Source organism: Nocardia stercoris (assembly GCF_003696265.1).
GTDB lineage: Bacteria > Actinomycetota > Actinomycetes > Mycobacteriales > Mycobacteriaceae > Nocardia > Nocardia stercoris.
In genome coordinates this window covers 341,325-395,275 of sequence record NZ_RFFH01000005.1, presented here as the reverse complement: position 1 = coordinate 395,275, position 53,951 = coordinate 341,325, and the positions used below count along the sequence as shown (strand labels likewise).

Below are 53,951 nucleotides of genomic sequence, written 5' to 3'. Positions count from 1 at the left end.
AGTTCGTTTCTCGTGCACCGGCTCACCGGCCGATATGTACTCGACCACCAGTCGGCCAGCCAGTGCGTGCCGATGTACGACCTGCGCAGGCGGGAGTGGGCGATGGATCGGTCCGAGGCCGTCGCCCCCGGGCTGATCCTGCCGGAGTTGTGCTGGCCCACCGAGATCGTCGGGCAGGTGACGCCGGCCGCGGCCGCGGTCACCGGTCTCCCCGCAGGGCTGCCGGTCACCACCGGAACCATCGACGCCTGGGCCGAGGCCGCCAGCGTCGGCGTGCGGGCGCCCGGCGACGCCATGATCATGTACGGCACCACCATGTTCCTGGTGCAGGTGCTGACCGATCCGCACCCACATCCCGGGCTGTGGAGCACCTGCGGAACCTGGCCCGGCACATACACTCTCGCGGCGGGGATGGCGACCTCCGGAGCCGTCACCGACTGGCTGCGGCGGCTCGTCGGCGGCGAGTTCGCCGATCTGATCCGGGCTGCCGACGAAGTGCCCGCCGGCAGCCGCGGGCTGATCCTGGTGCCGTACTTCGCTGGTGAGCGCACGCCGCTGTTCGATCCCGACGCTCGTGGTCTCGTCGCCGGCCTCACGCTCGGCCACGGTCGCGCCGAGCTGTATCGGGCGGCGCTGGAGGGCATCGGCTACGGGGTGCGCCACAATCTCGAGGCCATGGCGGCGGCGGGTGGGCACGCTCGCCGCCTCGTCGCCGTCGGTGGCGGCACCAAGGGGGGCCTGTGGACCCGGATCGTCTCCGACATCATCGGCCTGCCCCAGCAACTTCCGGCCGAGACCGTCGGCGCATGCCTCGGCGATGCCCTGCTGGCCGCCGAGGCGACGGGACTGGACACCTCGCGGTGGAATCCGGTGGTGGCGACCGTCGAGCCGGACCCCGCCCGCACAGCCCGATACGACGGCTACTACGCCCACTACCGCCGACTCTACGAATCCACCAGGGACACAACACATTTCCTCGCCGCAGAGCATCGATCGGCTGCGGCGCCCGGCTACGGTCCCGAATCGCCGAGCGGAGGCGGCAGCGGGCATCGGGTGCCGGGTCACTGATGGTGCAGTAATTTCCGGACCGTGGCGTATCGGTCGCGGATATCCCGGCCGGTGCCACCGGCCGGAGCCGGGACTTCGACCATGGCCGGTGTAGCCCATACCGGAGGTTCGTCCGTACCCGCCAGCGTCCAGGCGGCCTGCCGGGCCGCGCCGAGGGCGACGTACTCCTGTGGTTGCGGCACCGCGACAGTGAGATCGAAGATCTGGGCGGCGATTTCGGCGACGAGGCGGCTCGCGGCGGCTCCGCCGATGAGCAGGACACGGCTCGGCTCGACGCCGGTCGCCCGCAGCCGGTCGAGGGAGTCGGCGAGATTGCACAACATCCCTTCGATCGCAGCCCGTGCCACGTGCCGCGGCAGAATGTTGTCCATGGTCAGGCCGTGCAGGGTTCCGGTCGCCGCCGGCAGATTCGGGGTGCGCTCGCCGGTGAGGTACGGCAGCAGGGTCAGCCCCGCTGATCCAGGAATCGATTGCCGGGCAAGCTGTTCCAGAGCGGTCACCTCGACGCCGAGGCCCGCGGCGGTGCCGGCGAGTATGCGGGCGGCATTGAGCGTGCACACCAGCGGCAGGAAGGCGCCGGTGGCATCGGCGAATCCGTTGATCGCACCGGTCGGGTCCGCACTGGGACGCCGACTGCGGGTGTAGACGGTGCCGCTGGTGCCCAGCGACACCACGACATCACCATCGCAGAGACCCAATCCCAGTGCAGCGGCGGGATTGTCGCCGGTGCCGGCCGCCACCAGCACCCCCTCGGGAGTATGACCGGCCGCCTCGGCCGGACCCAGCACCCGCGGCAGCCTCGGCTGTCGGCCGCGGAATGCCAGCGCGACAAGGTCTTCGCGATACCGCCCGTCCGCCGGCGACCAGTAGCCGGTACTCGATGCGTCACCGCGGTCGGTCGTGGGCTCGATATCCGCGGTGCCGCCGCGCAGCTGCCAGCTCAGGTAGTCGTGCGGCAGCACCACGCGCGCCACCCGATCGGCATTGCGAGGTTCATGATCGGCCAGCCAGCGCAGTTTGGCCACGGGATGCGCAGCCAGCGGTACGCTGCCGACCGCATCCGCCCAGGCCTGCGCTCCGCCGAACTCGGACACCAGATCGGCGGCCGCCGACGCCGACCGAGTGTCGTTCCACAACAAGGCATCCCGCACCGGCCGACCGGCCGCATCCAGGGCCACCATTCCCTGCTGCTGGCTCGCCACCGCGATCGCCGCCACCCCGTCCAGCATGCCGTCGCAGGCCGCGGCCAGTGCCTCCGACCATGCCCCGGGCGGCACCTCGGTGCCGTCGGGGTGCGGCATTTTCCGGTGCCGCAGTATCTCGCCGGTGTCACTCGCGCAGACCACGACCTTGCACGACTGTGTCGAGCTGTCGACGCCGGCCACCAGCATCAGGGCCGCCTCGGCGCCGTCGGGCGGATCTGGATCTTGCGGCCGATACCGGAGCGGAAAGTTCGCAGCGCCTCGTCGAATTCGGCGAGCGGGAAGTCGTGCGTGATCATCGTTTCGGCGTCGATCACTCCTGCTCCGAGCAGATCGACCGCGCGGCCGAAGCTGTGGACCACCGCCATGGACCCGACGATCGTCAGCTCGTCGTTGTAGATCCGGAACGGCGTGATCGAGGCCCGCGCCGCGGCGGGAGCGACGCCGAACTGCTGGAATGTACCGCCGCGGCGGACTCGGGCCAGCCCGTCCTCGATGGCGTCGATCACGCCCGTGCAGTCGATGACGATCTCCCAGCCTTCGGGCCGGTCGAGCTGGTCGGCGTCCACCGCCGCCGCATCGGCGCCCAGCGTGCGGGCCATCGCCAGCCGTGCCTCGTTGACGTCGACCACCGAAACCGATCCCGCCCCGGCCGCGATAGCCAGCTGGAGCATGAGTAGTCCCATCGTGCCGGCACCGTAGATCAGATAGTGCGAACCCAGCTGCCGCGGCAGTACATCGAAGCCGTGCACCGCACACGACAACGGCTCCACCAGCGCGCCATGTGTGGCCGGGACATGACCGGGCAGCCGATAGCAGTTGGCGGCCGGAGCTGCCACGTATTCGGCCATCGCACCGTCGACGGTGTCGCCGATCGCGCCCCAGTTCTCGCACAGGTTGCCGCGGCCGATCGCGCAGAAGTGACACCGCGCGCAGAACAACGACGGATCGACGGCGATCATGTCCCCGATCCGCACTCCGGCGGCCTGTCCGCCGACCGCCACGACCTCACCGGCGAACTCATGGCCGGGCACAATCGGATAGGCCGTCGGCGGGAACTCTCCGGCGACGATGTGGATATCGGTTCCGCAGATGCCGACCGCGCCGACCCGGATCACCGCCTCCTCGGCGCCGGGCGTGGGATCGGGAACCGTTTCCACCGAGAATTGTCCGGGTTTGTCGATCACCAGGGCGCGCATATTTCCACCTTGCACCCGACGTGCTCGCCGTCGGCGGATTTCAGCCAGAAGTTGCCGAACGGCATCGACAGAAGGTGATGGCGGACGCGGTGTCCTTGGTCGGTAGCCGGCTGGACGTGGCAGTGGGATCTGGATTCAAGGTTGAGCACGGGCCACACGGCTGCGGTGCCAGCGGTCGATGGCATCCGCCACGAGCTGCGGGTTGTCGGCCATCGGAAAGTGCAGCCCCCAGGGCACGGTGACCTGGTCAGGCCTGGGAATAGACGACGCCAACGCCGAACGAGTCGGCCCGGGCCCGGTGGACCCCTACGACCCCGAAGTCGATCCGGGCGCTCGGGTGCGCGGCGGTGATCCGGTCGCGGACCTCCCGGGGGAACCGGTTGCCGTAGAGGTCGGCGGCCTCGAGGTCGGGGAGCGTGTCGAAGTCGGGCGGCAGGTCTTCGAGGCCGTTGAACCGCAGGTCGACGGTCCGCAGCCGGCGGAACGTCCCGATCCCGGCGAAGTACTCGGGCTTGATCCGGCGGCGCTTGCCGTCCCGGCGCCACCTGTCGATCCGGAGTTCCTCCAGACCGGTCAGCTCCATGGCGCACAACTCCCGGAGGAAGACGTGCCCGGGCTCCGGGCCGCGGCTGCTCTGCCCGCCGAAGCCGAGGACCCGCAGCGCGGGCAGGCGGCCGAGGTCCGGCAGCGGGTCGCGCAGCAGACCGAGGCTGCCGCTGAGGTCGAGGCCCACCAGCCGGGTCAAGTTGAGCAAGCTGTCCGGGACGGTGTCGAAGTTGTTGCCGCTCAGATCGAGCCGGCGCAGGTTGGGGAAGGTGGTGACCACCTCGGGGAAGGTCAGCAGGTACCGGGCGGGACTGCCGGACATCGACACCTCCTCGACGCCGGTCAGGCCGCGCGCGGAGTCGGGGAACACGACGTTGGTGCCGTCGGCGACCAGCTTCCGCAGCCCGACCAGGCCGCCGAAGGTGTCCGGCAGCAGGAATCGCGTCGACTCGGGCGGCATCTGTCCCACCTCGTACTCCGCGCCGGTCTGGACGGACAGATCGGAGATGTCGAGTTCCTCCAGCGCGGACAGCCGCCCGACGGCGGCGGGCAGGGTGAACTCGACCTCGTTCTCGTCCAGGGACGAGTTGCCGGCGACCCGCAGTACCCGCAGCCCGGCCAGGTCGCCGATCGATCCGGGCAGGGCGGTCAACCCGCAGGCGCGCACCGACAGGTGCTCCAGTGCGGTGAGCGTCCCGATCTCCTCGGGCAGCTCGCGGATCGGATTGCGATCCAGGATCAGGGTGCGCAGCCACGGCATCCGAAGCACCTCGGCGGGGAACGCCTTCAGCTTGCGCCCGGTCAGGTCGAGATGGTCGGTCCGGTCGGCCAGGGCCCGGGACACCTGGTCGTCCAGCGTCGCGGCCGCCGACTCGCGCGCCGATCGGGCCCCGGGCCGCAGGACGGGCAGCCCGGCACGCAGCCGGTTCAGGAACGCGTCGATGTCCAGGCGACCCTCGTCGTCGACGACCTCGGCCACGAACGCCTCGCCGAGGCCGTTCCCGGCGACGAAGTCGGCGTCCCGGTCGCAAACGCCGAGGTTGTCCACCCAGCGCGCGCCCGGGGCCGACAGTGCCATGTAGTGGTCGAAGTGGATCACCCAGGGGGTGTCGATCACCCCGGCCGCCAGGGTGCCGTGGTTGTAATAGCCGTACACCATGTGGGTGAAGGTGCCGTCGTGGATGCGGATCTCGGCGTCGCCAGCTTCCAGCGTCGCGGCCCGGGTGTGGCCGCCGACGTAGAGCCCGGGCCGGTCCTCGTAGAGCGCGATCGGGCCGTCGACCGTCAGGTCACCGGTCACCACGATCAACTCGACATCGCTGTCGCCGTCGCTGTAGGCGTCGGCGTCCACACCGCGCAGCTCGGCGACGGCGGACAGGAAATCCCCGTCGAGGGTGAGGTCGCCCTCGAAGAACAGCACCGTGGGATCGTCGGGCTCGTCTCCCGCTCCCTCGAACTCGGCGGACAGCACGCCGCCCATGCGGGCGTCCACGTCGGCGTAGGACAAGAGGTCGGGCATGGAAAAGGTCGACATTCGGGACAGCTTAGGTACGGGCACCGACAGTCTGTGCGGACCTCGATTCCGCCCCGGTTCCGCCCTCAGTGCCGCCGCATCCGCACCCCGGCGTAAGACCATCGCCGCCGGCGCCAAGTCGTCCGAGCGCAGCCGGCGCGACCTCCCGCCGCCCGCGGATGTCCGGGAAGCATTGTGGCCGTTCGAGACTCATGGTCGGAGGACCGCTAGACGAACTCGGTCGCTACTGGTGGACGGATACAACCTGCCATTGACAGATACGGCCTGTAGTCACAGCCGTACCGCCGCGCCCGGCAACGGGTTCCACCCGACAGGAGACAGTTCGGGTGCGAGCCGCCGTTCCGCACGCCGGCTGGTATCTCGGATTGCGAAGTTCCCGGAAATCGGTGCTCTGCCGGATCTCACGTTCGGGTACTGCCGCGCGTCTACAGGTCGAGAACGTCAGAAAAGGGGATGCGCAGATGAGCACTCGGCACACCGTGATCGACACCGCCCAGCTCGGCCCGGTCACGATCGTCGCGACCGGCCCGGCGGTCACTGGCCTGTACTTCCGCCACCACATCCGCCGCCCTGCTGCCGAAACCCTCGGCCCGGAAGTGTCGTTCGTCGACGACCCGGTCCTGGGCGAAGCCGTGGGCCAGCTCCTGGAATACTTTCTCGGCCGACGCCGGACCTTCGAGCTGCCGTTGCACGCGGCCGGTGACGATTTCCAGCAGCGGGTATGGCGCGAGGTCACCGCCATCGAGTACGGCACGACCACCACCTACGGGCAGATCGCGGAGAACCTCGGCGACCGCCGCCTGGCCTATCGCGTCGGGCAGGCCGTCGGAGCGAACCCGCTGTGTGTCTTCGTCCCCTGTCATCGGGTGATCGGCGCGGACGGTTCGCTGACCGGGTACGCCGGAGGACTCGAGCGCAAGCGGGCCCTGCTCGAGCTCGAGGAGCCAGCGGTCGTCAGCGCGGGCAGGCTGTTCTGACTGTGGCGTACCCTGGCACGTCTGCACCGAATGCTGGAAACCCGTGCGGCACAGGCGGATCTGATCGACGTCGCCTACACCGTCACCGACACCCCCGTCGGGCCACTACTGCTCGCCGCCACTGGCAAGGGCCCGATCCGCGTCGCCTACGCCCGCGAGGACCACGACCGTGTTCTCGACACCCTCGTCCACAAGATCGGCCCCCGGATCCTGCGCGCGCCGGCCCAGCTGGCCGAGGTCCGCCGCGAGCTCGACGAGTACTTCGCCTACCGCCGCACGGCGTTCGACGTCCCGCTGGACCTGTCGCTCTCGCACGGGTTCCGGCAGCTGGTGCAGCAGCACCTGCCCGAGATCGGATACGGCCAGACCCGCAGCTACGCCCCGGTCGCGGCTGGACCGGCCCGGTATCGATCACACCGGTGGTGAGTTCCTGCTCGTCGAGCAACGCCCGCGTGCCCAGTCCCGGGGCAACGCCACCGTCATCCCCCAAGGGCACGGGCTGGTGTTCACCACCCGCGACCGGCCGGTGAAGTCCGCGCGGGGCTGGTCGGCGGCCCCGGTCCGCCACGGCGGGTCCACGGTCCGATCCGGACACCGCCGCACCCTGGCCCTGGTGTTCCACGACGCCGCATGACCGCCCCGGCCCGCACCTACCTTCTGCTCGACGCGGCCGGGCGGCCCTACCGCTCCGACACCGCCGGGGCGTGGGGCGGATACCGGCGCGGCCGGATCTACGGCCGCCTCGACTGCCCGTCGGCGTTGCGGGCCGTCGCCGCCGGCGGCTACGTGAAGTACCGGGTGTTCTTCGCCGACGAAGCCACGGCGATCGCCGCCGGATACCGGCCGTGCGCGGTGTGCTGCCCCGACCGCTACCGAACCTGGAAGACGACACGATGACCACTCCCCTGCTCTCGATCCGGCCCGTCACCGGCGACGAGGTGTCCGCCACTGCCGTCGAAATCGACTCTCTCGCAATACTTGCCCGCGAACGGGGCGCGCACACCCTCGCCCTGGGATCCGGGCGCACCCCTGGCGCTCTGGCCGCGACGGCCGCGCTCACCGAACGGTGGGAGAACGCCGGCGGCCGGGTCGCCGTGCACGTCACCTGGCCCGAGACGGCCGCGTCCTGGCTGCGGCAGGCCCGCCGCCTCGCCGCCGCGCCCGCGGACCTATGGGTAGTGACCGGTCCGACGCTGGGTTGGGCACAGATGACCCGGCGGCTGCTGTGGTCCACGGCCTGGACCGCCGCCGACACCCTCACGTTCGCCGCCCTCGACGACCCCGCCACCCTCGCCCTCGTCGGAACCGCCTACCTCGACGGCCTTACCGGCGTCGACCACAGCGGCGCTGCGTGGACCGTCACCGGCGGCGCCCGCCGGATGCTGCCCCCGAGTCCGCGGTGAGTACCTTGCTCGATCCGGCCGGCTGTGGCCGGGAGGTCGCCGACGGTGCGGTGCTGGTACCGGGCTGGCTGTCCACCTTCGCAGCGCGGAATCCACACGACATCCAGACGATAACCTCAGGGTCGACACTCTTCGGCAGCCCCTCGTACGCGAGTTCGCTTGCGGGCGCCCGGATGTCGGCCGGATCGGGACCGACCTCGACCAGAACTCGTGCGCCGCACCAGTGCGCGAGTTCGGCCAGATAGGCCTGCGCCGGACCACCTTGTGGTCCGAACCGTATCGGTGGGGATAGATTTGCCCACATGGCGCACGAACAGGTGAGTTCCGAACCGGACCTGGGTGCCGCGGTCACGGAGGCGCAGCGCCTGCTCGACCACGGCGATACCGCAGGTGCGCAGACGCCCCTCGCGCGGAGGTGGTCGGTCCCCGCAGGTGAACTCGAGCTGCGAGACAGGCTCGGCAAGCTCGTCGCGGGCCTGTCCCAGGCGCGGAGGGGTGGTCGCGCTGCGGCGGAGGATCCGCTCATGTGCGGCGCTGAGTTGGTCGGCCGGCGGCCCCCGCACGGTCTCGGCATCGGTTGGTTGCGGTCGTGGTCGCACACCGTGCAGGCTTCGGATACTGCCGGGCCTGCCCCTGTGGCCGACCTGCCCGTCCCGAGATCGAGGCTGCTGTGACGGATCTCGTGCGGACGGTCCCGATGTTCCCGCTCGGCGCGACGGTGCTGCCGGGGTCGGAGTTGCCGCTCAACGTGTTCGAGCCCCGCTATCAGGCGTTGGTGAACGACGTGCTCGCTGCACCGGATGGACCGGACTTCGGGGTCGTGCTCATCACGCGCGGCCACGAGGTCGGTGGTGGTGACGAGCGCAGCGACGTCGGTGTGTTGGTGCGTATCCGCAACCACCGCCAGATGTCCGGCGGGAGGTTCGCTCTCGACTGTGTTGCGGGACAACGCATCAAGGTGGTGTGCTGGCTGCCCGACGACCCGTATCCGCGGGCCGAGATCGCGGTCTGGCCGGACGAAGAGAACGGCTCGGAGTGGGTTGCGCTGCAGCAGGTCGACGCCGCTGTGATCCGGTTGCGCGAGACGCTGACGCGGCTGGCCCAGCGCCGCGAGCGTGGCGTGCCGCGGATCCCGACGACGGCGGATCTCTCGGGCTCGCCCGGGGAGCGGCTCTACTCGCTCGCCGCCCGGTGTCCGTTGGGGGATTCGGACCGGCAGACGGTGCTGGCGGCGCCGGGTGTCGCCGACCGTGCGCGGGTGCTGGCGGAGGCCCTCACGGGGGCGACCGAGATCGTCGAGTTCGAGCTCTTACAGTCCTGAGGAGCAGATCTTCCAGGACTCTGATGTGGTGGCCTGAATCCGCAGTCGATACTCGGACCACAGATAGACCTCGGGGACTTCCTCGGTAACGTTCCGAGCAATTTGTCGGCTCCGGCAGGATGGCTCGGGAGCGTGGAAGGCGGCGGGTCCGAGGTGGCCGGCGATCTGGCGGAGGACCGAGCACAGGGGCTGATTGTGGCCGAGGACATGATCGTGACTGGGACACTGGTGATCCCCGCGTCCGAGTTGCGCGAGCGGTTCTCACGCTCGTCCGGTCCGGGAGGGCAGAACGTCAACACTACGGACAGCCGAGTCGAGCTGTCGTTCGACCTCGCCAACTCGCCTTCCGTGCCGGAGTGGCTGCGCACCCGGATGCTCGACCGCCTGGCCACCCGGCTGGTCGACGGGGTCCTCACGATCGCAGCATCCGAGCAACGCGCCCAGCTGCAGAACCGCGCGGCCGCTCGCGAACGTCTGGCCTCGGTGTTACGTGATGCTGCCGCCGCGCCACCACCGGTTCGCCGCGCCACCAAGCCCTCGCGCGGAGCCAAGGAACGTCGTATCGCCGCGAAGAAGCGTCGTGGCGTCACTAAGCGCAACCGCCGCGCCGCCACCGACGACTAGCGGTGCAGAAGTCATGCGGTGGAACCTGGCACCGACCTGGCGAAGACCACCGGGCGCAGACTGAATTTGCTCGCCAACGAGATCTCCAGGTCCGCACTGTCTTCCGATGTGGCCGACTCACCGTGCCTGACCTTGCTCGCCGCGCCCAGCAGGCCGGTCGACACTCCGAACAACGCCGGCGGCAGTGCGGCGGTCCAGGTCAGATTGTTGATGAGCATCGATGGCACGTTCACACCACTCGGCGCGACAATCCGGAAGAAGACCGACGACAACCACCGCGCGACGTAGCCGACCACACCGCTGACAACGATCTACGTCGCCAACAACATGTGCCGCCGCTGGCGACGCTCGATCCCAGCCCGTGACGGGACCCCACGACTCGGTCCACCGCGCGTGAGAGCCCGGTTATCGGTGGATGCAGGTTGCAGCGTACCCGGCCGGCGTTCGGTAGCCCCACCGCGGAATGTCTTCGGCGATGGTTGCATTCGTCCTCCCAGCCGCTGTGACGTCTCGTTTGGTGAGATCGATCCGAACTCGATCGTCGGGAGGTCAGTGCAATTCGGTGCGTTCGCTGGAGACAGTCAGTGCGTGGCCGGGCGTTTCGCAGTGAATTGTGGTGGTGCTCATCGTGCAGAAGGCATCGTTGATGGCCAAGGTTCGCCCGTAGGGGAGGACCACCGGTTTAATTCGGTTGTTCTCGTCACGGTAAGTCATACTGTCGATCTGGCTGATCGTGGTGCAGTCGATACCGGAACCGTCCGCGCCGATATGCGCCTCGCGATGGTCGTCGGGACAGTGTGGAATGGGACCCGAGTTCGGCGGGCCGAGTTTACCGTCGCACGTCACCATGAGTTGGCTACGGTATGTCTGCACCGTGCACTTGAGTTCCTTCGACGGAGACATGAACTGGTAGCGCGGGTAGCCACCGCCGGGAATGCGGTAGTCATCCGAGGTTTGTATCGTCGAATCGAGTTGGGGAACGGCTGTTGTCCCGGTGGGTGCGAGTATTGCCGTGGTCGGAGCTGGGCCTGTGGGGCTTGGTGTCGATGTGGTGGTGGCCGCCGTTGAGCAGGCAGTCAGCGCCATCATGGCGAGCAGTGTGGCGGCTGCGACGCCCGGGGGATTCCCAGCCATGATCTCCCTCACGTTATGGATGCACGAGGAATATACCGCTACTGTAATACGTTGTGTCCCAATAGTATTCGCCCTTCCAGTCGCTGATCACGACCCGAGCGTGGGTCAGCGACCAGAAGCTGTTGATGTTGAGGCATTCGTCGCGCAGGCGGCCGTTATGGGCCACAACGGCTCCTCACAGTCCCCGGACTGAAATCATGGGGTCAGGTCACGCCCACAATCCTGGGCATCCGGACTCTCACAAACCCCGGACCCAACCATCGGGGTCACGTCAGATATGGCCCGTTGGGCGAATCAGCGCTGATCCAGTGAGGGCAGCACTGTCTCACTGAGAATCAGTAGCACCGCAGCGGCGACCGGGATCGCGAGCAGGGCACCAGCGAACCCGAGTAACGCGCCTCCCAGCAGAACTGCCACTACCGTCACGATCGCCGGCACGCGGACCGTTCTGCCGATGATTCTGGGCACCAGCACATAGTCCTCGAACAACCGCAGAACGATGAAGAAGACGACGGTAGCCACTGTCACGGGCAGAGATACGGTGAGCGCGACCAGCGCCACGACCACCCCGGCGATCGTGGAACCCACTGCGGGGATCAGGTCGAGGACGGCGACCAGGACGGACAGCAGCAGCGGGTCGGGCACGTCGAAGATCAGCAGCCAGATGAAGGTCAGCACCGCGGTGATCACCGAGATGACCAGGTTCCCGAGGATGTAGCCACCGACCTTCGCGAAGATCTGGTCGCCGATCAGGATCGCTCGTGGTCGGCGCGAGTGCGGAAACAGCCGGTAGATCGAGGCACGGACCTGTGCGAAATTGGCCATGAAGTAGCCGGTCAGCACCGCGACGATCACTGTACCGCTGACGATGCTGAACACCAGGCGCCCTGCGCCGAGGACACCACCGGCCAGCTTCGCGGGATCGGAACCCACCGCCTGCTGGACCCGGTCCCGGAGATGGAAACGCGTGTCGAGTGTCTCGGCCAGCGGATATCGGTGCGCGAGATGATCGACGTAGTCCGGAGCGTTATGGACCAGCGCGCTGCCTTGACCGGCCAGCGGGGGTATCGCTGCGGCGAGGAACCCAGCCAGCAAGCCGAACGCGACCAGGAATACCACGGTCACCGCCGCCCATCGCGGAAACCGCGGGCGAACCAGCCATGACACCACGGGTTCCAGTCCGATGGCCAGGAACAATGCCGTGGCGATCAAGAGCAGCACTTGACTGGCGGCGATCAGCGCCTGGATCGCGCCGTAGGTCACCGCGACGCCGGCAGCGCCCGTCATGCCGATGAAGAACGGCGATCGGGGATCGAATCGTCGCCCGGGCGTACCCAGTGGGTGCTGCGTTGTGCTGGCCCGCGCCGCTTCTGCTTCCGCGGCGATGATCGGTCCGCCTTCGTGGCCGGTATGGGGTTGCGCGACCAGATCGCTGTGACCGTGCTCCGGCGCCTCGGTGGCACCGCGCTGTTCGGTGCGGTCTCGGTCGCTGGAGAGTTCGGATTCCGTCCTGCCCGGCGATTCCTCGGGAGTGATCGAACGCTGCACACCCCCGGGATGATCGGATTCTGATGTGTAAGTCGGCGTGCATACCGGCTCCGGGGTGAGCGGTCCTGACTCCGGACCGGGTGTGGCCTCGTCATCGACATCCATGCACGGCGACTACCCGCCTACGTCACCGCGTACCGGCAGCCCTGCCGAAGGCTCACACGAAGAGCCGCGGGCAGCGATCGGTCACCACCCAGCAGCCTGCCGTTCTCCCTGCACCATGCCGACCTCGAAAGGATGTGAATTGCCCGAGCTGCTCGTGTCCCCCGCCGCGGCTGGCATGCGTCTCGGGCGTGACCACGAACTCGAACGTGGTTGTGACCACGTCGGTGCTCGTGTACCTGAGACCCTGACAGAGGAGGAATTATCGGGTCGATGTCAGGGGTTGTGCGGCGTCTGTTCGGGGTCGGTTCTCTGTTGCGTCTCATCCGACTTCGAGTCCGGATCGACCTTATCCGCGCGCTTCCACTCCTTGTCCAGCTCGGTTCGCGAATCTGCCGCCTCGTCGCGATGTGCGTGTGCTTGCTGAGCAAGTTGCTCGGCCTGCGCCGCCTTGGCCTCGCTTTCAGCCTTTGCCATCCGGCTTCGGGCAGCGGCCTCCTCCGCCTGGGCCTCCCGCTGAGCGACTTCGGATTCTTGTTCTGCCGCGCGGTCACGGATGCTGCGAGCTTCGACCCGGCGGTGTTCACGCCGTGCGCGAAGCGACAACCAGGCCGCAAGCAAAACGATCACAATCGCCAGGACGACGATCACGATCACAATGGTGGTGCTCATCTTCTGGCTCCTCACACCCTCCCCGGCTACCCTGACGATGCGCGACTACCCCTGAACTGGGAAAATAAGCGGTCGGACGTTCAGGTCGCACGGCGATATTCACGAGTTCGAGCTGGCCGCCGCCATGATGCTGCGACCTACCGGGGTGCACCTGCCGGTGCCGACCGTGCTGCGGTGGGCGCGGCTGCTCGACAACTGGCTCTCGTCGACGAACTCGGTGGCGCCGTCGGAGTTTCGGCGACCGCCGAACCGGACCTGCTCGCCGGATTGGCCCCGCTGGCGGAGTCGGGTTCGCCGTGGCGGCGACGCCGCTACGGCGGCCGCTCAACAACGCGAACACCGGCGGTCGGGCCGCGGATCCGAGTCCAGCCGGTCGGCACCCGCGCGATGACCGTGACGTAGCTCCTCTGTCACGGTGACGAAGCTGCGGTGGCTCCGCGGGACCTGCTTCTGAGCCGGGGTGCCGGGACTCCGCGGCCCGGTCGGGATGCCGGTGTCGGCGTGTCGATTCCACATCGTGTTTCGCCGCCCGAGCTGCCCAGGTCTGGGAAGGCGGCCGGATCGTTCGTCTCGAACTGCCGATTATCGTTCGGCCCGTGAAATTCAGGACCCTCGCGGTAGCGTTCGCCGCGTCTGTTGTGGCGCTGGTCGCCGCGCCGCCGCTCACAGCCTCGGCCGACGGTGTGGCCACCTACTCGGTCTGGCAGTGGAACATCTCGGGCAACGAGATGAACAAGAACTCGACCACGAACGGCATGACTGCCGCCGCGGCGGATTCGATTGTCGGCACCCACTCCGACTTCGCGGCGTTCAACGAGATGTGCCATGCCCAGTTCGACGACATCATCGCCCGACTGCGGACGGCGGGATGGCCTCAGGACCCCGCCAACTTCGCTCGCTGGGCTCCGGCTATCTCCGGCGGTACGAGTACGTGCAATGGTGGCGAGTTCGGAAACGCGATCTTCAGCAAGCAACCGCTGGGGGCCGCTGATCGGATCACGTTGCCCGACGACGGCACTTCCGAGCATCGCAATATGCTCTGCGATCAGCTGTTGAGCGCGCCGCACATGCGGTTCTGCACCGCCCACCTCTCATACCTGGACAACGCGCCGGCGCCGGGAAGCACGGAAACACCCAGGACTCTCCAACTGGCCGCGACTCTCACTCAGATGGAGAAATACCACGCGAACGGCGACACCGTGATCATCGCCGGTGACTTCAACGCTCGACCGGACTGGGGGCGGATGAAGCCCTACTACTCGAGTGCGGTCAACACCCCAACAACCATGACAACACCGGGCATTACCACGAGCTCGACGACAACGGTGGGATCTGCCACGGTTACGGTACGACCACCGACTACGGATCCACCGAGTCGAACCCGTGCGGTGCGCCGCCGAAGATCGACTTCGCCTTCGTGCGCGAGGATCGCATCGCACCGGGAACCACCTACTCGGCAACGGTCATCGGTCCAGGCCCCTGCAGCGGCGGAGCAGCGGTGAATTGCGGCGCACGTCTGCCACAAGGATCATTGCCGACCTGCGGAACCGGGTACTGCTCCGATCACTCGATCCTCACCGGACGGGTGACCGTCCTCCAATAACCGTGTAGCCCTCCGGCACGGCACCGTGCCGGAGGGCTACGCCTGGAGTCCCGGACGATTCGCCGCACTACGGCCGCAGTCTCTTCGTCAGGCTGCCCCTGTGGCGGAGCCGCCCGCGCATTGCTGGAAGAGCATTGCGCGGGCGGCATCCGCGTCGCCGGCCCGGTGTCGGACGGTGGCGCTCAGCCGGCCGGCTGGGCTTTCGCGGGCATCATCGCCGAGGCCACCACCATGACCGATGCCATGATCGCCACGACCACGAATACCCAGTGGACTGCCGAGGCCAGCGCAGCGGGGGCCGGACGGGCGCTGTGCCCGGTGTGGGCATTCACGATCGCGCCGAAGACCGCCACCCCCACCGCGCTACCGATGTTGCGGGCGAACATGGTCGTGGACGTCACCACTCCGCGCTCGGACCATTCGGCACTGGTCTGGGCCGCGATCAGCGTAGGTGTGGCGATCATGCCCATGCCCAGGCCGACGGCGAAACAACTCGCCGCGAGCTGCGGCAGCGTCGATGTGCTGTCCACCGGGATCAAGGACGCCGCGCCGAGCGCGGCCAGCGAGCTGCCGATGATCGCCGTCGCGCGGAAACCTATGCGCAGGTAGATCTTTCCGGCCTGGGACGCCGCCAACGGCCAGCCGAGTGTCAACGTCGACGCGGTGAAGCCGGCGACGAGTGCGCCTTTGCCGAGTACTCCCTGGGCGAAGGTCGCGACATAGGTCGTGAGCCCGACCAGCACCGCACCGACCAGGAGCGACACCAGGCTGGCGGCGACGATGACGCGGCGGGTGAAGATCCACGGCGGCAGAACCGGATGCGCGGCCCGCTGCTCATATCTGCCGAAGGCGACCAGCACGATCGCCCCGGCCGCGACGAGGGCGATGCCGGTCGGTGAGTTCCATGCCCAGGCTTGCCCGCCCTCGAGCAGGGCCAGGATCAGCGCACCGGCACCGATGGTGAGCAGACCGGTGCCCGGGTAGTCGATGTGTTGCGTCCGGCGGGGCGCGCTTTCGGTGAACTGCCGCAGGATCGTCCAAGCAGCGACTGCGGCCAGCGGCAGGTTGATCAGGAATATCCACCGCCAGCTGACGTACTGGGAGAACACCCCACCCAGCAACGGGCCCAGTACCGAGGCGAGCGCCCACACGCCAGCGAGGTAGCCCTGTACTCGGGCACGCTCGCGCAGCGTGTAGATGTCACCGGCGATCGTCATGGACATCGGGCCGACCGCCCCGGCGCCGATCCCCTGGATCGCCCGGAACACAATGAGTTCCGGCATATCGGTCGCGATCCCGCACAGCAGTGATCCGAGCGCGAAGATCGCGATGCCGAACATCATGATCGGCTTACGGCCCAGCGTATCGGCCAGACTCCCGTAGATCGGCACGGTGACCGCCTGCGCGAGCAGATAGATGCTGAACAGCCAAGGGAATTGGGCGAATCCCCCCAAATCTCGGGTGATGGTGAGGACCGCCGTGGCGATGATGGTCGAATCCAAGGCCACCAGGGAGTTCGCCAGCATGATGGCGGCCAGGATCGGCCCGCGCTCCGAACGCAGTCCGACTGCGTCCTTCAGTTCTGTTGCCATGCGCAGCAACTCCTTTCGTCAGTTCCTCGCCTCGGCGGCTCGACCGCGCTGCAGGCTCGGCGACATGGTCGATGAATACCGGTCGAGCTGCCGGACTGCAGGAGTGTCCGCAAGCCGACAGCCGGCCCGTGAGCCCCGGTGCGCCGAGGTCAACTCGCACGGTCGAGAGCGCCACGCAGGAATCCGATCGTGCGCTGCCACGCGATGCCGGCTTGGGCCTTGTCGTAGTTGCCCGAACGGTTTTCCTCGTTGGCGAAGGCGTGGCCGGCCGGGTAGAAGTACAGCTCGATCGTCGTACCGGCGTGCGCGCGGACACGGGCAGCCAATCGCCGGGCGTGCTCGGGCGGTACTGCCGTGTCGTATGCGCCGAAGTGCCCCATGACCGCTGCTCGCAGACCGGAGAAGTCGGCATCACCGGCGTCGGCGCCGTAGTACGGGACAGCTGCGGTGATCTTGTCACCGACCGCGGCGGCCAAGGCGACCACGAATCCCCCGCCCATGCAGAAGCCGACCGCGCCGAGGGCATCGCCGGTCACGGCGTCATGGGCGAGCAGATAATCGACAGCGCTGGAAAGCTGCGCGACACCGCGTTCGACGGGGAGTTCGCTCATCCATTTCGCCCCGTCGGCGGCGTTGTGAGTCACCCTGCCGCCGAACAGGTCCGGCGCCAGCGCCACGAAACCTTCCGCGGCCAGCCGGTCGACCACCCCGGCGATCTGATCGGTGAGTCCCCACCATTCCTGGATGACGATCACGCCCGGGCCCGCTCCGGTCTCCGGAACCGCCAGATAGCCGTAGCCCTTGCCGTCCGATGTGGGAAATGTGGTGTTCTGTCGAAATGTTGCGGTGGTCATCGTCTGTACCGTCTTTCGCTGAGCTGATGGGTTCGAGGGTCCGGGGGTCATGGTTCGAGCAGTCCGTTGCGGATGGCGGTTCCGGGATCGCGCCAGATGGCCATCGCCGTCTTCATCGGCAGAAACCCCTGCCGCCGGTAGAAGTCCTCGGTGCCAGGATTCGCGTAGAGCAGGATCTTCTTGTGTCCGCGGCATCGCGCGATCAGCCGCGCGATGACCTCCCGGCCCAGGCCCTTGCCTTGGTGGTCGGGATGGACTGCTATGTCGGCGAGGTAGGCGCAGTCCAGCCCGTCGGCCAGCGCCCGTCCGGCCGCGACGAGGCGGTCGCCCGCGTAGACGAAGCACAGGTACCTGCTGTTGTAGAAGACCGTCCGCAGTGCCTGCGGCGGTTTGTCGCCGAGGGGCGCGATCCGGTAGAGATTCGACAGCTCGTCGAGATCGACACCGGCGAGGTCGTCCACCCACGAATAGTCCTGTGCCGCAGTAGCTTCGGGCATCATGCCTCCACCGCCACATCGGCCCGGCTCGATGAGCGATCGTGATCGCCCGTCTCGCGCGGCGCGCGGATCATGATCACGGCAAGCACCACGGATGCCGCGGTGAGCGCCACCGCGAACCAGAGGGTGCTGCGGACGCCGAGGTGGTCGGCGAACAGGCCACCGATGAGCGCCCCCAGGGCGATGGACAGGTTGTAGCCGAGGGTGTTGATCGACATCGCGGCCTCGAAGGTGTCGGGTGCGGCGGCGAGGGTCAGATTGATCTGGCACAGGTTCGCGGCGCCGAACGACACACCCCACAGCGTCATCGCCACCAGCGCGCCGGCGGGTGAATGTCCGGCGCCCAGCAGCAGGAGCAGCGATACCACCAGACCACCGCAGGCGATTCCGAAGCTGGCGCGCGGATTCTTGTCCACGGCGTGCCCGGCAATGAAATTGCCTGCCGCGCCGCCGATTCCGTAGACGACCAGCAGCACGGTGATGAAGGCCGACGATGCCGCATCCGTCTTCTCCAGGAACGGCCGGATGAACGTGTACGCACCGAAATGGCCCAGTACGTACAGGATTACCGTGACCATGACGATGCGCAGCGCCGCATTACGGACGGGCAGCGCGAAGACTTCCCGGGCCGCGACCGCGTTCTCCGACGGCAGCGACGGAATCGTGACGAGGACCAGCGCCAGCACGACCACCGCCAGCGCGCTCCAGATCAGGAACGTCGTGCGCCAGCCGGCCAGGCCACCGATGAAGGTACCCAAGGGAATTCCCACCACGGTGCCGATCGAGATACCCGACAGCGCGATCGCGGCCGCTCGGTTCGCGTGCGGTCCGGGCACCAGCCGCATGGCCATGCTGACGGCGACGGCCCAGAACATTCCGTGCGCGAAACCCATGATCAGGCGGGTGACCAGCACCAGACCGAAGTTCGGCGCGACGGCGACGACGAGATTGCCCACCGCCATCACAGTGAGCAGGATCGGCAGCAGCGCACGGCGATTCACGCGCCGGGTCCAGGCGACCAGGAACGGTACACCCAGTCCGGCGGAGATGCCGAACAGGGTGACGATAAGCCCGGCGGTACCGGTGGCCACGTGCAGGGCCGAGCTCAGCGGGGTGAGCAGGCCGACGGGCATCAATTCGGTGGTGACGAAGGTGAACAGGCTGGCGGTGATGACGGCGACGCCCAGCCAGGAGCGCAGCGGTGAGAGCGGATGGCCCCCGTATGTGGACATGGGTTTCCCTGCCTATTTTCTGGTGAGTGGACCGAAACGGCGAAGAACGGTCAGGCTGAGTGGAACTCGGGAACCCGGTCACGGGCGCGTTTGAGCTCGAAGAACCCGTCGGTGGACGCCATCGTCAGGACGGCGTCCCACAACCGGCCGGCCGCCGCGGCCCGCGGGGGCCGGGCGATGACCGGGCCGAAGAACGCGATCGGTGCGCCCTCGGCGGCCGGGACGTGGATGACGGGAGTGCCGACCGCGTCGCCGACCGGTTTCATCCCCGCGTCGTGGCTGGCGCGCAGGGCCTCGTCGTAGGCGGTGCTGTCCGCGGCGTCAGCGAGTTCGGCCGGCAGACCGCATTCGGCGAGCGCGGCCAGGATCATGGCGGGGCCGAGGCCCGCCTGCTCCAGATGGATTCGAGCGCCCATCGCCAGGTAGAGCGGTCGCAGCACCTCGGGGCCGTACTGCTGCTCGGCGGCGACGCAGACGCGGACACAGCCCCAGCCGTCGCGCTGAGCCTGCCGGTACTTCTCCGGCACCTCCCGGCCGTCGTTGAGGACGGACAGGCTCATCACGTGGAAGCGGGTTTCGACGGGCCGCACCTGTTCGACTTCGAGTAGCCACCGCGTGGCGATCCAGGCCCATGGGCAGCGCGGATCGACCCAGAGATCGATCGTGGCGGCTCGAGCGTGGGAAGTGTCGTTCACAGCGGAAATCCTTTGTGCCGGTGAAATGTTGACCACCGAAGTCTCTGCCCGGCACGGTCGCGGCGTCCAACACATGTTTGTCAAGGCAACGATCGTGAATCACGATTGATCGCATGGAGTTGCAGCAGATGCGATATGTGATCGCGATCGCCGAGACCAACAGCTTCACTCGCGCGGCCGAGCGCTGCCGGGTCGTCCAATCGGCGCTCAGTCACCAAATCGCGCGCCTGGAGCGAGAATTGGGCGCGAAGCTGTTCGAACGCACCAGCCGCCGAGTACGTTTGACGCCCGCCGGGGCGGCCTTCCTCCCAGCGGCACGCCAGTGCCTCGACGCCGCGGACCGCGCGGCGGCCGAGGTGGCGGCGGCGGCCGGGGAAATCCGTGGACGCTTGGCGGTGGGCCTCATCCCCACCGTCGCCGCCGTGGACGTCCCGGCCACCCTGGCCGAATTCCGGTCTCACCATCCCCAAGTGCGCATCAGCCTGTGCGCGGGCGCGAGCGAGGACCTCGCCGAGAAGGTCCGAAGCGGCACCATCGACATCGCCTTTCTGGGATTGCCGACCACGGCTCGGCCGCAGGGGGTCCGATCCCACGTCCTCGCGCACGACCATCTGGTCGCCGTGGTCGCCCCGGATCACCCGCTCGCCGCCGAATCCGTCGTCGATCTCTCCCGGCTGTCCACCGAGGTGTTCGTCGATCTGCCGGCGGGCACCGCCGGCCGCGCCCAGGCCGATCAGGCCTTCGCAGCCGCTGGACTCACCCGCGACGTCGCGTTCGAGGTCACCACCGCGTACCTCATCAATCGGCTGGTCGAGCAACGACTCGCCATCGCCATGCTCGCCTCGGCCTACGTACCCCAGCTGACCGGCCTGGCCACCATCGAGGTAGCCAACGCCCCCACCCGCGTCGAACACATCGTCTGGAGCCGCGACGGCCACTCCCCCGCTGCCGCCGCCTTCCTAGAAATCCTCGGCATTCCATCACCACCCGAAGATCGCTGAGGCCTGGCCTGGTGGGCCTCAGCCCTTTGCCACTGTGCGCGCAAGGCGGTCCAGGCTTTGGCCCCAGCCGTGGGCCGCGCTGTCGTCCGGGGACAACGGGCCGGGAGCCAGGAGGTGGAAGTTCAAGGCGGTCTTGCCGTTTCCGGCATCGGTGAAGGTGACCGTGATGACGGAATCGTGCTCAGGGCCGCCATCGCCCGTGGGGTCACCCCAGGTGAACACCAACCGTTCCGGTTCGACGATCTCGCGGAATACTCCGGCACTGCGATATTCGGTGCCGTCGGCGTCGGAGACCATGATCGATTCGTAGCGGCCCCCGGGGACCGGTTCGGCGACGATGCTGTCGCGGCGGGTGGTGAAGCCTTGGGGGCCGGCCCATTCGGCGATCTGTTCCGGTTCGATCCAGGCCCGGAAGACCAGATCCCGGGGCGCGTCGAAGATCCGGACAAGGGTGAATTCGCGGTTGCTCATGAGGTGTGCTCTCTCGGATTCGCGCACGGGTCAGGCGGACTGCCGCGGTCCGGTCATCCAGTCGGGTGCGCCACTGGGGAAGCGGGTGCGGAAGTCCATCACCGCGGCCCAGGTGGGCCGCACGGCGATGCGCTCCATCCGAGGCGCCATGCCGGCCACGGACCGCAGATACTCCTCCACCGCGGGGTCGCCGCCCTTACGCATGGCCGCCGCGTATTCCGGTAGCAGGCCGTCGGATTCGGTGATCTCGGCACGGCCGCGCAGTAGCAGCACCTGTGGCGGAGCGTCGTTGGTGTCGATGGTGAGGGCGACGTCGGGACGAGCGCGCAGCGCACGGTTCTTGTGCGAGGGCGCGAATCCGGTCATCACCACCTCCTCGCCGTTCCACCAGAAGTTGATCGGAACGACGCGTGGGGTGCCGTCGGCAGCGGTGAAAGCCAGCCGAGCGGGCAGATTCGCCGCCAGCAGTTCGCGCGCGATGGTGGTATCCAGCAGCCGCAGATCCCCCTGGGGCAGGTCCAGCTGTTCGGTCACGGTAGCTCCTTGTGTCGAATGCGTTGCAGGTGTTCGTCGAGGCGATCGAGGCGATCGCCCCAGAAGATTCGGTAGCGCTCCAGCCAGTCGGTCGCCGCTGCCAGCGGAGCGGGCTCGAGTCGGCAACGACGCCACTGCGCGTCGCGGCTGCGGGTGATCAGCCCGGCGCGCTCGAGCACCTTCAGGTGTTTCGAGACAGCGGGCAGGCTCATGGCGAACGGTTCGGCCAACTCGCCGACTGTCGCCTCGCCTTCCGCGAGCCGGGCGAGTATCGCCCGCCGGGTCGCATCGGACAAGGCGGCGAAGACGGAGTCGAGCTGATCCTCGGACATGAGCTTATTACACCATTCGGTTATTTAACTATGTAGTTAAATGATGCGCCAGCAGCGGCGGGCTGTCAATACCGCCGCCATCACGGGGGATCGGAGGACGCCAGGCTGGAACGACATCATTGGGCCAATGATGAGGCAGGGCTCCTAGGTTCTGCCTCGAAGTGTTGAGGGCGGGCCTGTGGCCAGCCCTCAACCCGGACGCCGAGCGAAATCCACCTGCGCAACCGCCTCCAGGCCCATGTGCTCGGGCGGCCAGACGGTCCAGTAGCGAGCTGAACTCAACGCGGCACCCGTCCCGACCCGGGACTTACGCCATATCCGTTGTTTTCGGCGATTACCGCCGAAACCCCAAGTCGCCGGCGCCGAGCATGGGATCGACGTTCGCCCGGAACATGGTGATCAGCTCGGCGCGCCGGGCAACCGGCTCCGCCGACGGATCCGGTCCGCAGTGCAGCGGACCGGATCCGACATTTCGCGCCTGTCCCGCGCGCCCGATCGACAAGTACGTCAGCGGTCCGACGCTGCTGAGACTGCCGCAGCCGCCGGTCGGTCAGCAGGGATGACCGGGATGGGCCATGCTGCCGGGCTCCGAGCTGGTCATGGTGACGACGGTGCCCGGCGCCACCTTGGCACCGACCGCCGGATCCGTGGTCGCGACGACGCATTCGCCGCCGCCCGGTCCGCGGTTGGGGATACTGCCCGCGACGGCGCCCGGGTTGGCGCTCTTGAATTCGCCCTTCAGGCCGGCTGCCTCCAGGATCTGCTGTGCCTTCACCGGGCGTTCCCCGCGCACCTCGGGCACCGTGACGGCGGCGGCCGTCGCCGTGGTGGCCTGCACGGAGGTCGTCGCGATGATCAATATCCCGATGGGTGGAACACCCCCATGGTCGATTCGGGCACATAGCTGCTTCTGTGTGATGCGTCACCCCGATTTCGGTTCTTCGGCATACCCGGGGTGGCTTCCCGCGATGAAAGGCGTTCCCACCATGCGTATCCGATCTCTTCGACTGTCCGTTGCGGTGGTGGCGACCGCGGTCGCGGCCACAACGGCGACCACCGGTGTCGCGTCCGCCGATCTCGGCTTCGGAAGTTCCGGGGGCAGCTTCGGCAGCAGCACCGACGATATGGTCATCACTCTGGTCCGCCATGCCGAGTCCCTAGGTAACGTCTCCGGCCTGATCGACACCACGGTTCCCGGACCGGACCTGTCCCCACTCGGCCGGACACAGGCCGACAACCTGGCCGTTCAGCTGGCCGACAAGAACTACGACTGTGCCTTCGCCTCGAACATGGTGCGTACCCAGCAGACTGCGGCACCGACGGTCGCCGAGCACCACCTGAGCCTCGACATCCAGCCCGGTTTCCGGGAGATCGAGGCGGGCCAGTACGAGGGCACCCCGGAGGCCGCGGCGATGTCCGGGTACCTGCAGGCGCCGATCAAGTGGCTCTCCGGCGACCTGAACGCACGGATTCCGGGCTCCATCGACGGCAACGAATTCGACGGCCGCGTCGATCAAGCACTGCTCGATGTGCAGCGCCGCGGCTGCACCCACCCGGTGATCTTCTCGCACGGTGGCACCATCATGTTCTGGTCCATGCTGAACGCCGGCAACGCCGACAAGAGCAAGCTCGGCACCGATCCGATGCGCAACGGCGGCCACGTCACCCTCCAGGGCAGCCCGCAGAAGGGCTGGACGATCGTCGAGTGGGTCGGCCACCCGGACCTCGGCTGATTCACCCTTCCGCAACCGCGCCCCGGGCGCCACCGACATGGCACCGGGGCTCGAGCGGCCCCCGAGAGGGCGGTCGCGCGGTGTCGATGAGCGGACGGAAACATTGCTCGAAATCACCCGCATCACATGGTGGTTCAGCCTCCCCGGTCAACGGGAGAAGTCAGAACATACCGCCACCGGCGTGGATGGCCTGCCTGGTGATCCAGCGGCCTGCGTCGGAGGCGAGGAAGGCGACCACGTCGGCGATGTCGGCGGGCTCGCCGAGCGGGATCCCGGCGATGACAGCCGCAGCCTGCTCGGGTCATAGAGTGGCAGACACCTTTTCGGTTCGGGTGGGGCCGGGCCGGACGCTGTTGACGGTGATTCGGCGTGTTGCGAGTTCGGTGGCCGCCACGCGCACGAGCTGATCGCAGGCGGCCTCGGTTGCTCCGTAGATGCCTGCGGTGGCGCGCGGCACCACGGCGGCACCGCTGGAGATGACGACAATCCGACCGTTGTCGGGAACGTCTTGGCCGATTACCAGTTGTAGTAGGACGTCACGGCGGGCTGGCCGGTGTATCCGGGTCCAGATCGGTTGTCCGCTCCGAGATACTCGGCGCGGAACTCGATCGTTGTCGGGCCGTGTGCGGTGAGGAGGTGTCGACGGGCGTCGTAGGTCAGCCCGGCGGCGCGCAGTCGGGCGAGAACCCTACGGGCGGCCGATGATCCGTCGGCGTGGCGGATCGAATGGGGGTCGAAGTTGGCAACGAACTTGCCGCCGGGAGTCAGCCATCGGAGCATTGCCGCGAGCAGAGCGAGTTTGTCTCCGACGTAATGCAGGCCGTGGACACAGGTCACCAGATTCGCGGGGCGATCCGGCCACCAGTTCCGGGCCGCAGCGGTGATCAGACGTAATCGTGAGGTAGATGCCTCAGCCGCGAAATACCCGACGAGGTCGATACCGCACAGTGTCACAGCGGCACTGGGGAATTCGCGCGGAGATTCACATGCGCACCCTGATCAGCACGGCTTTCATCTCCCTCGACGGCGTCGTGGAGGCTCCCGGAGGGGAACCTGGCTACCGCAACTCCGGATGGACGTGTGTGAGTTCTTGAATCTGGACGCTGTCCAGAAGGACAATACACGACTTCTGGACGCCGTCCAGATATGATCTGGACGGCGTCCGGAACATCGATCCGTCCGCGGTCAGGAGCAGGCATGAGCGACACCCCCGCGAGAACAGCGCAGCGCAGTACGTATCGGCACGGCGCGCTGCGGGAAGCCCTCATCGACGCCGGAGTGGCGATGGCCCGCGCAGGGGGCGGCCCCGAGGCGATCGTGTTACGTGAAGCGGCCCGCCGCGCGGGTGTTGCACCCAACGCGGCCTACACACACTTCAAGGACCGAGAAGCCTTGGTGCAGGCCGTCGCTCGCGTTGCCCTGGCGCGACTGGCGGCCGCCATGACCGCCGAGCAGGACGCTCTGCCGGACCTCGAGGATCCGGCCGCCGTGGCGCGAGCGCGTTTCCGTGCCGTGGGCGCGGGCTACCTGCGCTTCGCCCGGACCGAGCCCGGGCTGTTCCGCACGGCCTTCGCGACCCAGCAGGATGTCTCCGCAGTCGCCGAGCCTGCCGCCGCCGGACCCACCGGGCGATCGGCGATCGCACTGCTCGGCGAAGCACTCGACGGCCTGGTGGACGCACATCTGCTCGCGCCGCAAAGGCGGGCCGGCGCAGAGTTTCTCGCCTGGCCCACCGTGCACGGCCTGGCGTGCCTGGTCGTCGAAGGGCCCTTGCGCTTCCTGGACACCGGCCAGCTCGACGACCTCACCACCCAACTATTGGACATGATCGATCGCGGAATCTGAGCGGCTCGGCCACCCGCGTCAGGACCGTGCGGCCACCACCTCGGTCGCCACCTCGAGGAAGTTCAGGTCGGTGACGGCCGGGACCAGGATGAACTCGTCGCACCCGGCCTGCTCCGCGCCGTCGAGAATGTCGGCGAGCACCTCGGGACTCGATGCCCGTGCCGAGGCGGCGACCAGCTCGGCCAGCTCGGGGCCGAGGAAGCCGAGGTAGCGAGCGGTGAAGGAGCGCAACGCTTCTGATGCGTCGGTGACGCCCAAGGCGGTGAAGCAGCCACTCACCTTGCGCGGGGTCGTCGCACGACCGGCCTCGGTCCAGCAACGGTCGGCGAGCTCGCCCGCTTGGGCGATGTCGTCGGCGTTGCCCGCGATGCTGAAGCCGGAGATGCCGTCAGCCCACCGTGCCGCCCGGCGCATCGCCTTCGGACCCATCGCACCGGCGAGGATGATCGGTCCACCCGGCTGCACGCACGCCGGCCCGACCGGGTCCGCGCCCTCGAACGGCGGCTCGCCGTCGAGAAGTCTTTTCAACTCCGCGACCTTGTCATCGAGCTGCTGGTGCCGTCGGGTGAAATCAGCGCCCAGAGCCCGGTAGTCGTGCTCGCGACCGCCGACCCCGACAGCTACCTCGAGGCGGCCGTTCGCGAGTTGGTCGAGCGTGCCGATCTGCTGGGCGACCATCGCCACCGGATGCTGCGGCAGCACAAAGAGGTTCGCCAAGACCTGCACCCGCTCGGTCACCGCCGCGCAGGCGCCCAGCGTCGCAACCATCTCCGGATTCGAAAACGTCACCCGCTCACCCACCGAAACGCTCGAGAACGGCCCCGCATCGATTCGCCGAGCCCAGTCGACCGTCGTACCCGGTCCGTACCCGGGAGCCATCTGCGGAAGTGCGACACCGATCTTCATGTGGTCACCCTCTCAGAACCGCCCGGCCCCCGTCCGGCGATCTCGATTCAGGCCATGTGTCGGGCTACGTCCGCGCAGAGGATGCTGGGCCAGCGGGCCAGGTCGGCGGGTGTGCGCGCCACTTCCAGGGTGGCTTCGGGGATCAGGTCGGCCAGTGTCTCGGCGGTCGATACCGGGTGGCCGGGGTCGTCGATCCAGGCCAGGATCGTGGTCGGCACGTCGATCGCGGCGATCGCCTCGGGGGCGGGCAGGTCGCTCATTGCCGCGCCGCGGAACAGTGCCGGCAGCAGATGCTCGGAGACGTCGGGGACGGTCTCCGGCGTTCCGGCCGTGGCCGGCGGGCGCGGTGCGGCGAGATCGGCGCTGAGAAAGGCGTCGAGTCCCTGTTCCTCGATCAAACGGGCATTCTTGCGGTAGATGTCGGCTTTCGCCGCCCGGGTGTGCCAGGCGGTGGCGGGCACCAGCAGGGTGAGGCCGTCGAAACGGCCGGGGTCACGGACAGCCGCGTGCAGCAGTGTCCCGGTACCCATCGAAGGACCGACACCGTGCACCTTTTCGCCCGGGAACCAATGGTCGAGCAGCGTCAGCAGATCATCGGCCAGGACCGGCCACCGATAGTCCTCGGGGACGTTTCGGCCTGTAGAGCGTCCGTGGCCGCGCGCGTCGTAGCGCAGCAGCCGGGTTCCGCTGAGTCCCCGGCCGAGATCGAGGCTCATCAGACGGTCGCGGTGGCGACTGGAAGTGAGGCCGTGGAGTTGAACGACGGGGTGTCCACCCTCGTCGCTCAGTTCCACATCGAGGTCGGCGCCGGGGACGCGGAAGGTCGGCACGGGTGGCTCCAGGCTGCTGGTGAGACGGCGATCGCTCGCGAAGGAGCCTAGGATAACGCCATGCGACTGACCAACGTCGCGCACCTCCGCCTGCCGTTCGGCCGGCTGTTGGGCTACGACGTCACTGTGGGTCGGGCGGGCCGGTCGCTTCCCGTCTCCTTCGACCAGCGACGACACGTCGGTGCCGGTGACCGGGCCGGATCCTGGATGGCGTTGTCCTTCAGGCTGTCCGCCCCGGTTCCGCTCGACGAGCTCGCGGCCGCCTGGATGGCGGTGATCGAGCGGCACGGCACGTTGCGGTCGATTTTCGTGCCCGGCGAGGACGGCGAACCTCGGCTGCACGAAGTCGAAATCCTTGCCGGTGCCTGGGTCGAGCATGTGATCGCCCCGGGGCAGGCCGTCAACGACGCGCTGCGCGCTGTACTCGACCGTGCTTGTTCGCCGTACGCTCGTCCGTCCCACCGGCTGTGTGTGCTCGAGACGGCGGTGGGGCCGACCGTCGTGGTCGCGGCCGACCATTCCCACGTCGACATGTGGTCGATGCTGGTGATCGCGCGTGACTTGCTCGCTGCCCTCGCGGCGGTGCAGCAGGGCCGTTCGCCGTCGCTGCCGCCCGCCCCCGCCTTCGCCGAGCACACTCGCGCGCTGCGGGACCGTCCGCCGGCGCCCGCCGAGGTGCACCGCCGTTGGGCGGAGGTGCTGGCGGGCAGCGGCAATGTGATGCCACGGTTCCCGCTGTCGCTGGGCGAGGCGACATTGCAGGAGGAGCGCGTGGAAGTGCGCGATGTCCTCGATGTCGACGACAGCGCCGCGTTCTCGGCACAGGCCCGCGAGGACGGCGTCTCGACCTTGGCTCTGGTGGTGGGGGCGATGACCGAGGTGACCCAGGAGCTGGCCGGCACCGCGTTGCGGGCCGTGTTTCCGGTGCACAGCCGGTACGACACCACCTGGCACGACTCCGTGGGCTGGTTCATCACCAATTCGGTGCTCGAGTCAGCCGACTCCGATCCCCGTGCCAGCGCGGACGCGGTGAAAGAGGCTGTCCGCATGGGGTCGTGGCCCTTGGCGGACATTCTGCGCCCGTGGGGCGGGATGCCCGAGGCGCCGGGGATGTTCGCGATTTCGTGGCTGGACCTGCGTCGGCTGCCGGTGCGCGTCGACGCGACCGGACTGGAGGCGCAGTACGTCGGCGCGACGATCCGGACCGACGGCGTGATGCTCTGGTTCGTCCTCGACGAGGCGGGCCTGCACCTGCGCTGCCGGTACCCGGACACTCCCGAGGCACGGCGGCACGTCGGCACCTGGCTGGACACGCTGATCGCCCGGCTGCGGGCACGGGCCCGGGCATCGGTCGGTGGTCTGCTCCGACTCGGAGACCGAACCTATCGGGTCCAGCGGGCGGGCCGGGCCGACGTGCCGGCCCTGGTCGCGCTGCTCTCCGACGACGAGATCGGCCGTGCCCGAGAGGGTTTCGACATTGCCCGCTACGAGGAGGCGTACGACGCCGTGACCAGGGATCCGGCACACTATCTGGCTGTGGTCCGGGACGAGGCCGACCGGATCGTCGGCACCATGCAGCTCACCATCATTCCGGGGCTGTCCCGCGGCGGCACCACCCGCCTCCAGATCGAGGGAGTCCGGGTCGCCGCCACGGAACGCTCGCGCGGCATCGGAACCGCGATGCTCGAGTGGGCGCATTACCACGGCAGGCACCGAGGTGCGACACTCGCGCAAGTCACCACGGATCGAGTCCGCGAACGGGCACATGCCTTCTACGCGCGGCTCGGATACGAGAACAGCCACGTCGGGCTGAAGCGGGCGCTCTGACCGAATCCACTTGCGGCCGAACGGCACCCGCCGGGCGACCTCGACGGTTGCCGATCAACCGAAGCCCGCGAATCGTGTGTTAAATGCCCTGGTGGGCAGCCGAATTCAACCCTCCGAGCGGCCGGCGGGCTCGACCGCGACGGCGCGCAGGGTTTCGGCCAGGCGGGCGACCGGCTCCGGTAGCGGGCCGGGCATCCGGGCCAGCAGCGTCCGGCGTTGCTCGGTCGGGCCACCGTGCACGGGCAGGATCCGGACCCCAGGTGGTGCGACCGGCACGAGACCGGCTGGGACAGTGGTGATTCCGCAGCCCGCAGCCACGAGGTGCAGTTTCGCGAGCCAGTCGCCGACGGTGTGCACGACGGTGGGCCGCTCGTCGAGCCCCGGCCAGGTACCCATCCCGCCGTCGCCGCGGGGCCCGGCGATCCACGACTGGCCGCGGAGGTCGGCGGCGTCGATGTGGTCGCCGCGCGCGAGCGGATGCTCAGCGGGGACGGCGATGCGCAGGCTGCGTTCGATCAGGACCTGTACCTGCAGCGCGGGAGTCTCGGCGTCGAGCGGACGATACGGCGGCGCCGAGGCCACTACCGCGAGGTCCACGGTGCCCGCGCGCAGCGCCCGGACCAGCGCGGGCGTGCCGGCCTCCCGGCCCAGCACCGTGATCCCGGGATGGGTGTGCCGCAGGCGGGCCAGCGCGGCCGGCACCAGACCGGCCCCGGCACTGGCGAACCAGCCCAGCCGCACCGTCGCCCGCTCGTCGGGCAGTCCGGCCAATTCCTTTGCCGTGGCGTCGATCTGGTCGATGACCACCGCGGCGCGGCGGGCGACGATCCGCCCGGCGGGGGTCAGCCGGACCCCGTCGTGTCGGCGCTGCAGCAGCGGCACCCCCGCCGCGCGTTCCAGGGCCGCGATCTGCCGCGACACCGCGGACTGGGTGTAGCCCAGCCCCGCGGCTGCCGCGGTGAAGGTGCCCCGCTCGGCCACCTCCCGGAACACCCGCAGTGCGGTCAGTGAGGCAGCGGTGAAGCTCATGACGTTTACGCATACCACAGATGAATTTCTGTCGCTTTCGACATGACCGGTCCGCTTCTAACGTCGAGGCGTGACCTTGATACCCACACCGGAACTGCCGCGAAAGATGATCACCGAGGAGGCGAAATGAGCAGGGTCGCACTGGTTACCGGCGCCACCCAGGGGCTGGGTCTCGCGCTCGTCGAATTGCTGGCCCAGCGGATGGATCCCGGCGACACCGTCTATCTCACCGGCCGCGATCTCGACCGCGTGACCACCGCGGTGGCCACGGTACCGGCGGGCGGCGCGCAGGTGCGCGGGGAACTGCTGGATGTCGCCGATCCGGCGGGCGCCGAACGCCTTTCGGAGCTGCTGGTCGCGCGGCACGGCGGTGTCGACATCGTGTTCGGCAACGCTGTCATGCGGGTGGGCCCCGACGACGACCCGCGCGCGATCGTGCGAGAGTACGCCGAGGTCAACAACTTCGGCACCACCCGGCTGCTGCGGGCGTTCGCGCCGGTGCTGCGCGACGGCGGCCGATTGATCGTGGTCGCTAGCTCGCTCGGCACCCTACATCAGCTCGCACCGGTCCTGCACGACCGGTTCGACGTCCTGACCTCGCTCGACGACGTCGACCGGGAGGTCGCGCGCTGGGTCGACGCGGTGGCCGACGGCAGCGCCCGTGCCGGGGCGTGGCCCGGCTTCGTCAATATCCCGTCCAAGATCGGCCAGGTCGCGGCGGTGCGGGCCCTCGCCGCGCAACGCCGCGAAACCGACCGGGCCCGAGGGATTCTCGTCGCCGCCACCTGTCCCGGCATGATCAACACCCCCACCTCGGCCCTGTGGTGGGACGTGTCCGGCGCACCCACCCCCGCCCAGGCCGCGGTCGCACTCGTCGACCTGGCCCTCGAGCCGGTGAATCCCGCCCATTACGGCGAGCTGGTTCGCTACGGCACGGTGCTCCCGTGGTCACCGGCCGCGGACCGGCAGCCCCTCGGTGGAAACGCCCGGCACACGTTCGCGGCGGTGACCTACGACGGCTGAAGGACGTGCCGGCCTGCGGCGGAGGCCACCCGGGACGCACTGTGACGCAACCTATTCCAGTGGCTCGAGCTCCTCGAGCATGGTGGGGACCAGTTCGGCGACGGTCGGATGGATGTGCACGGTGTGGGTCATGGTGGTGTACGGCGCCTCGGCGGCCATCAGGTCGAGGAGGCAGTGCACCACTTCGTCGCCCCCGACGCCCAGGATCGCGGCGCCGAGAATCCGGTGGGTCTCGGCGTCGACCACCACCTTCATGAAGCCCTGGGTCTCCCCCTTTTCGACCGCACGCCCGACCCGGGTCATGGGGCGCTTGCCCACCAACGCTTTTCGCCCGGATGCCCGTACCTGGGCCGCGGTCAGGCCGGCGCGGCCCAGCGGCGGGTCGATGTACAGCGCGTAGGTGGGAATGCGGTCGGTGACCCGGCGTGGTTCACCGTCGAGCAGGTTGGCCGCGACGATCTCGAAGTCGTTGTACGAGGTGTGGGTGAACGCTCCCCTGCCGTTGCAGTCGCCCATCGCCCAGATGTGTTCGACGGTGGTCCGGAGTTGATCGTCCACGGTGATGAAACCCCGTGCGTCCGTGGCCACTCCGGCCGCGTCCAGCCCCAGGTCGTCGGTGTTGGGCACGCGTCCGACCGCGACCAGAAGATGTGATCCGGTCACCACCGGCCCGTCGGCACGCGTGGTGACCGCCACGTCGCCACCGTTCCGCGATACGCGAATATCGTCGGCGCCCAGGTGAATCGATATCCCCTCGCGCCGCAGGATGTCCTCGATCGCACTGCTGACGTCGTCGTCCTCGCGGGGTGCCAGGCGGGGACCGCGTTCGATCACGGTGATCTCGGCGCCGAACCGGCGGTACATCTGGGCGAACTCCAGCCCGATGTAACTGCCCCCGATGACGACCAGATGCTCGGGCACCGAGTCGAGTTCGAGGATGCCGACATTGGTCAGATAGTCGACGTCGGCCAATCCCGGGATGTCGGGCGTCGAGGCCCGGGCGCCGACGTTGAGGAATATCCGTGCGGCGGTGATCCGCCGGTCACCGACCTGCAGCGTGTGCGGATCGACGAATCGGGCGTGCCCGCGCAGCAGGGTGCAGCCGTCCATGCCTTCGAGCCAGTTCTCGACACCGTTCCGGTCGGCGGTGACGATATCGTCCTTGCGGCCCTTCACCTTTGCCATGTCGACCACGACTTCTCCGGTGCTGATGCCGTAGTCGGCGCCGCGACGGGCCACGTGTGCGGCGTGCGCGCTGGCCACGAGCGTCTTGGTGGGTATGCAGCCGGAGTTCACACAGGTACCGCCGATCAGCTTGCGCTCCACCACGGCGACGGTCTGCCCGGCCTCGACGAGCCGGCCGGCCAGCGGCGGGCCGGCTTGTCCCGCTCCGACGATGATTGCGTCGAACACCGTTGCTTGAGTCGCCATGCGCTCAGAGTTTCACGGCCGGGCCCCGATGACGAAACCGCCACGCTCTCATGCCGCGTCGGTGTAGCATCCTGCGTCCAGGTCCTGGATCAGCCCGGGGCCGGTCGGCTCCCAGCCCAGCAGCTTCCGCGTCTCGGTGTTCGACGCCGGGGCGTCGAGGCCGATGAACGTCGCCATCCAGCTGAAGTGCGCGGCGGCGTCGGCTGGGGGGACGGATCGCACCGGCACGTCGAGCTGCCGGCCTATGGCCTCCGCGACGGCCCGCATCGGCACGCCTTCCTCGCCGCACCCGTGCAGTGTCGCGCCGGCCGGCGCTTCCTCCAGGGCGAGCCGGAACAGGCGAGCCGCGTCGGAACGATGGATGGCGGGCCAGCGGTTGGCGCCGTCACCGAGATATCCCGCGAACCCGGCATCCCGGGCGATGCGGGCGATCGTCGCCATGAACCCCTGGTCCCCCCGGCCGTGCACCGTGGGCGACAGGCGTACCACCGACGAGCGGACGCCGTGTGCGCTCAGGGCAAGTGCCGCTTCGGCATTCGCGCGGCGCAGCGCGGGACCGGCGGCCGGGTGGCCCGGTTCGACGACGACGGTTTCGTGTCCGTCGCGCTCGGTGACGCGCTTGCCGGGCGCGAGGCCGAGCAGACCCGCGGCGATCGTGAACGGCTTGCCGGAGCCGGCCAGCGCGGCGCCGACGGCGTCGACGACAGCGCGATCCGCGGTCGCGGCCTGCTCGAATCCGCCGGTGAACGCGATGTCGTGCTGGAAGGCCAGGTGCGCGACGCCGTCACTGGCGGCGGCAGTGGCCGCCACGACGCCCACGTCGTCGATGGTGCCGCGGACGACCTCGGCCCCGAGGTCGGTCAGGACGGCGGCGGATCGGGGTGAGCGGGCGAGGCCGACAACGGTGTGGCCGTGGGTGAGCAGTTCGGTGACGAGTGCCGAGCCGATCCAGCCCGATGCCCCGGTGACGAATACGCGCATGGTGTCCTCCTCATGATGTCAGCTTGTGACATCACCGTACCAGCGATGTCAGCATGTGTCATCACGTAGAATCCGACCATGGGACGCTGGGTGCCGGACTCGCAAGGACGGCTGATCAAGGCCGCGATCGAGCTGTTCACGGAATACGGCTTCGACCAGACCACGGTTGCGCAGATCGCGGCCCACGCCGGGGTGACCCAGCGCACGTTCTTCCGGTACTTCGCGGACAAGCGCGAAGTGCTGTTCTGGGGTCAGCAAAAGCTCGACAGCCTGCTGGTGGCGGCACTGGAGGCGGTGCCCGAGGACGTCGAGCCGCTCGACGCTGCCGTCGAGGCCGTCAAGAGCGCCGGCGCGGTCTTCGGCGACGAACCCGAGGGCCCGCGCCTGCGCAACCAGGTCATCGCCGCGAACACCGAGCTGCGGGAACGCGAACTCCTCAAGGTCGCGATGCTCGCGGAATCGCTGGCCGCGACACTGTCCCGCCGCGATGTCGACCCCGACACGGCGCGGCTGGCCGCGCAGACCGCGGTAACCGTCTTCGCCGTGGCGTTCGCCCACTGGATCGACGAGGACGCGCCGCGCCAGTTCGCGACGGTCGTCGACGAGACCTATCGGAACCTGAAGGCGCTCACCGCGACCGCCGGCGTCGGGTCGGCCTGAACGGCGCCACTCACCCGATCACGCGGGCCGGAGTTGGGCGCCTTCTTCGTGTTGGGGACCACGCGGTCCGTAGTCGAGTTCGGCTCCCCGGTTGCTGCTGGCCGCAATCGCGGCGGGGGAATCGAAGCGATCCATGATCGATTCCACGAAGATCAACGTGTCGTTGGACACCGACATGGCGTCGTGCAGATCAGCCGGTCGATCTCGGCAGCCGCATTCCGTGGCGTAAGCCTGGCGTGTGCGGCGGTGACCTGCGCGAAACCTCCGCCAGACGGCGAATCAGAAAGTCGCCGATCGTCATTCGTCGAGTCTCGCGCTCGGGCATGCTGTGCTCCTCCACCTCGGGATGTGGTCGGCGGCCGACCGAGATCGGCACCCTGCGGTGTCACAGTGTGGTGATCATTCCGCCGTCGATGACGACGTCCGAACCGGTGATGTTCTCCGCCCGCGAACTGGACAGGAATACCGCGAGGTCGGCGACCTCCTGCGGACGGGTGAACCGCCCGGTCACGGTCCGCTCCGCCACGGTGCGGGCGACGTCCGCCGGATCACCGCCCGCGGTGGCGGCGATCGTGCGGGCCACACCCTGCGCACCCAGCCACAGGTCGGTCGCGACCGGGCCGGGGCTGATGGTGTTCACCCGAACACCTTGCGCGCCCACCTGTTTCGACAAGGCTTTGCTGAAGTTGGTGAGGGCGGCCTTGGCGGCGCTGTAATCCATGACGGTGGGGTCGGGCAGTTTGGCGTTGACCGAGCTGATGGTGACGATGCTGCCGGCACCCGCGTCCAGCATGCCGGGCAGGAGGGCTCGGGTCACGCGGATCGTGGCGAGCAGATCCAGGTTCATGGTCGCCACCCATGCCTCGTCACTGATGTCGGCGAACCCGTTCAGCCGGGCCGTCACGCCGCCGACATTGTTGAACAGCAATGCCGCGGTACCGAACTTCGTTGCGGCGGAGGCCAGCTCGGCAGCGCCGGTAGAGGTGGACAGGTCCACCTCGACCGGATGGACGCGCCCGGTGCCGGCCAGCTCGGCGAGGTCGGCACCGGCGTGGCGGGCAGCGGCGACGACGATCGCGCCCTCGTCGGCGAGGGTGCGGGTGATGGCCAGGCCGATACCCCGGCTCGCGCCGGTTACCACCGCGAGCGTGTCGGTGAGTCCCAGATCCACAGCCGCGCTCCTCGTCGGGGTCAGAATCCCTTGTCCGCCAGCCAGTCCAGAACCGCGTCCGCGACCTCCTTCCAGCCGCTGTCGATAGTGAGCGAGTGGCCGCGGCCTTCGAACTGCCGCAGTTCGGTGACCGCGGTGGAATCGCGGTACTGCTTCAACGTCGAGCGGGTCACCACATCCGGGACGGTGTGGTCTTCCAGGCCCGAAATCAGTAGCAGCGGGCCACGTTCGGAGTTGTCGGTGTCGACCGCCGCCTGGGAGTGCAGGACGAAGTTCGCCGCCGCGGCCTGGAACAGCGGGCGTGCGGGTGAGGGCACGGTCCAGGTGTCGAACAGCTCGTCGGACTCCTGTTCGCTGACCGCGTTGCCGAAGCCGAAGCGGAATTCCTGTTTGGTGAGCGATACCGCCCGATGCAGGTTCGCCGGGTTGCCCAGGGCCGGCAGGCCGGCGCGCAACTGCGCCAGCGGCAACGGGAGCACACCCTTGATCTGGGCCGGATCGATCGCCACACCCGCGACACCGAGATCGCGACCCATCAGTTTCTCGGCGAGCAGGCCGCCGAAGGAATGGCCGACGATGATCGGCGGTTCCGGCAGGGTAGCGATGATCGCGGCGAAATGGTCTGCAGCGTCGTCGATTCCGATGTCGGCGACCGCCTCGGGATGGGCGCGTGCCTCGGCGACGGTGTCGGGCTCGTTGGGCCAACCGGGGGCGATCGGAGCGTACCCGGCGGCCCGGAAACGGTCGAGCCACGGCCCCCAGCTGGTGGCGTGCAGCCACAGCCCGTGAATGAACACCACCGGTGTCGGATCCTGCGCCATGTCGGTCCCCTTTCGCGCCCGGATCCACTTCACCACCGTGCCCCGGCGCGCGTCCAAGTCGTATCGCGCACCGATTGATAACCGGGCGGGCATACTTGCAGGTGACTTGGTTGCGGACCGCCCCGGACCGCAGGAACAGGCAGGCATGGACCTCGATCTGCGGCAACTGCGTTACTTCGTGACTCTCGCCGAGGAACTGCACTTCGGCCGGGCCGCGGCGAAGCTGTTCATCACCCAGCCGGCCTTGTCCAAACAGATCCGCAAGCTCGAGGATCAGTTGGGCGGCCCGCTCCTCGAACGCGACAGCCGCCATGTCACGCTGACGCCGCGGGGGAAGAACGTTCTGGCGGATGCCCGCGAGATGCTGTCGCTTGCCGCCCGGATCGGCCATCGCCCCGACGCGCCCGATTCGGTCCGCATCGCGCACATCTTCGAGTTGCAGACCAGCCGAACCGTCGCCGACAACTTCGCGACCTCGTATCCGGGGATCCGGATCGTCGAGCGGGCGCTCGACAGCATCCGGCAACTGGAGGCACTGCTGGACGACCGGCTCGACGTCGCGATCCTCCGGATCACACCGGCCATGATCGCGGAGCATCCTGCCGGGTGGCGTTCCCGCCTGCTCCGATTGGAGCCCCTGCAGCTGGTCGGACGTCCGGCCGATCCGCCCCGCCCGCAGGCGTCACTGCACTCCCGTCCGCTGGAAGTCTTCGCTGACGGACCGGAATCCGGGCTCTACAACGCGCACGGCCACTATCTGACCGCCTTCGAGCACGACACCGGCCTGCCGCTGCGCTGGCTGGGCAATCCCGGCACCTTCGGTCATTGCCTGGCCGCCCTGCAGCGAGCCGCCGGGCCCGCTTACCTTCTCGAATTCGACAGCTACGCAACGCGATACGCGGCAGCCGGGATTCCTGTGCACCGGCCGCTGGAGATCCAGCCCTACTACCCGTGGAGTGTCGCGTGGCGCGACGAACCGCTCACCGAGCCGGTCGCGAAATTCCTCGCGGTCGCCGAACGGACCGCTCACGACCATGACTGGGCCGCGCCCTCCCCGCACCTGGCTCCGCCGTGGCTGCCACCAGGCGACACACCGGCCGCGCCGACTCCGGCACCGTCGCACCGGCGCTCGCCGACTCCACCGTCACGCTGACCCCGGTCACCGGCGCCACCACGCCGCCGATCGACCCCGGCGCGCTGCTGGCGCAGGTTTCACATCGGCCACTACTCCCGGCGGCAGCGATTCACCCGCGATCGCCCCGCACAGCGGCGGCCGACCGCGATCGGTTCCAATCCTGCCAGCCGTCCTCGTCGCCGAGACCGGCCCGGATCGCGGCGGCGATCGTGCTGCGCTGCGGCTCGGGCAGTCGGTCGACAGCCGGCAGGGCATCCGGCGACAACGTGCTCAGATAGTCGATATCGAGGTTCTGTTCGATCACGCGGGCGCTGGAACCGGTACCGAGTTCGACGGTCGTGCCGGACAGCCAGCGGTCGATATTGCGGTCGGCGACAAGGCGTTCGGGATTCACCAGTGCCAGGCCCAACAGGGTCGTCGCCGCCGCACCCACCGCGGCCCGCGGCACCCAGGTCCGGCGCAGCCGCACCAGCGCGGCCAGCACGAGCAGGTACACCAGCCCGATCCACAGTTCGAACACCTCGACCAGCAACCGCAACACCGTGAATCCGTACGCCTGCTGGTAGGTCCACATGCGGTGCAGAGCGGAGGCCACGATCACCAGCGTCAACACACCCACCGCCGCGACCCCGATCCGCAGCCACAGCCGATCCCACGTCGATTCCTGTGCGGCCCATGCCTGTACGGCCGAGATCACACCGAGGGCCAGCAGGCTGACCGCCGACAACTGCCAGAACCCGCTGCGCGCGTATTCCGCGTAGGTCAGTTCCGCCGTGCGCTGCACATAGTCGCTGCCGCCGAACAGCGCCGCCAATTGCGTCGCCACGAAGACCATGAACACTGTGGTCAAGGTCCCCAGCGGCAGACCCCACTCCAGCCGCGACCACCGCCGCTGAACCAGCAGCCCCGCAACAGAATCCGTCTCCCCCGCCGCCCGCGGCGGTCCCGCCAGCAGATACAGCGCACCGGCCGCGAGCAATGCCGCCACGGTGAATACGAAGACCCACCGCACCGGGGCCGCGGCATCGAATCGCGGCGTGACACTGTGCACCAGCCGGGCGAACACCGCATCGGCGCCGGCCAGCAGCGGTACGAAGATCGCGAGAACCGCGACTGCCGCCACCACCGACCAGCCCACCCGCTGCGTCGAGGACACGCGCCGCTCCCGCACGCGCCGCAACCCGCGACCCAGCCACGGCACCGACCGCAGCGCCGACACCGGCACCGCGATCAGGTCGAAGATCAGTCCGTGGACCGATCGCCGCACCACCGCCAGCGACCCGGCAGCCCCGGCCCCCAGCAGACAGAGCACGAACAACCACTCCGCCGCCCGGAACGCGCCCACACCCAGCAGGCACAGCGCGATCGTGATCCACCATGCCGGTGCCAGCCGGCGCAGTGCACGGTCAGCCGAATCGACTGCCGTACCGGATGATTCGACGTCCTGCGGTGTCGCGCGGCGCGCCCGGCCGTCGACGAGGAACACCGCGCCCGCGATCGCCGATCCGGCGAGCAGCCAGCCGATCCCCGGGCGATCCAGTGGCACGAACAGCACCGCGCCGAGTCCGGCCAGGAGTACGGCCGTCAGCGCGCCACGCGGCATCGGAACCGACTCCGACCGACGTGGGACACGCTGCGGCGTCGGCATTGTCGGATAGGGAGGGTGCGGGTGCGGTGGGACACCGCCACCGGGGATCGGGGCATACGGTCTCGAGGAAAGTCGCCAGGCCGACTCCGGCCCGGTGGGGTGCTGCGGTGCCGGCGCCACATGAATACCGGAATGCGCACTCGCGGTGAAGGATTCGGGTATGACGACCGGGGCACCGGGGCGAGCCCATTCGGCCGTCGCCGCCGCGGTCGACGGCGTCACCGGAACCGAAGCCGCTGTCGCGGCAGCGGCATCCGGCTGCTGTGCACCGCCGGCCGGCTCAGCGGAGCCGGGCCGCAGACGAGCGGTCATTCGCGCAACGGTATTCACCGGTGGTCGTTTTCGCCGGGCCCGGCCGGGCTCGGGGGCCGGATCTTCGGGAGCCGTCGGGGGTATTTCGTCGGGCATGGAACCTCCGTAGGGTGTGCGAGATCGGCCCGGCGGCACACCGAGCTCGAGGGCGTCGCGAATGGGTCGTGAATGTGCCGGCTCAGCCGGCGGGGAGGCTTACGCGGATGCGGGAGCCCGGGTCGGCGACGGCAATGGTGCCGCCGTGCAGTTCCACGATCCAGCGAGCGATGGCCAGGCCGAGACCCGTACCGCCGCTGTCGGTGCGACCATGGGTGAAACGTTCGAAGACCCGGGCCCGATCGGCGACCGGGATGCCGGGGCCCTCGTCTTGGACCTCGATCACAACCTGCCCGGTCCGGGTACGGGCTTCGATGTGGACCTGTCCGTTCGCGGGACCGTGCCGGGTCGCGTTGTCCAGCAGATTGAGCAGGACCTGATGCAGGCGGGCGCGGTCGGCTCGCACGGTCAGATCCGGGGCGGCCAGGTCGGTGGTGAAGCGGACCGGACGGTCGACGGCGGCGGCCAGGACTTCGGCTTCGGCGATGACGTCGTGCAACAGAGGTTGCAGCGCAGTGCTTTCCAGCTGCAGGCGGACCGCGCCCGCTTCGACGCTGGACAGCGCAAGCAGTTCGGTGACCAGCAGACTGAGCCGTTCGGTCTGGGCCAGGGCGGTGCGTAGGGTGGCCGGATCGGGTTCCGCGAAACCGTCGACCAGGTTCTCCAGCACCGCGCCCAATGCTGTGACGGGAGTGCGCAATTCGTGCGAGACGTTGGCGATGAAGTCGCGGCGCTGCTGCTCGGCGGCGGCAAGGTCGGCGGCCATCTGGTTGAACGCCGCGGCCAGCTGACCGACCTCGTCGCGGGAGGTGGCTCGAACGCGATGGGAATAGTCACCCTTGGCCATCCGTTGCGCCGCGGTGGTCATCTCCCGTAGCGGCCGGGTCATGCCATGGGCCAGGAACTGCGAGGTCACCAGGGCGAGCACCGTGGCGTAGAGGGTGGTCCGTTGTGGCAGCCAGCCGATACACCAGGCGAAATAGCCGAAAGCGATCGCGCCCGAAGCCACCATCAGGATGGCCAATTTAAATTTGATCATCCGTATCCGGTCCAGCGGGCGAGGTAACCACGCGGACAGCCGGGCCGCCGCGCCGGACCATCGGGAGCTCATCGTCCCTCCAGTGCGTACCCGACGCCGTGCACGGTGCGAATCAGGTCCGCGCCGAGCTTGCGGCGCAACGCCTTCACGTGTGAGTCGACGGCGCGGGTACCCGACGCGTCCGTCCACCCCCACACCTCACTGAGCAGGCGTTCGCGGGCCAACACCGTACGAGGTCGGCGCGCCAGCCGAACCAGTAGGTCGAATTCCAGTGGGGTCAGCTGGGTTTCGAGGTCAGCGCGCCACACCCGCCGCTGGTCGACATCGATCCGCAGATCGCCCACGACGATCGTCGCGCCCGGATCGGCGGTGCGCTCGATCCGCCTTAGCAGTGCGTGTACCCGGGCGGTGAGCACGCGCATGGAGAACGGCTTGGTGAGGTAGTCGTCCGCGCCGACCCCGAGGCCGACCAGCACATCCGTCTCGTCGGTGCGTGCGGTGAGCATGAGTACCGGCACCGGGCGGGTCCCCTGGATCCGCCGGCACACCTCCAGACCGTCGAAACCGGGCAGCATCACGTCGAGCACCACCAGATCCGGCTCGAACCGCTCCGCGGCGGCTACCGCGGCGGGTCCGTCGTGGGAGAGGTTCACGACGAACCCCTCGGCACGCAGTCGGGTGGCCACCGATTCGGCAATCGTGGGCTCGTCCTCCACCACCAGGATCCGCCGCCCGGCACGCTGCACGCTGTCCGCCATGGCATCGACCCTATGGGGCCGATGTGGAGATCAGCCGCGCCGATTGTGGAGATCCTGTGTCGATCCGGTCCGGCGAGGCAGGTCGGGCCAGTGGGCGGACGGTGACTAGTCAAGGTTGCCAGGCGTACGCTCGATCCATGTCCAACTCACCAGGATGGGCCGGGAGAAATCGCTTTGCCACCTGGTCCGGAATAGTTTCCCTGTTCATTGCTGCGGCTTCGCCAGCCCCCGGCGCGTAGTCCGGAGGTGATCACCGTGCCCACGATGCCACTCTGGGTTCGACGCAATCGGGCGGTCGCGTGGGTCGGCTACGTGGCCGTGCTGATCACCTTCGCCACGCTGCCGATGGCGCTCACCGCGGCCGGAACCGGGCACACCGGGTTCGCGCTGCTCGCGGGCGGCATCTGCGCCGCGGCGTTGATCACCGGTGTCACGCTGGTCTCGACCACCGTGCACCGGGACCACACCCAGCACCACGCCACCCCGAACTTGCTGGCCGACAGCTGGGACCAGACCACCGCGGCGCGCCGCCGCCGCAGGTCGCGCTGACCCCGGTTACGACATGATCGGCGGCAGCGTCACGACCTGGCCCGCGTAGGCCAGCCCCGCGCCGAAGCCGAGGAGCAGCGCGGTGTCACCGGGCTCGGCGCCGCCGGAGGCGAGCAGTTGTTCCATGGCCATCGGAATCGACGCGGCGCTGGTGTTGCCCGTCGTGGCGATGTCCCCGGCCACCGCGACCGACGGCGGCAGGTCCAGCACCCGGACCAGCGCGTCGGTGATGCGGCTGTTGGCCTGGTGCGGCACGAAGGCGTCGAGCTGGTCGACGCTCACCCCGGCGCGATCCAGCGCGTCGCGGCAAGCCCGCTCCAGATTGGTTACCGCCCAACGGAATACAGCTGTGCCGTTCATCCGGATGTAGGGCCGTTCGGCGTGCCCGCCGCTGGCCTCGGCGGCCGCGACCTCGGCGAAGTAGCTGGCGAAGTCCTTGTCCTGCTTGATCGCGTCGGTCCGGGTGCCGTCCGAACCCCACGCGACCGGCCCGATGCCCTCGACCTCGGACGGCCCCACCACGACCGCGCCGGCGCCGTCGGCGAAGATGAACGCCGTCGTGCGGTCGTGTTTGTCCAGCAGGTCCGACAGCCGTTCCACGCCGATGACCAGCACGTACTTCGATTGCCCGGAGCGCACCAGGTTCGCGCCGTTGGCGAGCGCGTAGCAGAAGCCGGCGCAGCCGGCGGAGATGTCGAAGGCCGCGGTGTCGGTCATGCCGAGCTCGCTGGCGACCACGGCTCCGGCGGAGGGTCCGAGCACCATCTGCGACGAGGTGGCCAGAATCACGGCGTCGACCTCGTCGGCGGCGATCCCGGCGGCCTTCAGCGCGCGAGCCGCGGCGGCGGTGGCCATGCCGACGATGGTTTCGTCGGGGTCGGCCCAATGGCGGGCTTCGATGCCCGAGCGGGTGCGGATCCACTCGTCGGAGGAGTCGATATCGGCGACGATCTCGGCGTTGGGGACTACCCGCCGTGGGCGGTATGCGCCCAGGCCCAGGGCCGCTGCGTGGGCTACCGGCGTGGAAGTGGCGATCAAGGCGGACATATGACCCTCTCTCGATTGAACCGATCGGTTCACGACCGTGATCTGTGTAACATGGACCGATCGGTTCAAGCAAGGGTGGAAGGACATGCCATGACCGCCGGACCGCGCTCACGCCTCATCGCGAGCACGATCGCCACGGTGCAGGAACACGGCGTTCATGCCGCCGGACTCAACGAGGTTCTCAAGCGCAGCAACGCCTCCCGCAACTCCCTGTACCAGCACTTCCCCGCCGGCAAGGAAGAACTCGTCGAATCCGCGACCCGGATCGTGGCCCGATTGGTCTACTCCCACGTCAGCCGCATGGCCGATGCTCTCACCGACGCGCCCTCTGCCGAACGCTGGGTCGACGACCTGATCGGATTCTGGCGAGGCCCCTTGGTGGACAGCGACTTCCGCGCAGGATCGTTCATGATGGCGGCCGCGCTCGACGAACTCGATCCTACCGTGCAGGCCGCCGCCGGCCAGGCCTTCGCCGAATGGACCGCGCGTCTGGCCGACGGCCTGGTCGCCGCCGGCATGGCAGGACCCGTCGCCTGCGCCGTCTCCGGACTCATGCTCTCCGCGATCGAGGGCGCCATCGTGCAGAGCCGGGCGCTGAAATCGGCCCACCCCTTCGACGACGCCCGCTCCCAGCTCGCGGTGCTGCTCCGCCACCACCTGCAGAACATCTGACGGCCCTCGTAGGCTCTTACCCATGACCCGCTCCGCTCCCGATTCCTGCCCCGGCGTGCTGCGGCTGCACGAAGCCGCCGACGGGCCGCTCGCCCGGGTCCGGCTGCCCGGCGGCCGGCTGACCCCGGAGCAGCTGCAGGTTCTCGCCGAAGCGGCCCGCGATCTCGGCAACGGCGCCCTGGAGCTCACCTCGCGCGGCAACATCCAGCTGCGGCAACTGCACGACGCGACCGAACTCTCGCAGCGCCTCACCGCGGCCGGGCTGCTGCCCAGCACCACCCACGAACGGGTCCGCAACATCCTGGCGTCCCCCATGTCGGGCCGCGTCGGCGGCTGGAGCGACGTCCACACCCTGGTGCCACTGCTCGACGCCGGGCTGCAGGACGCCCCGGCGCTGGCCGAACTGCCCGGCCGGGTGCTGTTCACCCTCGACGACGGGCGCGGCGACGTCAGCGGCCTCGGCGGCGATATCGGCCTGCACGCCACCGCCGCGGACGAATACGCGCTGCTGCTCGGCGGCCTCGACTCCGGCATCCGGCTGCCCGGCGCCGACGCGGTACCCACCGTGCTCGCCGCCGCCCACGTCTTCCAGGATCTGCGCGGCCACTTCTGGCGGGTGCGCGAACTGCCCGACGGGGTCGCCCGGATCACCGCGGCACTGCCGCACACCCCGGGCGAGGAGACGCTGGAACTCGGTGTGCGCCATGACATCCCGATCGGCTGGTTGGACCAGGACAACGGCTTGGTCAGCCTCGGCGCCGGGGTGCCGCTGGCCACGCTGCCGGCGCGCACGGCCGAATTCGTCGCCGCCACCGGCCGCCCACTGCTGGTGACGCCCTGGCGCAGCCTGGTGATCACCGACCTCGACGAGGACATCGCCGAAACCGTGGCGGGCGTGCTCGCGCCGCTCGGCCTGATCTTCGACGCGACCTCCCCATGGCTGCGGGTCACCGCCTGCGCCGGCCGCCCCGGCTGCGCCAAATCGCACACCGACGTCCGCGCCGACGTGGCCGCCGCCGTCACCACCGGACGGGTACTGCCCGCGGGCGCGGAAACCACCGTCGGCACCGACCTCGACGCCGGCGAACTGGAGGTCGCGGGCCGCCAGCACTGGTCGGGCTGCGACCGTCGGTGCGGGCGGCCCGCCGGGCCGGTCACCGAGGTCACCGCCGGGCCGGACGGGTACACGATCACACCCGGCGACTGAGCCGCTGCGCCCACGGTGAACGCGCACCGCCGGTGCTGGGCGAACCGCATCGATTCGGGCACCATGGGGTTATGCAGCGCGGCGCCGAGCACGACCTCTCCGGGCGGCAGCACCCGAACGGCTCGACGGCTCCGGGTAACTCCCCGGCGGCCGGCGACGTACTCCCGGACGACGACTCCATCCCGATGGCCGAGCCCTACCTCGACGACGAGATGATCGTCGGGCTGTCGCAAGCGCAACTCCTGGCGCTGACCGAGCCACAACGCCGAGATCTGGTGCGGCGGATCGAAGCCACCCTCGAACACCAGTATCCGCACCCCCGAGTCGTACTGATCAACCGCCGGATCCGCATGGTGCTGATGGTCGGTGGCGCGATCGCCATGATCCCGTGGATCACCTACCTGGGTCTCACCCTGCCCGACGACTACCAGGCCAACAACTGGCCGCTGGCCTGGATCGCCTTCGACTGCCTGCTGGTGCTGATGATGGCGGCCACCGCGTATCTCGGCTGGCGGCGCCGGCAGCTGGTGATGCTGCCCGCCTTCGGCACCGGGGTGCTGCTGCTGGTCGACGCCTGGTTCGATGTCGTGTTCGCCCAGCCCGGCGAGGATCTCACCGTCTCGCTGCTGACCGCGCTGCTGGCCGAGGTTCCGCTCGCCGTGGTCCAGCTGACCGGGGCGGTCATGCTGTTCCGCTACATGATCGTCGCGAATCCGCTGCACGACCCGAACCGCAGTCCGTGGCGGTTCAAGATGCCGTTCTGATTCAGCGGTGCCGTTCCAGCGTGCAGCATTTCACGCTGCCGCCCGCTTTCAGCAGTTCCGACAGGTCGATGCCGACCGGCTCGAATCCGGCGTCGTGCAGCCGCTGCGCCAGGCCCGTGGCGCGGTCGGTGAGGAACACCCGGCGGCCGTCGCAGACGCCGTTGAGCCCGAACACCGCCGCGTCGGCATCGGTGGCCACGATCGCGTCCGGGTAGAGGCGGGCCAGCAGGGCCGCGCTGTGCGGGGTGAACGCGGGCGGATAGTAGGCGATGGTGTCGCCGAGCGACATCAGCGCGGTGTCCAGGTGGTAGTAGCGGGGATCGACCAGCCGCAGCGAGATCACCGGGCGGCCGAAGCGGTCGGCGACCTCGCGGTGCGCGGCCCGGGCGGTCCGGAATCCGGTGCCGGCCAGGATCCGCGAGCCCACCACGGCGAAATCGCCCTCGCCCTCGTTGACCTCGGTGGCGGCGACCACGTCCAGGCCCTGGGCGGCGAACCAGCGGTGATAGGCGGGACCCTCGGCGGCCCGCTCCCGGTTGGCGAACCGGGCCGATACCGCGCGGTGGCCGATCACCAGGCCGCCGTTGGCGGCGAAGACCATGTCCGGCAGACCCGCGATGCCGTCGATGACGTCGACGGCGTGGCCGCTGCGCTCGAAGGTGGCCCGCAGTGTGTCCCATTGGGCGAGCGCCAGATCCCGGTCCACCGGGGTCGCGGTGTCCATCCACGGGTTGATGGCGTAACTGACCTCGAAATGGTCCGGGCGGCACATCAGGTAGTGGCGGCGGGTGGACTGCCGGGTGGCCGCCGCGGCGGCGTCGAGACTGACGGTGGTCACGGCGGTCTCCTGTCGATAGGAGCGAATCAGCTGCCACAGACGGTAGACGGCGTAGTGTTGCGCGGGGAACAGCTATTCGTTGCGTGATTCGCGCGCGGACCAGCGAATCATTGCGTATCGGCCTCGGAGGCGACCGTGGACGACATCGACCGGGACATCCTCGCTCACCTACTCAGCAACGCACGGGCATCCTTCCAGGACATCGGCGCGATCGTCGGGTTGTCGGCGCCCGCGGTCAAACGCCGGGTGGACAAGATGCTGGCCGCCGGCCACATCACCGGCTTCACCGCTCAGGTCAATCCGGCGGCGCTCGGATGGCGGACCGAGGCATACGTCGAGGTCTACTACCGCGACAACATCACCCCCGCCGAACTGCGCCGCAGTCTGCTGCCGATCCCGCAGGTGGTCGGGGTGTGGACGATCGCCGGCGAGGCGGACGCGCTGGTGCACGTGATGGCCACCGATATGGCCGAGATCGAATCGACGGTGGAACGCATCCGGGAGAACGCGCGAGTAGGGCGCACCCGCAGCAACATCGTCATGTCGCGGCTGCTGGAGCGGGCCCGCACCTGACCGCCACCGGCGCGAAGGCCCGCCTTACTGTGTAGGACATGTCCGCGTCCCGCACCAGCTATGTCACCGACGGCGCCGAGATCTATCGGCGTTCGTTCGCGACCATTCGCGCCGAGGCCGATCTCGCCCGCTTCCCCGCCGATGTCGCGCAGGTCGTGGTGCGAATGATCCACGCGTGCGGGCAGGTCGACTTGGCCGCCGATGTGGACCACAGCGTGGGTGTGGTGGCCGCGGCCCGTGCTGCGCTGCGCGCGGGTGCGCCGATCCTATGTGATGCGAACATGGTCGCCGCGGGCGTCACGCGCAAGCGGCTACCGGCGGGCAACGAGGTGCTGTGCCTGCTGGGCGATCCCCGCGTCCCCGCCCTGGCCGAGAGCATCGGCAACACCAGATCCGCTGCGGCACTGGAACTCTGGGCCGACCGGCTGGACGGCGCGGTGGTCGCGATCGGCAATGCGCCGACCGCGCTGTTCCATCTGCTGAACCTGCTCGCCGCCGGTGCACCGCGCCCGGCCGCGGTGATCGGCATCCCGGTGGGCTTCATCGGCGCCGCCGAGTCCAAAGCGGATCTGGCACAGGACGGTACGGTCGAATACCTCACCGTGCACGGCCGCCGCGGCGGCAGCGCGATCACCGCCGCCGCCCTCAACGCGATCGCGAGCGAGATCGAATGAGCGGCTCGGCAGCAGCGGACCCGATGGTTCGCGAGGGAGACACGATGAGCGCGGCGAGCACCGGCAAACTCTGGGGTATCGGGCTCGGCCCGGGCGACCCGGAACTGGTGACGGTAAAGGCGGCCCGGCTGATCGGTGCCGCCGACGTGATCGCCTTCCACAGCGCGCGCCACGGCCGCAGCATCTCGCGGGCGATCGCCGCGCCGTACATGCGGCCCGGCCAGCTCGAGGAACATCTGGTCTACCCGGTCACCACCGAGACCACCGACCACGCGGGCGGCTACCAGGGTGCCATCGACGAGTTCTACGAGCAGGCCGCCGCGCGGCTGGCCGTCCATCTGGCCGCCGGGCGCACGGTGGCGCTGCTCGCGGCGGGCGATCCGCTGTTCTACAGCTCGTACATGCACATGCACCGCCGGCTCGCGGACCGGTTCGAGGCCGAGATCGTCCCCGGCATCACCTCGGTGAGCGCCGCGTCGGCCGCCCTGGGCACCCCGCTGGTGGAGGGCGAGCAGGTGCTGAGCGTACTGCCCGGCACCATGGATCCCGCCGATCTCGCCGAGCGGCTCGCCGGAACCGACGCCGCCGCGATCATGAAGCTGGGCCGCACCTATCCCGGTGTGCGGCAAGCCCTCTCGAAGTCGGGACGGCTCGCCGACGCCTACTATGTGGAGCGCGCCTCGAGCGGCCGGCAGCGGGTTCTGCGCGCCGCCGACGTCGACGACGCCGACGTGCCGTACTTCTCGATCGTGCTGGTTCCCGGGCCCACGCCGACCACGCCGATCCGGTTGACCACGCCGGCATCGGCGGCTGATTCCGCCGCCGACGCCACGCAGATCGTGCCGACGACCGAACCTGTTCCAGGAGAAGCAGATTCGGCCGTTCCGGGTGAGGTCGCGGTCGTCGGCCTGGGTCCCGGGTCGCCCGAATGGACGACGCCCGAGGTCACGCGGGCGTTGACCGAGGCCACCGATCTGGTCGGCTACACCACCTACCTGAACCGGGTGGCGGTCCGGCCGGGCCAGCAGCGGCACGCCTCGGACAACCGGGTCGAATCCGAGCGCGCCGCAATGGCTCTGGATCTCGCGTCGCGCGGGCGCCGGGTGGTCGTGGTCTCCTCCGGCGACCCGGGCGTATTCGCCATGGCGGCTGCTGTGGTCGAGGAATCCGCCGACCCGCGGTGGCGGCACGTCCCGGTACGGGTGCTGCCGGGCATGACCGCGGCGGGCGCGGTCGCGAGCCGGGTCGGGGCGCCGCTGGGCCACGACTTCGCCATGATCTCACTGTCGGACCGGCTCAAGCCCTGGGATGTCGTGGCCCGGCGGATCACCGCCGTAGCGGCGGCGGACATGGCGATCGCGATCTACAACCCGGCGTCGTCGCAGCGCACCTGGCAGGTGGGTGCACTGCGGGAACTGCTGCTCGAACACCGCGCCGCCGAGACGCCGGTCGTGCTGGGCCGCGACGTCGGCGGCCCAGCCGAATCGGTGCGGGTCACCACGCTCGGCGAATTCGATCCCGCGGTCGTCGACATGCGGACGCTGATCATCGTCGGCGCCTCCACCACCACCGCGTTCGACACCCCGCACGGCACCCGGGTCTTCACCTCCCGGCGCTACGACACGACCTGATTCCGGGATCGGTCCGGTATTCGCCGGACCGGGCCGGTGTGTCGGCCGCCCCGCTGCCCGATGGGACGGCGATACTCCATTGTGGAGCGTAGGTGTCGAGAGGAGTCGTATGACGCAGGAGGAACCGAAACGCACGCTCAACGCGACCGCGGCGTCCCTGCTGGGCTTCCTACACGAGGGGCCGATGTCCGGCTGGGACCTGGCGATGCTGTCGCAGCGGCGGATCGGCGACTTCTGGACCATCACGCAGAGCCAGGTCTACCGTGAACTCGCCACCATGCACCGCCTCGGCCTGGTGGAGAAGGGCGAGACCGGCGCCCGGGAACGCACCCCGTACCGCATCACCCCCGCCGGCATGGACGCCTTCGCCGAATGGATCGAGCGCGAGCCGGGCGAGGAAACCCTCCGCTTCCCCCTGCTACTGACCTTGTCGTTCGGCAACTTCGTCGACCCCGAACACCTGGACCGCATGATCGCCACCAACCGCGAGGCCCACGAACACCGCCTCACCCACTTCCTGGCCGAGAGCCCGGAATACCTGTCCCCCTACGAACGCGCCACCCTCGACTTCGGCATCCGCTACGAGCGGGCGGTCCTGGAGTGGTTCGACCGGCTGCCGACCCTGCTCGGCCGCGCACCGTCCGACCACCAGTAGCGCGGGGACCGGGCAGCGATCATGCTCCGCCGGAAGCGAATCGGTCCAACCAGGCCGCCGCGTCCGCCACGGTTTCGACCTGCCGGCCCCGCGGCGGCAACGGCGGCCGGTCGACGACCACGACCGGAATGCCGCGGTCCCGGGCAGCGGCCAGTTTGGCGGCGGTGAGGTCACCGCCGCTGTCTTTGGTGACCATCAGATCGATACGGTGGGCCGCGAGCAGGGCGATCTCGTCCGCGACGGTGAACGGTCCACGGGCGAGCAGTAATTCGTGGCGGGCGGGGAGTTCGGCGGGCGGGTCGATGGCCCGGATCAGGAACCACTGCGGCAGCGCCGCGAACGCGCCCACACCCTGCCGACCGATGGTGAGGAACACCCGCTCACCCTGAGTCGCGACGGTTTCCGCCGCCGCCGCGAGATCCGGCACCCGGATCCAGCGGTCCCGTGGCCCGGCACTCCAGCCCGGCCGGCACAACCGCAGCAGCGGCAGCCCCAGCGCGGCGGTGGCGGTGGCGGCATGCGCCGACATGGTGGCAGCGAACGGATGGGTCGCGTCGACCACTACGTCGATCCCACCGGCGGCGAGCCACTCCCGCAGTCCGTCCGGGCCGCCGAAACCACCGATCCGCACCTGCCCGACCGGCAGCACCGGTTCACCCACTCGTCCGGCCAGCGACGACACCACCTCGAACTGCGGTGCGGCGGAGAGGGTTTCGGCGAGGTCTCGCGCTTCCCGGGTACCGCCGAGCAGCAGCACCCGGATCACCGGCCGCACCTGTCGGCCGCACCCGCCGCCGGGTGGCCGCTCGATAAGCGCGCCGACCCGTCACCCCACCGCACCGGCCGGTGCGACCCGTCGCCCGCCCGCACACCGCCGTGGCCCGCAGATTCACGCCCGGAAGCGGCACGCACGCCGTCGGACGACCCGACAATCCGACGCGGCGCACGGGCCCGCATGCCGCCGTGACCCACGGCTTCACGACCGAAAGCGGCACACAAGCTGTCAGACCACCCGGCAATCCGGCGCGACGCGCGGCGAGCCCGCATGCCGTGACCCGCGGCTTCACGACCGGAAGCGGCACGCACGCCGTCGGACGAACCGACAAGCAGGCGCGGCGCACGGGCCCGCGTCCTCACGGCTTCACTACCGACCACTGCGCGACCGGAAGATGTGGGCGCCAGGCGGTGAATCCACCGAGCGGTTCGGCCCGGTAGACCTGCAGTTTGCGCAGCGTTCCGCCGTGGACGGAGTGCCGGTTCAGCAGCAGCGTCTCCGCTTCCGCGGTGACGGCGTTGGCGACCAGACGGCCACCGGAAGGCAGTCGGTCCCAACAGGATTCGAACAGGCCCGGCTGGGTGAGGCCGCCGCCGAGGAACACCGCGTCCGGGTCCGGCAGGGTCGCGTCGTCGAGGGCGCCGGGGAAGGCGCCGCGGATGTCCAGGTTGACGGCGCCGAGGGCCGCGGCGTTGACAGCGATCTGATCGCGGCGGGCGGGTGCCTGCTCGAAAGTGACTGCCCGGCAGGACGGATGGGTCCGGCACCATTCGATGGCGATGGTGCCGGAACCGCCGCCGATATCCCAGAGCACCTCGCCGGGTGCGGGCGCCAGGGCGCTGATCGACAGTGCCCGGACCTCCGCCTTGGTCATCTGCCCGTCGCCGCGGTAGACCTCGTCGGCCAGACCCGGGACCCGAGTCGACCGGAGCGCGCCGGGATCGGCGACGCATTCCACGGCCACGAGGTTCAGGGCGGCGCCGGGCGGCTCGGTCCAGTTCGCGGCGATCCCGGTGACGAGGTGTTCCGCCGGGCCGCCGAGCTCTTCCAGCACGGTCAGCCGGGAGCCACCGAACCCGTTGTGCGTCAACAGTTCCGACAGTTCGGCCGGCGCCTTGGCGTCCGGGGTGAGGACCAGCAGCCGCCGGCGGTCGGCCAGCTCGGGCAGGACCGCCACCATCGGGCGCCCGACGGCACTGACGACCGGCGTCTCGGCCAGCGCCCACCCCAGCCGGGCGCACGCCAGCGATGCCGACGACGGCGCCGGATACACCCGCAGCGCCTGCGGTCCCACCAGCCCCGCCAGGGTCACCCCGATGCCGTAGAACATCGGATCACCGCTGGCCAACACCGTCATCCGCCGATCCCCGTGGGCGACAAGCAGATCCGGTAGCGCGGGCACCAGCGGCGACGGCCACGGCACCCGCTCGCCGGCGATCCCGTCGGGGACCAGCGCCAGCTGCCGCCGTGACCCGAACACCACGTCCCCCGCCGCGATCGCGGCCCGGCTCGCTGCCCCCAATCCCTCCCAGCCGTCGGCACCGATCCCGACCACCGAGATCGGGTGCGCACCAACCGAAATCGAGGCCATCACCGGCCACCCAGCCGGCGGCCCGGCAGCACCTGCGCCGGGCCGCTGCCGCACACGTGGTTCCGGTCGGGCCCGAACGCACGGCGCGGCGTCCCAACCGCTGCAGCGCCCGGGCTCATCGCGGCATCCGGCGCCAGATCGACTGCGGCAGCAGGCGCAGCGCGAAGAACATGGGTCGCAGCGTGCCGGGCACGTGGATGCGGGCGGTGCGTTTGCGCAGGGCCCGCACGACGGCGTCGGCGACCTGGCCGGGGGTACTCGACAGCGGCGCCGGGTCCATGCCGTCGGTCATCCGGCCGATCACGAATCCGGGACGCACCAGCAGCAGGTGAACTCCGGTGCCGTGCAACGCATCCGAGAGGCCGTGGGCGAATCCGTCCAGCCCGGCCTTCGCCGACCCGTACACGTAGTTGGCGCGGCGGACCCGGATCCCGGCCACCGAACTGAACACCACCAGCTGCCCACTGCCCTGGGCCCGCAGCAGATTCGCCAGCGTCGTCAGCACACTGACCTGCGCCACGAAGTCGGTCTGCAGGACAGCGACCGCGGCCGCCGGGTCCTGCTCGGCGACCGCCTGATTGCCCAGGATCCCGAACGCCAGCACCGCCACACCGATCCGGCCGTACTCGGCCACGATCTTCTCCAGCAGCGCCTGATGCCCGGCCAAATCGTCGGCATCGAACTCGACGGTGTGCACCGCGGTCGCCCCCGCCCGCGTCAGCAGCTCCCGCTCGGCGGCCAACTGACCGCTGCGCCGCGCCCCCAGCACCACGACCCGCCCCGGCGCCAGCCGCTCCGCGATCTCCAACCCCATCTCACTGCGCCCGCCCAGCAGCAGGATCAGGCCCTCATCGCATTCCCGCACACCCATACGTCTCATCCTGCCATCCACGGTCCGCGGCCCCGGCCCCGCACGTGCCGATCTCGCCGCGCCGGCGAAGCACGGAACCACCGCTGTGCTCGGGTCCTCCGGCGACGCCGAACGAGCCGCCGCAGACCCTCCCGGTAGCGTCGATGCCGATGCCCGCTTCCCCCGGCAGGCACCCGACCCCGGCGATCTCCCAGGAGCAGCACGTGACCAGCACCGACCACCGTATCGAGTTGTCCACTGCCGCCACCGAATTCGTCACCGAACGCCATCTCGCGACGCTGACCACGCTGCGCGCCGACGGTACCCCGCACGTGGTGGCGGTCGGCTTCACCTGGGACCCCGACAGCGGGATCGCCCGGATCATCACCTCGGGCCCGTCGGTGAAGGCGCGCAATGCGGCGCGGGGCGGCTACGCCGCCGTCGCCCAGGTGGACGGCGCGCGCTGGCTCACCCTGGAGGGTCCGGCCGAGGTGCTCACCGATCCCGAAGCGGTCGCCGACGCCGAAACACGCTATGCCCGGCGCTACCGCACGCCGCGGCCCAACCCGCAGCGGGTGGTGATCGCCATCCGAGTCACGCGGGTGCTGGCGAGCAGCGCCCTGCGCTCGTGACCCGCGACGAAGCGCTCAGAGCTGGGTGAGCCCGTGCGGCCGCAGGTTGAGCGGCTCGCAACCGTCCTCGGTGACCACGACGATGTCCTCGATGCGCGCACCCCAGC

The 53,951-nt window shown here is 69.3% G+C and carries 60 protein-coding genes and 4 pseudogenes (2 of these 64 cut by a window edge); 29 read left to right on the top strand and 35 right to left on the bottom strand.

The window, feature by feature from the left end:
- Positions 1 to 1,068, top strand: partial view of an FGGY-family carbohydrate kinase gene (locus EBN03_RS15465; protein ID WP_122188706.1) — the 3' portion only. It extends 471 nt beyond the left edge of the window; 1,068 of the gene's 1,539 nt are visible here — the last part of the coding sequence; the start codon falls outside the window, past its left edge; the stop codon is at positions 1,066 to 1,068.
- Here EBN03_RS15465 and EBN03_RS15460 read toward each other — a convergent pair.
- The 3 genes from EBN03_RS15460 to EBN03_RS15450 all read right to left on the bottom strand — a co-directional run bounded on the left by EBN03_RS15460 (position 1,062) and on the right by EBN03_RS15450 (position 5,549).
- On the bottom strand, positions 1,062 to 2,462 hold the full coding sequence (locus EBN03_RS15460; RefSeq protein ID WP_199742793.1) for a xylulokinase: 1,401 nt from the start codon (positions 2,460 to 2,462) through the stop codon (positions 1,062 to 1,064). The genes EBN03_RS15465 and EBN03_RS15460 overlap by 7 nt on opposite strands.
- Complete coding sequence (locus tag EBN03_RS15455; RefSeq protein ID WP_122188704.1) at positions 2,459 to 3,469, bottom strand: zinc-dependent alcohol dehydrogenase family protein; 1,011 nt, start codon at positions 3,467 to 3,469, stop codon at positions 2,459 to 2,461. The genes EBN03_RS15460 and EBN03_RS15455 overlap by 4 nt, the downstream gene beginning before the upstream one ends.
- Positions 3,470 to 3,716: 247 nt before the next feature.
- Positions 3,717 to 5,549 (bottom strand): leucine-rich repeat domain-containing protein, encoded by a 1,833-nt coding sequence (locus EBN03_RS15450; RefSeq protein WP_122188703.1) that lies wholly within the window; start codon positions 5,547 to 5,549, stop codon positions 3,717 to 3,719.
- Positions 5,550 to 6,010: 461 nt separating this feature from the next.
- On the opposite strand from EBN03_RS15450, the gene EBN03_RS15445 reads away from it, so the two are divergent.
- The 8 genes and pseudogenes from EBN03_RS15445 to arfB all read left to right on the top strand — a co-directional run bounded on the left by EBN03_RS15445 (position 6,011) and on the right by arfB (position 9,874).
- Positions 6,011 to 6,526: a methylated-DNA--[protein]-cysteine S-methyltransferase gene (locus EBN03_RS15445; RefSeq protein WP_122188702.1), complete on the top strand. Its 516-nt coding sequence runs from the start codon at positions 6,011 to 6,013 to the stop codon at positions 6,524 to 6,526.
- A gap of 30 nt (positions 6,527 to 6,556) precedes the next feature.
- Positions 6,557 to 6,919, top strand: a pseudogene (locus EBN03_RS15440) (methylated-DNA--[protein]-cysteine S-methyltransferase); the annotation flags it as partial.
- Between the two features lie 13 nt (positions 6,920 to 6,932).
- Positions 6,933 to 7,160 (top strand): annotated as a pseudogene (locus tag EBN03_RS15435) (2OG-Fe(II) oxygenase); the annotation flags it as partial.
- Positions 7,157 to 7,423 carry an Ada metal-binding domain-containing protein gene (locus EBN03_RS15430; protein ID WP_122188700.1) on the top strand — a complete coding sequence of 89 codons (267 nt, stop codon included), beginning with the start codon at positions 7,157 to 7,159 and terminating at the stop codon, positions 7,421 to 7,423. The pseudogene EBN03_RS15435 and the gene EBN03_RS15430, both read left to right, overlap by 4 nt.
- Positions 7,420 to 7,929 (top strand): hypothetical protein, encoded by a 510-nt coding sequence (locus EBN03_RS15425; protein WP_122188699.1) that lies wholly within the window; start codon positions 7,420 to 7,422, stop codon positions 7,927 to 7,929. Before EBN03_RS15430 ends, EBN03_RS15425 begins: the two co-directional genes overlap by 4 nt.
- A 302-nt stretch (positions 7,930 to 8,231) precedes the next feature.
- The gene (locus EBN03_RS15415; protein ID WP_122188697.1) at positions 8,232 to 8,603 is read left to right on the top strand and encodes a hypothetical protein; all 372 of its coding nucleotides are present in this window, start codon (positions 8,232 to 8,234) and stop codon (positions 8,601 to 8,603) included.
- Positions 8,600 to 9,250 carry an LON peptidase substrate-binding domain-containing protein gene (locus tag EBN03_RS15410; protein ID WP_407671151.1) on the top strand — a complete coding sequence of 217 codons (651 nt, stop codon included), beginning with the start codon at positions 8,600 to 8,602 and terminating at the stop codon, positions 9,248 to 9,250. The genes EBN03_RS15415 and EBN03_RS15410 overlap by 4 nt, the downstream gene beginning before the upstream one ends.
- Positions 9,251 to 9,457: 207 nt before the next feature.
- Positions 9,458 to 9,874: an alternative ribosome rescue aminoacyl-tRNA hydrolase ArfB gene (gene arfB, locus EBN03_RS15405; RefSeq protein WP_199742792.1), complete on the top strand. Its 417-nt coding sequence runs from the start codon at positions 9,458 to 9,460 to the stop codon at positions 9,872 to 9,874.
- Positions 9,875 to 9,885: 11 nt separating this feature from the next.
- On the opposite strand, the gene EBN03_RS15400 is transcribed toward arfB, so the two are convergent.
- The 5 genes and pseudogenes from EBN03_RS15400 to EBN03_RS15385 form a co-directional block, all read right to left on the bottom strand.
- Positions 9,886 to 10,092, bottom strand: coding sequence for a hypothetical protein (locus tag EBN03_RS15400; RefSeq protein WP_147471600.1), 207 nt, complete (start codon positions 10,090 to 10,092; stop codon positions 9,886 to 9,888).
- Positions 10,093 to 10,423: 331 nt separating this feature from the next.
- The gene (locus tag EBN03_RS33760) at positions 10,424 to 10,963 is read right to left on the bottom strand and encodes a hypothetical protein (protein WP_147471599.1); all 540 of its coding nucleotides are present in this window, start codon (positions 10,961 to 10,963) and stop codon (positions 10,424 to 10,426) included.
- A gap of 58 nt (positions 10,964 to 11,021) precedes the next feature.
- A pseudogene (locus EBN03_RS34555) lies at positions 11,022 to 11,183 on the bottom strand (integrase core domain-containing protein); the annotation flags it as partial.
- Between the two features lie 119 nt (positions 11,184 to 11,302).
- A complete protein-coding gene (locus EBN03_RS15390) occupies positions 11,303 to 12,436 on the bottom strand; it encodes an AI-2E family transporter (RefSeq protein WP_233608409.1) in 1,134 nt (377 codons plus the stop codon).
- 498 nt (positions 12,437 to 12,934) lie between these two features.
- A complete protein-coding gene (locus EBN03_RS15385) occupies positions 12,935 to 13,330 on the bottom strand; it encodes a hypothetical protein (protein ID WP_147471598.1) in 396 nt (131 codons plus the stop codon).
- 174 nt (positions 13,331 to 13,504) lie between these two features.
- On the opposite strand from EBN03_RS15385, the gene EBN03_RS15380 reads away from it, so the two are divergent.
- Both EBN03_RS15380 and EBN03_RS15375 read left to right on the top strand, forming a co-directional pair.
- Positions 13,505 to 13,732 carry a hypothetical protein gene (locus EBN03_RS15380; RefSeq protein ID WP_122188692.1) on the top strand — a complete coding sequence of 76 codons (228 nt, stop codon included), beginning with the start codon at positions 13,505 to 13,507 and terminating at the stop codon, positions 13,730 to 13,732.
- 236 nt (positions 13,733 to 13,968) lie between these two features.
- Complete coding sequence (locus tag EBN03_RS15375) at positions 13,969 to 14,832, top strand: endonuclease/exonuclease/phosphatase family protein (RefSeq protein WP_199742780.1); 864 nt, start codon at positions 13,969 to 13,971, stop codon at positions 14,830 to 14,832.
- A gap of 283 nt (positions 14,833 to 15,115) precedes the next feature.
- Here EBN03_RS15375 and EBN03_RS15370 read toward each other — a convergent pair whose 3' ends face one another.
- From EBN03_RS15370 to EBN03_RS15350, 5 genes are all read right to left on the bottom strand, one after another.
- The gene (locus EBN03_RS15370) at positions 15,116 to 16,525 is read right to left on the bottom strand and encodes an MDR family MFS transporter (RefSeq protein WP_122188691.1); all 1,410 of its coding nucleotides are present in this window, start codon (positions 16,523 to 16,525) and stop codon (positions 15,116 to 15,118) included.
- A 149-nt stretch (positions 16,526 to 16,674) separates the two neighbouring features.
- A complete protein-coding gene (locus EBN03_RS15365; RefSeq protein ID WP_122188690.1) occupies positions 16,675 to 17,379 on the bottom strand; it encodes a dienelactone hydrolase family protein in 705 nt (234 codons plus the stop codon).
- A gap of 47 nt (positions 17,380 to 17,426) precedes the next feature.
- Positions 17,427 to 17,876 (bottom strand): GNAT family N-acetyltransferase, encoded by a 450-nt coding sequence (locus EBN03_RS15360; protein WP_122188766.1) that lies wholly within the window; start codon positions 17,874 to 17,876, stop codon positions 17,427 to 17,429.
- A complete protein-coding gene (locus tag EBN03_RS15355; protein WP_122188689.1) occupies positions 17,876 to 19,108 on the bottom strand; it encodes an MFS transporter in 1,233 nt (410 codons plus the stop codon). Before EBN03_RS15355 ends, EBN03_RS15360 begins: the two co-directional genes overlap by 1 nt.
- Positions 19,109 to 19,158: 50 nt before the next feature.
- Entirely contained in the window at positions 19,159 to 19,803 is a 645-nt protein-coding gene (locus tag EBN03_RS15350; RefSeq protein ID WP_233608402.1) for a mycothiol-dependent nitroreductase Rv2466c family protein, read from the bottom strand.
- A gap of 113 nt (positions 19,804 to 19,916) precedes the next feature.
- Here EBN03_RS15350 and EBN03_RS15345 point away from each other — a divergent pair, with 113 nt between their 5' ends.
- Positions 19,917 to 20,804 carry a LysR family transcriptional regulator gene (locus EBN03_RS15345; protein WP_122188688.1) on the top strand — a complete coding sequence of 296 codons (888 nt, stop codon included), beginning with the start codon at positions 19,917 to 19,919 and terminating at the stop codon, positions 20,802 to 20,804.
- A gap of 18 nt (positions 20,805 to 20,822) precedes the next feature.
- Here the strand turns inward: EBN03_RS15345 and EBN03_RS15340 are convergent, their stop codons facing one another.
- The 4 genes from EBN03_RS15340 to EBN03_RS15325 all read right to left on the bottom strand — a co-directional run bounded on the left by EBN03_RS15340 (position 20,823) and on the right by EBN03_RS15325 (position 23,000).
- Entirely contained in the window at positions 20,823 to 21,275 is a 453-nt protein-coding gene (locus EBN03_RS15340) for an SRPBCC family protein (protein ID WP_122188687.1), read from the bottom strand.
- Positions 21,276 to 21,305: 30 nt separating this feature from the next.
- Positions 21,306 to 21,809, bottom strand: a complete 504-nt coding sequence (locus EBN03_RS15335; RefSeq protein ID WP_122188686.1) for a pyridoxamine 5'-phosphate oxidase family protein — start codon at positions 21,807 to 21,809, stop codon at positions 21,306 to 21,308.
- On the bottom strand, positions 21,806 to 22,141 hold the full coding sequence (locus EBN03_RS15330) for an ArsR/SmtB family transcription factor (RefSeq protein WP_122188685.1): 336 nt from the start codon (positions 22,139 to 22,141) through the stop codon (positions 21,806 to 21,808). The genes EBN03_RS15335 and EBN03_RS15330 overlap by 4 nt, the downstream gene beginning before the upstream one ends.
- Before the next feature lie 550 nt (positions 22,142 to 22,691).
- Complete coding sequence (locus tag EBN03_RS15325) at positions 22,692 to 23,000, bottom strand: PASTA domain-containing protein (protein ID WP_158675627.1); 309 nt, start codon at positions 22,998 to 23,000, stop codon at positions 22,692 to 22,694.
- 127 nt (positions 23,001 to 23,127) lie between these two features.
- Here EBN03_RS15325 and EBN03_RS15320 point away from each other — a divergent pair, with 127 nt between their 5' ends.
- Both EBN03_RS15320 and EBN03_RS35990 read left to right on the top strand, forming a co-directional pair.
- Positions 23,128 to 23,874, top strand: a complete 747-nt coding sequence (locus tag EBN03_RS15320) for a histidine phosphatase family protein (RefSeq protein WP_233608401.1) — start codon at positions 23,128 to 23,130, stop codon at positions 23,872 to 23,874.
- A gap of 103 nt (positions 23,875 to 23,977) precedes the next feature.
- A complete protein-coding gene (locus EBN03_RS35990; RefSeq protein WP_456093813.1) occupies positions 23,978 to 24,181 on the top strand; it encodes a hypothetical protein in 204 nt (67 codons plus the stop codon).
- On the opposite strand, the gene EBN03_RS35985 is transcribed toward EBN03_RS35990, so the two are convergent.
- On the bottom strand, positions 24,176 to 24,361 hold the full coding sequence (locus EBN03_RS35985) for an SDR family NAD(P)-dependent oxidoreductase (RefSeq protein ID WP_456093815.1): 186 nt from the start codon (positions 24,359 to 24,361) through the stop codon (positions 24,176 to 24,178). The genes EBN03_RS35990 and EBN03_RS35985 overlap by 6 nt on opposite strands.
- Before the next feature lie 29 nt (positions 24,362 to 24,390).
- Positions 24,391 to 24,828 carry a class I SAM-dependent methyltransferase gene (locus EBN03_RS15310; protein ID WP_122188682.1) on the bottom strand — a complete coding sequence of 146 codons (438 nt, stop codon included), beginning with the start codon at positions 24,826 to 24,828 and terminating at the stop codon, positions 24,391 to 24,393.
- Between the two features lie 32 nt (positions 24,829 to 24,860).
- On the opposite strand from EBN03_RS15310, the pseudogene EBN03_RS35070 reads away from it, so the two are divergent.
- Together EBN03_RS35070 and EBN03_RS15300 are read left to right on the top strand one after the other, a co-directional pair.
- Positions 24,861 to 24,953, top strand: a pseudogene (locus EBN03_RS35070) (dihydrofolate reductase family protein); the annotation flags it as partial.
- A 118-nt stretch (positions 24,954 to 25,071) separates the two neighbouring features.
- On the top strand, positions 25,072 to 25,719 hold the full coding sequence (locus tag EBN03_RS15300) for a TetR/AcrR family transcriptional regulator (protein WP_122188681.1): 648 nt from the start codon (positions 25,072 to 25,074) through the stop codon (positions 25,717 to 25,719).
- A gap of 18 nt (positions 25,720 to 25,737) precedes the next feature.
- Here EBN03_RS15300 and EBN03_RS15295 read toward each other — a convergent pair whose 3' ends face one another.
- Positions 25,738 to 26,625 carry an LLM class flavin-dependent oxidoreductase gene (locus EBN03_RS15295; protein ID WP_122188680.1) on the bottom strand — a complete coding sequence of 296 codons (888 nt, stop codon included), beginning with the start codon at positions 26,623 to 26,625 and terminating at the stop codon, positions 25,738 to 25,740.
- Positions 26,626 to 26,672: 47 nt separating this feature from the next.
- Complete coding sequence (locus EBN03_RS15290; RefSeq protein WP_122188679.1) at positions 26,673 to 27,455, bottom strand: alpha/beta fold hydrolase; 783 nt, start codon at positions 27,453 to 27,455, stop codon at positions 26,673 to 26,675.
- Between the two features lie 60 nt (positions 27,456 to 27,515).
- On the opposite strand from EBN03_RS15290, the gene EBN03_RS15285 reads away from it, so the two are divergent.
- Positions 27,516 to 29,282 carry a GNAT family N-acetyltransferase gene (locus EBN03_RS15285; RefSeq protein WP_122188678.1) on the top strand — a complete coding sequence of 589 codons (1,767 nt, stop codon included), beginning with the start codon at positions 27,516 to 27,518 and terminating at the stop codon, positions 29,280 to 29,282.
- 105 nt (positions 29,283 to 29,387) lie between these two features.
- Here the strand turns inward: EBN03_RS15285 and EBN03_RS15280 are convergent, their stop codons facing one another.
- A complete protein-coding gene (locus tag EBN03_RS15280) occupies positions 29,388 to 30,311 on the bottom strand; it encodes a LysR family transcriptional regulator (RefSeq protein WP_122188677.1) in 924 nt (307 codons plus the stop codon).
- Positions 30,312 to 30,437: 126 nt separating this feature from the next.
- On the opposite strand from EBN03_RS15280, the gene EBN03_RS15275 reads away from it, so the two are divergent.
- Positions 30,438 to 31,334: an SDR family NAD(P)-dependent oxidoreductase gene (locus EBN03_RS15275; RefSeq protein WP_122188676.1), complete on the top strand. Its 897-nt coding sequence runs from the start codon at positions 30,438 to 30,440 to the stop codon at positions 31,332 to 31,334.
- 51 nt (positions 31,335 to 31,385) lie between these two features.
- Here the strand turns inward: EBN03_RS15275 and EBN03_RS15270 are convergent, their stop codons facing one another.
- Together EBN03_RS15270 and EBN03_RS15265 are read right to left on the bottom strand one after the other, a co-directional pair.
- Positions 31,386 to 32,765, bottom strand: a complete 1,380-nt coding sequence (locus tag EBN03_RS15270) for an FAD-containing oxidoreductase (protein WP_122188675.1) — start codon at positions 32,763 to 32,765, stop codon at positions 31,386 to 31,388.
- 48 nt (positions 32,766 to 32,813) lie between these two features.
- Positions 32,814 to 33,746: an SDR family oxidoreductase gene (locus tag EBN03_RS15265; protein WP_122188674.1), complete on the bottom strand. Its 933-nt coding sequence runs from the start codon at positions 33,744 to 33,746 to the stop codon at positions 32,814 to 32,816.
- A 78-nt stretch (positions 33,747 to 33,824) separates the two neighbouring features.
- On the opposite strand from EBN03_RS15265, the gene EBN03_RS15260 reads away from it, so the two are divergent.
- Positions 33,825 to 34,406, top strand: coding sequence for a TetR family transcriptional regulator (locus EBN03_RS15260; protein ID WP_122188673.1), 582 nt, complete (start codon positions 33,825 to 33,827; stop codon positions 34,404 to 34,406).
- 385 nt (positions 34,407 to 34,791) lie between these two features.
- On the opposite strand, the gene EBN03_RS15255 is transcribed toward EBN03_RS15260, so the two are convergent.
- Positions 34,792 to 35,577, bottom strand: coding sequence for an SDR family oxidoreductase (locus EBN03_RS15255; protein ID WP_122188672.1), 786 nt, complete (start codon positions 35,575 to 35,577; stop codon positions 34,792 to 34,794).
- A 20-nt stretch (positions 35,578 to 35,597) separates the two neighbouring features.
- On the bottom strand, positions 35,598 to 36,398 hold the full coding sequence (locus tag EBN03_RS15250) for an alpha/beta hydrolase (RefSeq protein ID WP_122188764.1): 801 nt from the start codon (positions 36,396 to 36,398) through the stop codon (positions 35,598 to 35,600).
- A gap of 145 nt (positions 36,399 to 36,543) precedes the next feature.
- Between EBN03_RS15250 and EBN03_RS15245 the strand changes: the two genes are divergently transcribed.
- Entirely contained in the window at positions 36,544 to 37,551 is a 1,008-nt protein-coding gene (locus EBN03_RS15245; protein ID WP_122188671.1) for a LysR family transcriptional regulator, read from the top strand.
- 91 nt (positions 37,552 to 37,642) lie between these two features.
- On the opposite strand, the gene EBN03_RS15240 is transcribed toward EBN03_RS15245, so the two are convergent.
- From EBN03_RS15240 to EBN03_RS15230, 3 genes are all read right to left on the bottom strand, one after another.
- A complete protein-coding gene (locus EBN03_RS15240) occupies positions 37,643 to 39,136 on the bottom strand; it encodes a DUF4153 domain-containing protein (RefSeq protein ID WP_122188670.1) in 1,494 nt (497 codons plus the stop codon).
- A gap of 535 nt (positions 39,137 to 39,671) precedes the next feature.
- Positions 39,672 to 40,700: a HAMP domain-containing sensor histidine kinase gene (locus tag EBN03_RS15235; RefSeq protein ID WP_122188669.1), complete on the bottom strand. Its 1,029-nt coding sequence runs from the start codon at positions 40,698 to 40,700 to the stop codon at positions 39,672 to 39,674.
- A complete protein-coding gene (locus EBN03_RS15230; RefSeq protein WP_122188668.1) occupies positions 40,697 to 41,386 on the bottom strand; it encodes a response regulator transcription factor in 690 nt (229 codons plus the stop codon). The genes EBN03_RS15235 and EBN03_RS15230 overlap by 4 nt, the downstream gene beginning before the upstream one ends.
- A gap of 255 nt (positions 41,387 to 41,641) precedes the next feature.
- On the opposite strand from EBN03_RS15230, the gene EBN03_RS15225 reads away from it, so the two are divergent.
- Positions 41,642 to 41,935: a hypothetical protein gene (locus EBN03_RS15225; RefSeq protein WP_147471597.1), complete on the top strand. Its 294-nt coding sequence runs from the start codon at positions 41,642 to 41,644 to the stop codon at positions 41,933 to 41,935.
- A 6-nt stretch (positions 41,936 to 41,941) separates the two neighbouring features.
- Here the strand turns inward: EBN03_RS15225 and EBN03_RS15220 are convergent, their stop codons facing one another.
- Positions 41,942 to 42,982: a beta-ketoacyl-ACP synthase III gene (locus EBN03_RS15220; protein ID WP_122188666.1), complete on the bottom strand. Its 1,041-nt coding sequence runs from the start codon at positions 42,980 to 42,982 to the stop codon at positions 41,942 to 41,944.
- A 90-nt stretch (positions 42,983 to 43,072) separates the two neighbouring features.
- Between EBN03_RS15220 and EBN03_RS15215 the strand changes: the two genes are divergently transcribed.
- From EBN03_RS15215 to EBN03_RS15205, 3 genes are all read left to right on the top strand, one after another.
- The gene (locus tag EBN03_RS15215; protein WP_122188665.1) at positions 43,073 to 43,654 is read left to right on the top strand and encodes a TetR/AcrR family transcriptional regulator; all 582 of its coding nucleotides are present in this window, start codon (positions 43,073 to 43,075) and stop codon (positions 43,652 to 43,654) included.
- A gap of 22 nt (positions 43,655 to 43,676) precedes the next feature.
- Positions 43,677 to 44,861: a precorrin-3B synthase gene (cobG, locus tag EBN03_RS15210; RefSeq protein ID WP_122188664.1), complete on the top strand. Its 1,185-nt coding sequence runs from the start codon at positions 43,677 to 43,679 to the stop codon at positions 44,859 to 44,861.
- 71 nt (positions 44,862 to 44,932) lie between these two features.
- A complete protein-coding gene (locus EBN03_RS15205) occupies positions 44,933 to 45,625 on the top strand; it encodes a hypothetical protein (RefSeq protein ID WP_122188663.1) in 693 nt (230 codons plus the stop codon).
- A gap of 1 nt (position 45,626) precedes the next feature.
- On the opposite strand, the gene ddaH is transcribed toward EBN03_RS15205, so the two are convergent.
- A complete protein-coding gene (ddaH, locus tag EBN03_RS15200) occupies positions 45,627 to 46,463 on the bottom strand; it encodes a dimethylargininase (protein WP_233608400.1) in 837 nt (278 codons plus the stop codon).
- Positions 46,464 to 46,598: 135 nt separating this feature from the next.
- Between ddaH and EBN03_RS15195 the strand changes: the two genes are divergently transcribed.
- From EBN03_RS15195 to EBN03_RS15180, 4 genes are all read left to right on the top strand, one after another.
- The gene (locus EBN03_RS15195; protein ID WP_122188662.1) at positions 46,599 to 47,036 is read left to right on the top strand and encodes an Lrp/AsnC family transcriptional regulator; all 438 of its coding nucleotides are present in this window, start codon (positions 46,599 to 46,601) and stop codon (positions 47,034 to 47,036) included.
- 38 nt (positions 47,037 to 47,074) lie between these two features.
- Complete coding sequence (locus EBN03_RS15190; protein ID WP_122188661.1) at positions 47,075 to 47,710, top strand: precorrin-8X methylmutase; 636 nt, start codon at positions 47,075 to 47,077, stop codon at positions 47,708 to 47,710.
- A 44-nt stretch (positions 47,711 to 47,754) separates the two neighbouring features.
- Complete coding sequence (locus EBN03_RS15185; RefSeq protein WP_122188762.1) at positions 47,755 to 49,341, top strand: precorrin-2 C(20)-methyltransferase; 1,587 nt, start codon at positions 47,755 to 47,757, stop codon at positions 49,339 to 49,341.
- Positions 49,342 to 49,450: 109 nt separating this feature from the next.
- A complete protein-coding gene (locus tag EBN03_RS15180) occupies positions 49,451 to 49,996 on the top strand; it encodes a PadR family transcriptional regulator (RefSeq protein WP_122188660.1) in 546 nt (181 codons plus the stop codon).
- Positions 49,997 to 50,015: 19 nt separating this feature from the next.
- On the opposite strand, the gene EBN03_RS15175 is transcribed toward EBN03_RS15180, so the two are convergent.
- The 3 genes from EBN03_RS15175 to EBN03_RS15165 form a co-directional block, all read right to left on the bottom strand.
- Positions 50,016 to 50,762: a cobalt-precorrin-6A reductase gene (locus EBN03_RS15175; protein ID WP_122188761.1), complete on the bottom strand. Its 747-nt coding sequence runs from the start codon at positions 50,760 to 50,762 to the stop codon at positions 50,016 to 50,018.
- Positions 50,763 to 51,129: 367 nt separating this feature from the next.
- A complete protein-coding gene (cbiE, locus tag EBN03_RS15170; RefSeq protein ID WP_122188659.1) occupies positions 51,130 to 52,362 on the bottom strand; it encodes a precorrin-6y C5,15-methyltransferase (decarboxylating) subunit CbiE in 1,233 nt (410 codons plus the stop codon).
- Between the two features lie 115 nt (positions 52,363 to 52,477).
- On the bottom strand, positions 52,478 to 53,233 hold the full coding sequence (locus EBN03_RS15165) for an SDR family NAD(P)-dependent oxidoreductase (protein ID WP_122188658.1): 756 nt from the start codon (positions 53,231 to 53,233) through the stop codon (positions 52,478 to 52,480).
- Between the two features lie 203 nt (positions 53,234 to 53,436).
- On the opposite strand from EBN03_RS15165, the gene EBN03_RS15160 reads away from it, so the two are divergent.
- The gene (locus tag EBN03_RS15160) at positions 53,437 to 53,844 is read left to right on the top strand and encodes a PPOX class F420-dependent oxidoreductase (protein WP_233608399.1); all 408 of its coding nucleotides are present in this window, start codon (positions 53,437 to 53,439) and stop codon (positions 53,842 to 53,844) included.
- 15 nt (positions 53,845 to 53,859) lie between these two features.
- On the opposite strand, the gene EBN03_RS15155 is transcribed toward EBN03_RS15160, so the two are convergent.
- Positions 53,860 to 53,951, bottom strand: partial view of a M24 family metallopeptidase gene (locus EBN03_RS15155; protein WP_199742778.1) — the end only. Its footprint extends 1,036 nt past the window's final position; the window shows 92 of its 1,128 coding nt (coding positions 1,037-1,128); the start codon falls outside the window, past its right edge; it ends in the stop codon at positions 53,860 to 53,862.

Bases quoted from the DNA above. Each gene is read 5' to 3' on its own strand.
- EBN03_RS15455 (WP_122188704.1), bottom strand. From the start codon at position 3,469: ATGCGCGCCCTGGTGATCGACAAACCCGGACAATTCTCGGTGGAAACG.
- EBN03_RS15450 (WP_122188703.1), bottom strand. From the start codon at position 5,549: ATGTCGACCTTTTCCATGCCCGACCTCTTGTCCTACGCCGACGTGGAC.
- EBN03_RS15445 (WP_122188702.1), top strand. From the start codon at position 6,011: ATGAGCACTCGGCACACCGTGATCGACACCGCCCAGCTCGGCCCGGTC.
- EBN03_RS15430 (WP_122188700.1), top strand. From the start codon at position 7,157: ATGACCGCCCCGGCCCGCACCTACCTTCTGCTCGACGCGGCCGGGCGG.
- EBN03_RS15425 (WP_122188699.1), top strand. From the start codon at position 7,420: ATGACCACTCCCCTGCTCTCGATCCGGCCCGTCACCGGCGACGAGGTG.
- EBN03_RS15415 (WP_122188697.1), top strand. From the start codon at position 8,232: ATGGCGCACGAACAGGTGAGTTCCGAACCGGACCTGGGTGCCGCGGTC.
- arfB (WP_199742792.1), top strand. From the start codon at position 9,458: ATGATCGTGACTGGGACACTGGTGATCCCCGCGTCCGAGTTGCGCGAG.
- EBN03_RS15400 (WP_147471600.1), bottom strand. From the start codon at position 10,092: ATGCTCATCAACAATCTGACCTGGACCGCCGCACTGCCGCCGGCGTTG.
- EBN03_RS33760 (WP_147471599.1), bottom strand. From the start codon at position 10,963: ATGATGGCGCTGACTGCCTGCTCAACGGCGGCCACCACCACATCGACA.
- EBN03_RS15385 (WP_147471598.1), bottom strand. From the start codon at position 13,330: ATGAGCACCACCATTGTGATCGTGATCGTCGTCCTGGCGATTGTGATC.
- EBN03_RS15370 (WP_122188691.1), bottom strand. From the start codon at position 16,525: ATGGCAACAGAACTGAAGGACGCAGTCGGACTGCGTTCGGAGCGCGGG.
- EBN03_RS15365 (WP_122188690.1), bottom strand. From the start codon at position 17,379: ATGACCACCGCAACATTTCGACAGAACACCACATTTCCCACATCGGAC.
- EBN03_RS15360 (WP_122188766.1), bottom strand. From the start codon at position 17,876: ATGCCCGAAGCTACTGCGGCACAGGACTATTCGTGGGTGGACGACCTC.
- EBN03_RS15355 (WP_122188689.1), bottom strand. From the start codon at position 19,108: ATGTCCACATACGGGGGCCATCCGCTCTCACCGCTGCGCTCCTGGCTG.
- EBN03_RS15345 (WP_122188688.1), top strand. From the start codon at position 19,917: ATGGAGTTGCAGCAGATGCGATATGTGATCGCGATCGCCGAGACCAAC.
- EBN03_RS15340 (WP_122188687.1), bottom strand. From the start codon at position 21,275: ATGAGCAACCGCGAATTCACCCTTGTCCGGATCTTCGACGCGCCCCGG.
- EBN03_RS15330 (WP_122188685.1), bottom strand. From the start codon at position 22,141: ATGTCCGAGGATCAGCTCGACTCCGTCTTCGCCGCCTTGTCCGATGCG.
- EBN03_RS15320 (WP_233608401.1), top strand. From the start codon at position 23,128: ATGCGTATCCGATCTCTTCGACTGTCCGTTGCGGTGGTGGCGACCGCG.
- EBN03_RS15300 (WP_122188681.1), top strand. From the start codon at position 25,072: ATGAGCGACACCCCCGCGAGAACAGCGCAGCGCAGTACGTATCGGCAC.
- EBN03_RS15295 (WP_122188680.1), bottom strand. From the start codon at position 26,625: ATGAAGATCGGTGTCGCACTTCCGCAGATGGCTCCCGGGTACGGACCG.
- EBN03_RS15285 (WP_122188678.1), top strand. From the start codon at position 27,516: ATGCGACTGACCAACGTCGCGCACCTCCGCCTGCCGTTCGGCCGGCTG.
- EBN03_RS15280 (WP_122188677.1), bottom strand. From the start codon at position 30,311: ATGAGCTTCACCGCTGCCTCACTGACCGCACTGCGGGTGTTCCGGGAG.
- EBN03_RS15275 (WP_122188676.1), top strand. From the start codon at position 30,438: ATGAGCAGGGTCGCACTGGTTACCGGCGCCACCCAGGGGCTGGGTCTC.
- EBN03_RS15270 (WP_122188675.1), bottom strand. From the start codon at position 32,765: ATGGCGACTCAAGCAACGGTGTTCGACGCAATCATCGTCGGAGCGGGA.
- EBN03_RS15265 (WP_122188674.1), bottom strand. From the start codon at position 33,746: ATGCGCGTATTCGTCACCGGGGCATCGGGCTGGATCGGCTCGGCACTC.
- EBN03_RS15260 (WP_122188673.1), top strand. From the start codon at position 33,825: ATGGGACGCTGGGTGCCGGACTCGCAAGGACGGCTGATCAAGGCCGCG.
- EBN03_RS15250 (WP_122188764.1), bottom strand. From the start codon at position 36,398: ATGGCGCAGGATCCGACACCGGTGGTGTTCATTCACGGGCTGTGGCTG.
- EBN03_RS15245 (WP_122188671.1), top strand. From the start codon at position 36,544: ATGGACCTCGATCTGCGGCAACTGCGTTACTTCGTGACTCTCGCCGAG.
- EBN03_RS15240 (WP_122188670.1), bottom strand. From the start codon at position 39,136: ATGCCGCGTGGCGCGCTGACGGCCGTACTCCTGGCCGGACTCGGCGCG.
- EBN03_RS15235 (WP_122188669.1), bottom strand. From the start codon at position 40,700: ATGAGCTCCCGATGGTCCGGCGCGGCGGCCCGGCTGTCCGCGTGGTTA.
- EBN03_RS15230 (WP_122188668.1), bottom strand. From the start codon at position 41,386: ATGGCGGACAGCGTGCAGCGTGCCGGGCGGCGGATCCTGGTGGTGGAG.
- EBN03_RS15220 (WP_122188666.1), bottom strand. From the start codon at position 42,982: ATGTCCGCCTTGATCGCCACTTCCACGCCGGTAGCCCACGCAGCGGCC.
- EBN03_RS15215 (WP_122188665.1), top strand. From the start codon at position 43,073: ATGACCGCCGGACCGCGCTCACGCCTCATCGCGAGCACGATCGCCACG.
- cobG (WP_122188664.1), top strand. From the start codon at position 43,677: ATGACCCGCTCCGCTCCCGATTCCTGCCCCGGCGTGCTGCGGCTGCAC.
- EBN03_RS15205 (WP_122188663.1), top strand. From the start codon at position 44,933: ATGCAGCGCGGCGCCGAGCACGACCTCTCCGGGCGGCAGCACCCGAAC.
- EBN03_RS15190 (WP_122188661.1), top strand. From the start codon at position 47,075: ATGTCCGCGTCCCGCACCAGCTATGTCACCGACGGCGCCGAGATCTAT.
- EBN03_RS15185 (WP_122188762.1), top strand. From the start codon at position 47,755: ATGAGCGCGGCGAGCACCGGCAAACTCTGGGGTATCGGGCTCGGCCCG.
- EBN03_RS15180 (WP_122188660.1), top strand. From the start codon at position 49,451: ATGACGCAGGAGGAACCGAAACGCACGCTCAACGCGACCGCGGCGTCC.
- cbiE (WP_122188659.1), bottom strand. From the start codon at position 52,362: ATGGCCTCGATTTCGGTTGGTGCGCACCCGATCTCGGTGGTCGGGATC.
- EBN03_RS15165 (WP_122188658.1), bottom strand. From the start codon at position 53,233: ATGGGTGTGCGGGAATGCGATGAGGGCCTGATCCTGCTGCTGGGCGGG.